Raw genomic sequence first — 56,475 nt, 5'->3', positions numbered from 1 at the left:
ACTGTGTTGGATGTCTCCTGGCGTCACTTGCTCGTCCCCAATAGACGAGACGAATCGCAACAGTTCACCGAAGCGGTCGTTCCGGGCATCTACGATACGCGTCTATTTTGCCTCCGCAAGCTGACCTAAAGATTGCTTGGACAACCAGTCTGCGCTGCCTGCTTCACCTTCGCGCGTGCAGCAAAGTCTATCAAACGACACGCACGCGGCGCGTCACCTGGCCATTGCTTTCCCAGTATGTGTGTTTCTTGGCAATCAAGGGATCGTCCATTGCCGGTTGAACCTGTCCCGTGGTGCTGACCGCGCGCGAGGTCACCGTATGTTCTCCAGGAGACGGATTTGCCCAGTCCAGGGACCAGATCTTCCAGGCGTGTTCGGCCTCCTCGCTGCGGTCGATGGTCGCCGGTGCCCATGGCGCTTGATCGATTTGCACTTCTACCCGATCGATCGGTGCCCCCCAGGCTGCCCCAATGATGCGGTAGTCCGATTCCTTGCGGGTGACCTTCGCGGGCGCGGACTTTATCAGCGCTCGTCCGACTGAGTCCTCGGTCCACACGGTCTCGCCATTGCGCTCTTCCTCCCGGATGGTGACATAGTCACGCGCCATCAGAAGGCTCATGAAGCGGGTGTCGCGCACCTCGATGCGCTCCAGCCACTTGACGTTGGCGATGCCGTACCAGCCCGGAGCAATCAGCCGCAGCGGAAAACCATTGGCCGCCGGCAAGGCGGCTCCGTTCATTTCATAGCAGAGCAGATTGTCTGGGTTCGTCGCTTCGGCAAGCGACATGCTGCGCGCGAAGTTCTGCTGCATCTTGACGTCGCGGATGGCGACCTCGCCGGTGTCAGTGCCGAAAAAGACCACCTCGATGCCATCTTCCAGAACGCCGGCTTCCTCGAGGATCGGGGCGAGCGGCGTCCCTGCCCAGCGGGCATTGCCGATGCCGCCGGTGAAAAACGGAAAACCGTGGTTGCCCGAGCATTCTACTGTGAAAACGACCTCCTGGCGCGGCCGCGCCTTGATGTCGGCGAGAGTCAGTTTCAAGGGCTTCTTGACCAGGCCGCCGATCTCCATCGACCATGTCTTCTCGTCGATCGTTGGTCGATTGAAATGCGAGATGCTGAAGAACTTGTCGTTCGGCGTTATCCAGCTATCCAGATCCTCCCAGACAAGCTGCTTCTGGATGCCGACCGGATCGGGATTTTCGGTCGGCTGGTCCAGCCACCGAACAACCTCCTCGCTCGGCCGTGTTGGAAAAGCGTAAGCCCGACGCGAGGTATAGAGAGCAGCAATTGCGGCGAGGGCAGCACTTCCCTGAACAAGAAGTTCTCTGCGTTGAAGATCAGGCATGTTGTTTCCTCCCAGTTGATCCGGAAACAGGCTGCAGGTGCCTTGGGCCGCAGCCTGAACACGGATAGGCGCAATGAACGTTTGCCCCACCCGGAGATTATCCGGACAGGTCAACAATCAGCGGCGCATCTCAAACATGTGAAGCCTTGGACGAAACTCTCGCTTGGGTTTCGCCTTTTTGAGGGTGCGCCTTTGAGAGGGAAGAGTCCAGGTGTATGATGATGGTCTAATATTTCGAGATCAGGGAGGACAGTATGACGTCTTGGGAAATCAAGGGACGCGAACTTGTCAATTGCACCTGCGAATATGGCTGCAACTGTCAATTCAATGCGCTGCCCGACAAGGGCCATTGCCATGCCGTGGCCGGCATCCAGATCGATGAAGGTCATCATGGCGAGACCGTTCTCGACGGCCTGCGCATCGCCGCGATCTTCAAATGGCCCGGGGCGATCCACGAGGGCAACGGCGAAGCCATCGCTTTCGTCGACGAGAAGGCAACCGACCAGCAGCGTAACGCGCTGCTGCGCATCATGACCGGCCAGGACACCGACCCGTTCGCGACGATGTTCGCCGTCTACGCCTCGACCGTGACAAAAATGAACGAGCCGGTTTTCACCAGGATCGATCTCGACCTCGATGTCGACGGCCGCAGGGGCCGCATCTTCGTCAAGGACTACATCGAAACGGTCGGCGAACCGATCCGCAACAAGGTGACGGGCGCGGACTCGCGCGCCCAGATCGTGTTGCCGAACGGCTTCGAATATGCGGTCGCCGAGATCGGCAGCGCTTCGAGCACAACCAGCGGGCCGGTTCAGGTGACCACCAAGGACAGTTACGGCCAGTTCGCGCGGCTGCATCTCAACAATCACGGGGTGGTGCGGGCCTGACGCGGCGCATGAACGGCGGGTCGCCACTGGAACGGCTGCTCAGACGCGACCGCGTCATCACGATTGCGGGCGTGGTGGCGCTGTGCCTGCTGGCCTGGCTTTACATCGCCGCCGGCGCAGGGATCGGCATGAATGCGTGGGAGATGTCGACGCTCGCGTTATTCCCGCACCTGCAAACTCCGAACATGACATCCGATATGACCTCTGACATGCCCGGCATGGACATGTCTGGCATGGATATGTCCGGCATGGGCATGAGCGCGATGAACATGTCTGGCACGGATAGGGGCGCGATGGACATCGCGGGGGAGCCGCGGGCCTGGGGGGCCGCGAACTGGGCGCTGATGATCGCCATGTGGTGGGTCATGATGATCGCCATGATGTCGCCGAGTGCGGCGCCGACCATCCTGCTCTATGCGCGCGTGCATCGCCATGCGCTGGCACAGGGTCAGATCCAGGACAAGCTCGCGCCGACCGGCGTGTTCATGGCAGGCTACCTCCTGGTCTGGCTGGGGTTCTCCGTCGCGGCCACCGCATTGCATTGGCTGCTCGAACGCGAAGCCTTCGTTTCCGCGACGATGATGAGTTCGCAGAGCCGCTGGCTTTCAGCCATCGTCCTGATCGGCGCGGGGATCTATCAGCTCTCGCCCTTCAAGAACGCCTGCCTGTCGCATTGCCGGGCACCGACGGCGTTCCTTGCCCGCCACTGGCGTCCGCACGCAACTGGCGCGCTGCGCCTCGGCGCACTGCACGGGGTGTTTTGTGTCGGATGCTGCTGGATGCTGATGGCGTTGTTGTTCGTGGGTGGCGTCATGAATCTGGTGTGGGTTGCCGCGCTCGCCATTCTGGTGCTGGCGGAAAAACTGTTTCCTGCCGGCCTGTGGGTTGGCCGGGCAGCCGGCATCGCCCTGATCGCCTGGGGCAGCGCAACGCTTTTGGTCTGACGACCAGGGCCGCCTCTGTCGGCATTCAAAGCGTCGAGGAACTTTGAATTCTCGCATCCGTTACCGAATATCGTGGATGGGAGGCTCCGCCGATGAATGTCAGCGATGAAAGGACTGTATCGCTCTGGGCGGCGACCGAAGTCGTGCCCGATGCGGTGCCGCTCGGGCAAAGCGAACAGGTCGATGTCGTGGTCGTCGGGTCTGGGATTGCCGGACTGTCAGTCGCCTACGAACTGGCCGTCGCCGGGCAAAAGGTGGCTGTCCTCGATCGCGGCCGGATCGGAAGCGGCATGACGGCTCGCACCACTGCGCACCTGTCATCTGTCTGCGACGACTATTTTTCGGAGCTGACCAAATTGCGCGGCGAGGACCTGGCGCGGATTTTTTACCAAAGCCAATCGGCCGCTATCGACCGTATCCAATCCATCCAGGAGACCGAGCGTATCGCTTGCGATTTCCGGCGCCTTGATGGCTTTCTCTTTCCGGCTTCCGGCAGCCAGGAATCCGATATCACGCGCGAACTGGACGCCGCTCTGAAGATCGGTGTCGAGGTCGAGAAGACTAGGGGCGTGCCATTTGCAGGCTTTTCGGATGTGCAGGCCCTTCGATACGCCAATCAGGCGACCTTCCACCCGCTCAAATATCTCCGCGGGCTGGCCGCGGCCATCCGCGCGCGCGGCGGCGTGCTTTATGCTGATACTATCGTCGAAAAGGTCGAGGAGACTGATGGCGGCGTGCATGTAACCACGGTTTCAGGCTCTACCGTGTCTGCCAGATCGGCCGTTGTCGCCACCAACTCGCCGATCAACGATCGGGTCGCGCTTCACACCAAGCAAGCGCCCTATCGAACCTACGCGATGTCGTTCGAGATCGCGCGCGATACCATACCGGATGCGCTGTATTGGGATACTGAAGACCCTTATCACTACGTTCGGCTTCAGCCTGGCGACGGTCGAACCGACTTCCTGATCGTCGGAGGTGAAGACCACAAGACAGGACAGGCCGATGATGCCGGTGACCGTTTCGCGGCCCTGACGGCCTGGACCAAAAGGCTGGTGCCCGATGTCGGCGTGGAAATCAACCGGTGGTCCGGGCAGGTGATGGAGACGGTCGATTATGTGGGGTTCATCGGCCGCAATCCTGGCGACAGCCGCGTCTTTGTGGCGACCGGGGATTCCGGCCAGGGCATTACCCATGGCGTTGTCGCCGGCCTGTTGATTTCAGACCTGATTCTGAAGGAGGAAAGTCCCTGGCGCGAACTCTACGAGCCGTCGCGCAAGACGGCAGGCGCGATCGGCGATTACCTGTCGGAGAATGCGACGGCGATCAAGAGTTTTGCCGAATATATCGCGCCTGGCGAGATCGATTCCGTCGATAAGCTGCGACCGGGAGAAGGTGCCATCGTCCGTGAAGGGCTCAGCAAGATCGCCGCATTTCGCGATGACGACGGCACGCTTTACAAGCGCTCGGCCGCATGCACGCATGTCGGCTGCCACGTCCACTGGAACTCGCTCGAGCGCTGCTGGGACTGCCCCTGCCACGGTTCGCATTTTGCAATCGATGGCACGGCCTTGAACGGACCGGCCGTGGCGCCGCTGGGAAGCGAGTAGGCAGTAGGCAGTAGGCAGTAGGCAGCGGGCAGTGGGCAGTGGGCGGTGGTGAGGAAGCCATTCAAGGGGCCATTCCCCTACTCCCCTACTGCCTACTGCCTTCCATTACTTACAATTCCTTTTCTGCCAGCTCGCGAAACGCGTCGGGAACCGATCGCGACTGCCCGAGCGCGACCGATGCGTAGCCGACCGCCTCCCAGCCGAAGCGGTCGCGGATCTTGTCGATGGCGCGGTCGGCGGTCCAGCGTGCCGTGCCTTTCCTGGTGCCGGGGCGGCGGCGGTCGTCGTCGAGGCCGAGCGGCAGTTCCAGCTGCAGGGCAGGTTGCTTCTCCAGATGCGACACGGCGATCGCCAGCAGCGAGATGGTCTTTTCGTGCGGATGATCGACAAGCACCTTGCGCACCAGCGCCTCGGCAATCTCGGCCAGCATCGCGGTTGCCGAAATCGGCTGGTCGAGCGTGACCGAACGCGTCACCGAGCGCAGATCGGCAAAGCGGACGCGGACCGTCACCGTGCGGCCGGGCCGCGATTTCGCCCGCAGCCTGGTGGCGACCCTGTCGGCCAGATGCAGCAGGGTGGGCACGAAGATTTTTGCCTCGGCCGGTTTCCTGCCGAGCGCCGATTGAGCGCCGGCCGATAGTGCCCGGCGCTGCGTCTCGAGTTTTCGTGGATCGCGGTTCCAGGCCAGCGCGTTGAGCTTTTCGCCCGCCGCCGGCCCGAGCAGGCGCTCCAGCGATTGGGCGTTAAACTTCGCCAGCTCGCCGATGGTGCGCACACCAATGCCGGCCAGCCGCTCCCTGGTGACCGGACCGACGCCCCACATCAGTTCGACCGGCAGGTCGTGCAGAAACTCCAGCTCGTGGCGCGGATCGACCACCACCAGCCCGTCGGGCTTGGCCACCTGCGAGGCGATCTTGGCCAGGTGCTTGGTGCGCGCCACGCCGACCGAGATCGGTAGCCCGAGCTCCGCCCGCACGCGGCGGCGGATGGTTGTCGCGATCTCGGCCGGCGGGCCGAACAGATGGGTGCAGCCGGCGACGTCGGCAAAGGCCTCGTCGATGGAAATCCGCTCGACCACCGGGGTGAAATCGCCGAGCACTTGAATAGCCGCATCGCCGAGCCGCTGATAATCCTTGAAATGGCCGCCGACGAAAATCAGCCCGGGGCAGAGTTCACGCGCGCGCCGCCCCGGCATGCCGCCGCGCACGCCAAAAGCCCTGGCCTCGTAGGACGCGGCCAAGACGACGCCGCCGCCAACGGCGATCGGCTTGCCGCGCAGGGCGGGGTCGAGCAACTGTTCGACCGAGGCATAGAAAGCGTCCAGATCAGCGTGGAGGATGTTGGCTTCCATCCGGCCCGTTCGCCCGCGGCGGTTCGAACGCCGCATTGTCCTGAGGGTGGGTTTTTGTGTGAACATAAAGAGAACAAATAGGGCGGATTGTCAAGCAGCGTGGAGGGCAGGTGGAGGCAATCGCTTCAGGTTTGCGCTGCCCAATCCGCTTACCGTTCCAGCGTTGGTGGTTGGCGAAAACTGAAGCGGCTGCTGTCTCCTTGCTGGGGAGATGTCCGGCAGGACGGAGGGTGTAGTCCCGCCGACCTCTCAAGACCTGGGTTCCCCGCCCACCGCGAAGCGGGGGAGAGGTGGGCGCGCAGCGGCCCGCGGGGGGGGGGTTGGTGGGGGGCGGGGGCCCCCCCCGCCGGGGGGGGGGGGGGGCGCCCCCCCCCCCCCTCGACCCGGGCCATATCATCAATTTCAACGCTGAAGGGGGACGGAGTGACTGCCTCCGCCATTCTTGAAATCCGCGACATCTCGAAATCGTTCGGCGCCATCAAAGCGCTGACCGGGGTCGATTTCACGCTGCAGCGCGGCGAAATTCATGCGCTGTGCGGCGAGAACGGTGCGGGCAAGTCCACGCTGATGAATATCATCGCCGGCATTGTGCAACCCGACGAAGGCGCCATTCGTCTCGAAGGCAACAACGTCACCATCACATCGCCATCCGCCGCGCAGCGGCTTGGCATAGGCCTCGTCCATCAGGAAATCGCGCTCTGCCAGGATGCCACGGTGGCCGAGAATATCCTCATGGCGGCCGTCAACAATCGGCGCGCGCCGCTGATGAATTTTCGCCGGCTCTACGCCGATGCGCAGAAGATAATGGACCTGCTGGCGCCGATCCCGGTCGAGACGCCGGTCGCCGACCTTTCTATTTCCAACCAGCAACTTGTGGAAATCGCCAAGGCGCTGACGCTCGAATGCCGGGTGCTGATGCTCGACGAGCCGACGGCCGCGCTGACCGAGACCGAGGCGCAGCGCCTTTTCGCAATCGTCCGCGATCTCAAGGCGCGCGGAATTTCAATCATCTACATCAGCCATCGCATGGCGGAGATCTTCAGCCTGTGCGACCGCGTCACGGTGTTTCGTGACGGCAGATACGTAGCGACCGATTCCATCGCTTCGGTCACTCCCAATGATGTCGTGCGCAAGATGGTCGGGCGCGAAATCACGCAGCTCTATCCGCAAAAGCTCTCGCCTGAACGGCGTACGGACCGCCCTGTGCTGTCGGTCGAAAATCTCTCCTATCGACAGGGTTCCGCTGGCGTCAGTTTCACGCTTCGAGCAGGCGAAATTCTTGGCGTTGGCGGGTTGATTGGCGCCGGTCGCAGCGAGATGGTCCAGACCGTTTGCGGCTTGCGCCCGAAAGTGTCGGGATCGGTCGAACTCAATGGCGAGCCGGTCAGCATCAGGACCTACAGCGATGCGGTGCGCGCAGGCCTCGTCTACCTCTCGGAGGACCGCAAGGCGTCGGGCCTGTTCCTCGACCTGTCGGTTGCATCCAATATCTCCGCGCTCGACCTTCGGAAGCTGACCACGCCGCTTGGGCTGCTCGATCGCCGCGCCGAGGCAAAGCAAGCCACCGACCTGGTCGTGCGCCACGGTGTGCGCATGGGCGGCATCGAGACACAGGTGTCGACGCTCAGCGGTGGCAACCAGCAGAAAGTCGCCATCGCCAGGCTTCTGTCGGTCGGCCCCAAAGTGGTCATTCTGGACGAACCCACACGCGGGGTCGATGTGGGCGCCAAAGTGGAAATTCATCGCCTGCTGCGCGATCTCGCCGAGCGGGGCGTCGGCGTCATCGTGATTTCATCCGAGCTTCCGGAATTGATCGGACTGAGCGACCGGGTGCTTGTCATACACGAAGGTGCCATCGTCGGCGAACTGGGGGCTGACGAATTGACCGAAGAGGCAATCATGCTGCTGGCTTCGGGTCTCCGGCAGCAACGATCAAACGCAAGGCAGGTTCAGAATGTCGCTTAGACAGACCGGAGGAACCCTCATGGACGCTGAAATCAAGGCGAGCGCCCCCGGGCTTGGCGGGCGCAACTGGCTGCGTCTTGGGTCGATGCGCGAGGCGGGGCTGATCGCTATCATGCTGGCGCTGTGCATCGCCATGACATTCGCTTCGCCGCATTTCCTGACCTGGGGAAATTTCCGCGCCATGCTGATGAGCTTCTCGATTGAAGGCATCGTCGTGGTCGGCATGACGATACTCCTCATAGTCGGCGGCATCGACCTTTCCGTCGGGTCGGTGGTCTGCTTCTCCATGGTCGTGTCAGGCGCTCTTTTCCTGATGGGTCTGGACCCGTGGACCGCGAGCCTCATCGGCATAGGCGCCAGCGCACTGATCGGCGCGGTGATGGGCTTCTTCGTGACAGTTATCGGGCTCAATCACTTCATCACATCGCTGGCGGCGATGGTGATCGTGCGCGGTCTCTGTCTTGTCATCACCAAGGGAACCCCGCTGTCGCTGTTCACCCTGCCGCCCGGGTTCAAGGCGATCGGCCAGGGCAGCTTCGGCAATGTGCCTTATGTCATCGTCATCTTTGTTGTGGTCGTGGCCATATTCGATTTTCTGCTTCGGCGTGCCACGGCCTTCCGCAAGGTCTTTTATACCGGCAGCAACGAGAAGGCGGCCCAATTTTCAGGCATCAAGACCAAGCAGGTCAAATTCTGGGTCACGGTTCTCTGCTCCACCCTCGCGGGCTTTGCCGGCATCATCTATATGTCACGCTTTGGCGCTGCGACCCCGACCTTCGGCGCTGGCATGGAGCTCAACATCATCGCCGCGGCGGTGATTGGCGGAGCATCGCTCAATGGCGGCTCGGGCACCATCTTCGGCGCCATACTGGGCATGGCGCTGCTCTCGGTCGTCACAAGCTCGCTGATCCTGCTCGACGTTTCCGTCTATTGGCAGGACATGATCAAGGGATGCATCCTGCTCGCGGCGGTATCGATCGACCACTTCCTGCACCGCAGGAAGTCCTGAGCAGCAGCGCGAGAGTTGAGCATCCATCATGTCACCACCCAATTCGCGGGACGACGTCACGATCGTCCGCCAGATGTATCAGGCGCTTGTGCTTCATTACATGGAAGCCAAGACGCAGGCGGAAATCGCCAAGGAGCTCGGCATCTCGCATGCGACCGTCAACCGCCTCATCAAACGCGGTCATCAACTCGGGCTTGTCGAGATCAAGATCAAGTCGCCGGTCGAGCAACTGATCGACATCGAGGCGCGACTTGTCGCGATCGGTGGACTCCAAAGGGCCGTCGTCGTTCCCTCCGTTTCGGACAATCCGCAGACTGCGCTTCAGCGTGTCGGTGAGGCTGCAGCCAGGCTGGTGCTCGAGACGATCAAGGACGGCGACACGATTTCCATCACCGGGGGCAAGGGGGTGAGTGCCGTCGTCGCCGGCCTCAAGCCGAGCCGCAGCTACGACGTCGAGGTTGTTCCCGCGACCGGCCTGGTCCAGGGCAAGCATTATACCGACGTCAATCATGTCGCGTCTCTGATGGCCGACAAGCTCGGCGGGCGCGCCTATCAGATTCACGCGCCGCTGTTTGCCGACAGCCCGGCCCAACGCGACATGCTGATGGGCGTCCGGGCCGTTTCGGATATCTTCAACAAGGCGCGCGAAGCAACGCTTGCGGTGGTCGGCATCGGCTCCATCCTGGCTGACGATTCGAGCTACTACGATCTGCACCCGTCCTCGAGCGCCGACCGGCTCGCCATCGAGCGCTCCGGCGCGGCGGGCGAACTGCTCGCGCATCTCATAGACGGCGACGGCAAGCTCGCCGACTACAGCCTCAACCGCTCACTGGTCTCGCTGACGCTTGAGGAATTCGCGACCATTCCGCGGTCGATCGGGGTCGCCAGCGGCGCCAGCAAGGTGGTCCCGATCCTCAGTGCCATGCGCGGCTCTCACCTCGATACTCTCGTCACCGACGAAACCACCGGCCTGAAGATCCTCGAACTAGCCGAAGGAAATACAGCATGAATTCTCGACAAATCACCCGCTCAATCGGCAAGTCCGGCGTTGTCGCTTCGGCGGTGGGCCTAGGCACCTGGGCCATCGGTGGCTGGATGTGGGGTGGCACGGATGAAGCGGAATCGATCGCTGCAATCCAGGCGTCCATCGATGCCGGCGTCTCGCTGATCGACACCGCGCCTGCCTACGGTCTCGGCCGCAGCGAGGAGATCGTCGGCAAGGCCATCAAGGGCCGGCGCGACCGCGCGGTCATCGCCAGCAAATGCGGCCTGAACTGGCATTCGAACAAAGGCAACCACTTCTTCGATCAGGATGGAACGCCGGTGAACCGATATCTCGGCGCCGACGGCATCGCTTATGAGGTGGAACAGAGCCTGCGGCGGCTCGGCACCGATTATATCGATCTCTACATCACTCACTGGCAGGATCCTACGACACCCATTGCCGAAACGATGGAAGAGCTCGAACGCCTCAAATCCGCTGGCAAGATCCGCGCCATCGGCGCAAGCAATCTCGATGCCGCCGAGCTGCAGCAGTATGTAGCCGCTGGCCAGCTCGACGCGATCCAGGAAAGATATTCGATGCTGGATCGCGACATCGAGCAGACATTGCTGCCGATCGCGCGCCAGCATCAAGTTGCTGCGCTCAGCTACTCGTCGCTTGCGCTCGGCCTGCTCTCAGGCGCCATCGATCCGGCGCGTGAGTTCAGCGGCGACGACCAGCGCAAAGACAATCCGCGCTTCTCCCAGGCCAACCGGCGCAAGGTAGCCGCGCTGAAACATGCCCTGGCCCCGGTCGCTGAGATCCACCAGGCAAGCATGGCGCAGATCGTCATCGCCTGGACGCTGGCGCAGCCCGGCATCACCTTCGCGTTGTGTGGAGCGCGAAACGCCACGCAGGCGCTCGACAACGCCAGGGCAGGGGAGATTTTACTGAGCGCGGCGGAACTGGGGACGATCGATGCGGCGGTGGCCGGGCATCTCGTAGCGATAGACGCGTGATCGAAAGCGCGTCCTGAGATGAATCGCGTCCAGACGATCGCCGGCTTGCGCGGGAACCCCGATGTTGACGTCCTCGTGATAGGCGGCGGCATCAACGGCATCAGCGTGTTTCGCGAACTCGCTTTGCAGGGCGTCGATGTCCTGCTCGCCGAAAAGGGCGACTATTGCTGCGGCGCCAGCGCAGCCCTCTCGCGCATGGTTCATGGCGGCTTGCGCTACCTTGAAAACGGCGAGTTCAAGCTGGTCCGCGAATCCCTGCTAGAACGCGATCGGCTATTGAAGAACGCGCCGCATTACGTTGCGCCACTGCCAACCACAGTGCCAATCTTCGACCTGTTCTCAGGCATCGCAAATGGTGCATTCCGCTTCCTTGGGCTAAGCCGTCGTCCGGGTCGGCGCGGCGCATTGGTCATCAAGACCGGCCTGGCGATGTATGACTTCTTCACCGCCGCACGGCGTATCGTCCCGACGCACAAGTTCTGGAGCCGTGCTGAAACACTCAAGGTCTGGCCTGCAATCAATCCTGCTATCCGCAATTCGGCGACATACTATGACGCCTGGGTCAGCCACCCCGAGCGGCTGGGTACCGAGATGCTGCGCGACACCATGAACGAAAAGCCATCCGCTCGAGCGCTCAACTATGCACGTGTATCGCTTGGTGACGCGAGCCTTGCGCTCAACGACGGACTGTCTGGCGAAACGATCGCCGTGAAGCCGCGGCTCGTCGTCAACGCCACAGGCGGCTGGATCGACCTGACCAATTCGGCTATCGGAGCCGTTGCGCCGAAGTTTATGGGCGGCACCAAAGGATCGCATCTTATCGTCGATAATCGCGAGCTTCACGACGCGCTCGACGGCCACATGATCTATTACGAGAACGAGGACGGCCGGATCTGCATCCTATTCCCCTATCTCGGCAATGTGCTGGTCGGCTCGACGGATATCCGTGCCGACGATCCCGACAAGGCGCAATGCGAGGACGACGAGCGGCAATACATCCGGCAGTCCGTGTCCTTCGTGTTTCCCGGGATCGAGATCGCTGATACCGACATCGTCTTTCAGTTCACCGGGGTGAGGCCGCTACCGATAAGCCGGGACAGTTTTACCGGGCGCATTCCCCGCGATCATTTCTGCGAGCTCATCGAGGGCGCCGGTATGGTGCCGCCGACGCTGTGCATGATCGGCGGGAAATGGACAACCTTCCGGTCGTTCGGCGAACTGGCAGCGGATATCGTGCTCGAGCGATTGTGCCGACGGCGCATCGTCGGCACCGAAAACATGCCGATCGGCGGCGGCCGGCATTTTCCCATGGCCCCCGAAAAATGGTGCGCAGAACGCGCGGCGGCGCATGGCCTGTCGCTTGACCGCATGCGCAGCCTGTTCGCGCGCTACGGCACCGTGGCGGATGCCGTCGCCGCTTTTTTGGCAGCGGGACAGGACGAGCTCTTGCCTGGCAGCGACTACTCGGTCCGGGAGATTCAGTATCTCATCGCCAATGAATATGTCGAGCAGTTGGAGGACCTGCTGCTCCGCCGCACGACAATTGCCATCACCGGTGCACTCTCTTGCGGCCTTCTCGATGCGGTTCTCGATATTCTCGCAGTCGAAAAGAGGTGGGATGCTGCGCGCAAGGCATTCGAGCGCACCGATTTCCTCGCCCTGCTGCAGCGCCAGCACGGCGTCGATCTCGACCAGCTATCGCAAAAAGACCAAGGAAGGAGCGCCGAATGCGCATCAACAAGAAAGTCCGCATGAGCCGGCTGTTCGGCGGGGCGCGCTGTCTCGACGTCGCAATCGACCATGGCGTGTGCAACGAGCCGTCGTTCCTGGAAGGGCTGGAGGATATGGCCGGCGTCGTCGCCCAACTGGTCGCCGCGGGGCCGGACGCCATTCAGATGAATTATGGCCAGGCCGATCTGCTGCAGTCCCTGCCTGGCAAGGACAAGCCGGCATTGGTCATGCGCATAGACATGGGTAATCCATACAACAAAACCCGTCATCGCTCGATGTGGGCCATCCTGCAGAACGAAGCCGAGCCGCTGATCGGCGCGCTGGAGATGGACGCGGCCTGCGTGGTCGTCAATCTGTTCATGCTGCCCGACGAGCCGGACCTGTTTCGGCAATGCGTCCACAACATTGCCAGGGTTCGCGCCGACTGTGAAAGATATGGCTTGCCGCTGATGATCGAGCCGCTGGCAATGCTGCCCAATTCAGAGCGCGGAGGCTACATGGTCGACGGCGACCCCGAAAAGATCGTCACCCTGACCCGGCTCGCCAGCGAGATGGGCGCCGACATCATCAAGGCGGATCCGACGACCGATCCGAACGACTTCCACCGGGTGGTGGCGGCGGCACGCTGTCCTGTCCTTGTGCGCGGTGGGGGCAGGGAGGATTTGCGCGCAGTCTTCGACAAGTCGGCGGCGCTGATGGCACAAGGCGCGGCAGGCATGGTCTATGGCCGCAACATATACCAGCATTCCAACCCTCGTGCCGTCGTGAGAGGATTGATGGCGATCATCCATGAGAATGCCGACGGCGCGGCGGCCTGGGAGCTCTACCAGCAAGAATAATCTTTGCAGCTTGGGAGGAGCTTCAATGCAGCGATACATTCTTGGCCTTGATGCGGGCAATACCGTCATCAAGGCCATCATCTTCGACACCGCCGGTCGCGAACTCGCACTTGCCGCTCGCGACGGCCGTTCCTGCATGCCAGAGCCCGGCCATGTCGAGCGGGACCTCGGCGAATTGTGGCGCAACGCCGTCGAGGTCATCCGCCAGTGCCTCGACCAGTCGGGCATCGACCCCCGCGAGATCGCGGTGATCGGCTGCGCCGGCCACGGCAACGGGCTCTATGCGCTGGACCGCGGCGGCGACCCGCTGCTCGGCATCCAGTCGCTCGACACGCGCGGCGTCGGCATCGTCAGCGAATGGGCGGCCGCAGGCGTTGGCGACCGGACCTATATCCACTGCCTGCAACGGCCCTGGGCGGCGCAGACGCCGACTCTGCTGGCGTGGCTCAAGCGCCATGATCCGGAACTTTTTGCCAAAATAGGCACCGTCTTCCTGTGCAAGGATTTTATCGTCAACCGCCTCACCGGCACGCGCTCGACCGAGACCTCGGATATGTCGGGCTGCGGGCTTTTGCACATGCCCAGCCGACGCTACGAGCCTGAGTTGCTGGCCGCCTATGGTCTCGGCGATTGCATGGAACTGCTGCCGAACGTGCTGGAAGCCTCCGCCATCGCCGGCCATGTCACGCGCGATGTCGCCGCTGCCACCGGCCTTCTTGCGGGCACGCCTGTGGTGGCGGGCCTGTTCGACGTCGTCGCCAGCGCCATCGGTTCGGGCGTCACCAGCACCGGCGCCGCCTCGATCATTGCCGGCACCTGGAGCATCAACCAGGTTATCACCCAAGAGCCGATCCGCGATCCGTCTATCTTCATGCTGTCGACCTTCGATCCGCTGCGCTATCTCGCCATCGAATCGAGCGCCACTTCGGCCGCAAATCTCGAGTGGATCGTGCGTGAGTTCTTCGAGCATGCGCCGCCGGCAGGCGCATCGCCATTCGAGATCTGCAGCGAGCTTGTTGCTTCCGTCGATCCCGCGGGAGACATGCCGATCTACCACCCATTCCTTTACGGCTCGCAGCAGAATGGCAAGGCGCGTGCCGGTTTCTACGGCATCGCCGGCTGGCACACGCGGGCTCATATGCTGCGCGCACTGTTCGAGGGCGTCGTCTTCGAGCACCGGCGCCATGTCGAGACGTTGCATCGAGCGGGAGCCATTGTCAGCCAGGCGGTTCTTTCGGGTGGCGGCTCGCGCAGCGCCGTTTGGCCGCAGATATTCGCAGATGTGCTGGACGTGCCGGTGACCGTGGCGCGCAGCCGTGAGACAGGTGCGCTGGGAGCTGCGATTGCAGCCGGGACAGGCGTCGGCTTATTTGCCGACTTCTCTGCGGGCGCCGCCGCGATGACCGCGCCCGACCGATGCTACCAGCCCAATTGCGCGATCGCACCGGTCTATGAACGGCGCTATCGTCTCTATGGTGAGATCAACAAGGCCATGGGTCCGCTATGGGACAGGATGGCAAGCGAACGGACGTCCAATTGACACAGACCGCTGCCGATTTTGGACAGTACGACTTCATCATCGTCGGCGCGGGTTCAGCCGGCTGCGTGCTGGCCAACAGACTGTCGGCCAATCCAGGCATGCGCGTGCTGCTTCTGGAAGCCGGCGGCAGCGATCGCTATCACTGGGTCAACATTCCCATCGGCTATCTCTACTGCATGGGCAACCCGCGCACCGATTGGCTGATGAAGACCGAGCCGGAGCCCGGGCTGAACGGTCGTGCGCTCAACTATCCGCGCGGCAAGCTTCTGGGCGGCTGCTCGTCGATCAACGGCATGATCTACATGCGTGGCCAGGCGGCCGACTATGATGGCTGGCGGCAAGCCGGGAATCTCGGTTGGGGCTGGGATGACGTGCTTCCGTATTTCCGCAAGTCCGAGGACCATTTTGGTGGCGCCAACGACCTTCACGGCGCCGGTGGCGAATGGCGCGTCGAGCGCCAGCGCTTGTCGTGGCCAATCCTGGATGCCTTCCGCGATGCTGCCGAGGAACTCGGCATCCCCCGGACCGAGGATTTCAACGGCGGGACCAACGAAGGGTCGGGCTATTTCGAGGTCAACCAGAGGAAAGGCGTGCGCTGGAATACCTCTAAGGCGTTCCTGCGCAGCGCGCTGCGACGGCCGAATTTGCGCGTCGTCACCGGCGCCGAGACCGAGATGCTGGATTTCGACGGAGCTTGCGTCACCGGCGTTGTCTTTCGCATGGGCGGCCAACTGCATCGTGCGCGGGCAGGCGAGACGATCCTTGCCGCCGGCGCGATCAATTCGCCGAAGCTGCTCGAGCTTTCCGGCGTCGGCCGACCTGCCGTGCTTGGCGCAGCAGGAATCCCGGTTCGCCACGCGCTGGAAGGCGTCGGCGAGAACTTGCAGGATCATCTGCAGATCCGCACAGTCTTCAAGGTCGCCAACGCCTCGACGCTAAACCAGCGCTACCACAATCTGTTCAGCCGTGCGGCTATGGGCGTCGAATACGCTATCCGTCGCAGCGGACCGCTGTCGATGGCGCCGAGCCAGCTTGGTATCTTCGCCAGGAGCGACCCACGCCTGCAGACGCCCGATCTCGAATACCATGTCCAGCCGTTGAGCACTGACCGGCTGGGCGAGCCGCTGCATCGCTTCCCCGCGGTCACGGTTTCGGTCTGCAACCTCAGACCGGAAAGCCGCGGCACCGTCCACATGGAGGCGTCCGATCCGCAGGCGGCTCCGAAGATCCGGCCGAACTATTTGTCTACCGAGGGAGACAGGACCGTGGCTGTGGCATCGCTCCGCCACGTCCGCCGCTTGATGAAGGCGCGCGCCATTGCCCGTTACGCGCCTGAGGAAATGCTGCCCGGCGCACATTATGAAAGCGACGAAGAACTCGTCCGCAAGGCCGGCGATATCGGCACCACGATTTTCCACCCGGTCGGCACCTGCAAGATGGGCGCAGGCTCGACGGCAGTGGTCGACGGCCGGCTGCGGGTGCACGGCATTTCTGGCCTGCGCGTCGTCGACGCTTCGATCATGCCGACGATCGTTTCCGGCAACACCAACTCTCCCGTGGTCATGATCGCGGAGAAGGCATCGGCAATGATCCTGCAGGAAGCCAACCAGAAGAAATAATCCTCGGTGGCGCATCTGAGCTGACGCAGACCAGCAGCCATTGCCTGTCGTGCCGCGCCCGCTCCATGCAGCGCCGAGTCGTTTACTGCGGCTTTGTCGCGCAGATCGCGAAGCGGTGTTGAGTGGCGCGTTCGAGCGCCTTGGGCCAACTCATCCGTCGAGCCTGGGCGCGATGGATCGCGCCCAGTTTCCAGTCCACGACCGGCTGCTCGAACCCGGCTTCGGCCAGCAAGCGAACTATCTCCTCCGCCCGTGCGCCGCCTGAGAAATAGACACGGGCAAGAATGTTCTGGTGACGTCTGGCCATGGCGGCGCCGTCATCGTCCGAGACCTGGGACTTGCCGGCCGTGAGCTTCTCCCAAAGTTCCCGCATACGCGTCGCCCAGTTGCGGCTGACAAAGTCGCCGTCGATGACCAGCAGCCTGCCGCCGGGCTTCAGCAGCGAGAACCATTCGGCAAAGGCCGCCTTCGGATCCAGCAGCGTCCAGACCAGGTGACGGGTGACGATGACATCGTAGCTCGCCCTGTCCTCGAGCGTCCGTTCTGCATCCCTCACGATGAAGCGGATATCGGCGCCGCGTTTTTGTGCCTTGGCGCGCGCCTTGGCAAGCATGGCTTCCGACCAGTCGAGGCCTGTCACCACAAAGCCCAGATCGTGCATCAGATGCGAAATGACGCCAGTCCCGCAGGCGAGATCCAGAGACGCCCGCCCGGCGCCTGGCCCAAGGTGTGTGGTTAAGAGCGCGTGCCAGGCGGCACGCTCCTGCTCGGAAAAAATCTCGTGGCCGACCTGCAGGTCGAACGTCTCGGCGCGGTCGGACCAATAGTCCCGAATCTCGTCGCGCAACGAATAGTTTGCGTGAGCCGTCATTGCCCGAAACGCACTCCCCAAAGCGGCTACATTGGAATTGCTCTAAAAGAAAATTCTTGATTATACAACTCATGTTTCATAAGCGGGGCCGGCAACTGAATTGCGAGAGCCCAATGATTTTGAAATCGATATTTGCGGCCGCGGTCGCGCTCGCGGCCTTGATGCCGCTTACCCCAGGCGCGCGCGCCGAGACCGTCACCGACATTGCCGGCCGCAAGGTCGAGGTGAAGACGCCGGTCGAGAAGGTCATCCTCGGCGAAGGCCGGCAGATCTACCTGATCGCCGCGCTCGATACCGACAACCCTTTCAAGCGCATCGTTGGCTGGCGCGAGGATTTCTCCCAGGCCGATCCGGACAATTACGCCGTTTATCTGGAAAAATTCCCGTCGATGGCGGCGATACCGACCTTCGGCGGGTTCAAGGACGGCACCTTCGACATCGAGCAGGCCATCGCACTTGACCCGGACGTGATGATCATGAACATCGAGTCCAAGCAGGCAACCGAGGACGCGCAATACATCGAGAAGCTCGCCGCCGTAGGCATTCCGGTGGTCTATGTCGATTTCCGCGAGCAACCCTTCACCAACACCGAGCCGAGCATGCGCCTGATCGGCAAGCTGCTTGGCCAAGAACAGCGGGCCGAGGCGTTCATCGCGTACCGCGCGGCCCAGATCGCGCGCGTCACCGATGTGATCGCAGAGAAGAACCCCAAGCGCCCGACCGTGTTCATCGATCGCGCCGGGGGCTATTCCGATGATTGCTGCATGAGCTTCGGCAACGACAATTTTGGCAAGTTCGTCGACATGGCCGGCGGGGCCAATATCGCGGCCGACCTGATCCCGGGCACGTTTGGCGCGCTCAATCCCGAACAGATCATCGCCAGCGATCCCGACCAGGTGATTGTGACGGGCGGCAATTGGGAGGCTTATGTGCCGGGCGGCAAATGGGTCGGCGTCGGTCCCGGCGCCGACGAAGCCGCGGCACTGAAGAAACTCAAGGGCCTGACCGAGCGGCCCGCGCTAACCGGCATCAAGGCGGTGGAGAACGGGCAGGTCCACGCCATCTGGCACCAGTTCTACAACAGCCCCTATCAGTTCGTCGCCATACAGCAGATGGCCAAATGGCTGCATCCAGACCTGTTCGCCGATCTCGACGCCGGGGCCACCTTCAAGGAGTTGCACGAGAAGTTCCTGCCGGTCGGGTACAGGCCTGGCCATTGGGTCTCGCTCTCCGATGAGCAGTGAACCGGCCGCACTGTCAGCCAAACAAGGGCGCGGGCTCTACCGCGCCCTTGTCCTGCGCAAGCAGCTGATCCTGGCGGGGCTCGCCCTGGCGCTGCTGCTGAGCCTCTGCATCGACCTCGCGCTCGGGCCCGCAAGCTATAGCCTCGACCAGGTGGTGCTCGCCCTGGTTTCTCCCGGCAGTGTGCCGCTTCAGGTGCGCGTCGTGTTGTGGGACATCCGGCTTCCCATCGCGCTCATGGCAGTGGTCGTCGGCGCAGCACTGTCGGTCGCCGGTGCGCAGATGCAGACCATCCTCAACAATCCGCTCGCCAGCCCCTTCACGCTCGGCATTTCGGCGGCGGCCAGCTTTGGCGCAGCCCTCGCGCTCGCCTTCGGCGTCGCGCTGATCCCGGCCGCGATCGAATATATCGTGCCGCTGAACGCCTTCGTGGTGGCGATGCTGACCGCGCTCGTCATCCACCTTCTGAGCCTCAAGCGCGGCGTGACGGTCGAAACCATCGTGCTTCTCGGCATCGCGCTCGTATTCACCTTCAATGCGCTGCTGTCGCTCGTCCAGTATCTTTCCTCCGAGCAGGCGCTCGCCGCGGTCGTGTTCTGGACGATGGGAAGCCTCACCAAAGCCACCTGGCCCAAGCTCATCATCACCAGCCTCATCCTTCTCGCAACATTTCCGATATTCGTGCGCCGCGCCTGGGCGCTGACGGCGCTGCGGCTAGGCGAAGACAAGGCCGCGAGCTTTGGCGTCAAGGTCGCACGCCTCAGGCTCGAAACCATGATGATGGTGAGCCTCCTTGCTGCCATTCCCGTCGCCTTCGTCGGCACGATCGGCTTCATCGGGCTTGTCGGTCCGCACATCGCCCGCATGCTGATCGGAGAAGATCAGCGCTTCTTCCTGCCCGCCTCGGCGCTCTCGGGGGCGCTCATCCTTTCGGCGAGTTCGGTTGCCAGCAAGTCGCTCGTTCCAGGCACGATCTTCCCGATCGGCATCGTCACCTCGCTTATCGGCATTCCCTTCTTCATCTCGCTGATCCTCTCGAATGTGAGGCGCTCATGGTAACGATCAGGCTCGATGGTCTCGGAGCCTTCCACGGGGCGCGGCTCGTCCTTTCGGGTGTTTCAACTCCCATTTTCCGGGGTGGCGAGGTTGTCGCCGTGATCGGACCCAACGCAGCGGGCAAGTCGACGCTGTTCAAGCGCATCGCAGGACTTCTGAAGGGCCCGGGACGCGTCTGCCTCGAGGGAGCGGTGAAGGGGCCGGACGGCATCTGCTATATGCCGCAGGATACGGCAGCCAACGCGGTGCTGACCGTCTATGAATCGATTCTGCTCGCCCGCAAGCAGGGCTCGGCATGGTCGGTCAGCGACGGCGACCTCGCACTCATAGACGGCATCCTGGCCGCGCTCAGCATCTCGGATCTTGCCTTTCGCAACGTCGGAGAATTGAGCGGCGGGCAAAGGCAGGTGATAAGCATCGCCCAGACCCTGGCTCGCGAACCTGAAATCCTGCTGATGGACGAGCCGACGTCCGCGCTTGACTTGCACCGGCAGGTCGAGGTGCTGACCTTCATGCGCGGGCTTGCGCGCAAACACGGGATTGCGGTGCTGATCGCAATTCACGATCTCAATCAGGCCCTGCGCTTCGCCGACAAATGCATCGTCATTGCCGAGGGCCGGATGGTCGCCTGCGGCACGCCGGAAGAGGTCGTCACGCCGGCGCTTTTGCGCGATGTGTACCGCGTCGAGGCGAGGATCGAGCGCTGCTCGCGGGGCATCGGTCATGTCATGGTGGACGGCGTTGCCGCCGAAACGGCAGCGACTGCATCGATAGCAGCTTAGAGCGTCTGTGGTCGAAAGCCAAAAGCCTGGAAAATAGATCAGAATTCTGGCGTAAATAATTGAATTAAAGACATTTTCAGGCGCCAAGGCGGTTACTTTGGCGACGAATTGAAGCGTTCGCTTTCGACCGCTGCACGTCCCTCGACGAGCTGCTGTTCTACGAGACATCTTGGGTAGACAGAGGTCGTGAAAACGCGCGATAAGGTTAGCCTACGCTAGATTCAGAGATGGCCGGGGCACCAGATGATGGCACGCCGAATGTGCAACGCAATGCTTGGCTTCGCGGCGCTTGCCATAACCGCGTGCCAATCGGCGCCTGAAACGCCGCGACCCACTGTCGAACCTGCGTTAGGACCTGGACCCATTCCTGCCCAAGCCGCCTCGGATCCTGCCGCTGTTCCTTCCGGCTCGGCAATTATTGATCAATCCGTGGCGGTCACTCCCCCTGCCAAGACCGTCCCGACAAAATATGCTGCTTTTTCGGGTCTATGGGCCGGACGATTGGAGGGGATGTATGACGCCAAACTTGCTGTTCAGACGATTTCTTCCAATGGCAAGGTGACGGTCACCTACGCGTGGGGAACTCTGGGCGACAACCATCCGGGAGAGGCCGCCGGCACTGGAAAAATTGTGGGGACTACGTTGAAGCTCGAGCGCCTGCCGAGTGGCGCAGACGTCAGTTTTGTCATGCGGCCCGACAGAACCCTGGCCGGAACCGTCAGGCTTGCCGGCCAGACCTACACGGGCGCGTTCCTCAAGCAATGATCGAAGACATGCTTGGAAGGCTATGTTGCTGTTGCCAGATCACTCCTGATCGAGAGATGACCGCGGGCGATTGGGTTTGTTCGACGCGCGCTTGATCGCCAGTCTAGCCGCTGTTTGCGCTGACCGCGTCACCAAGCACCTTTGTGCGGGGCTGTATGCGCGCGGCGGCAGGCGCGAACACCGAAATTGCCTTCGGGTGGACCTTGAAATGCGCCGGGGTCGAGGTGACGATCTCACCGTCAGTGTTCACCGGCATCGGCCTTTTCGTCTCGATGTCGAACTCGACGCATCTGGCTGTGCGAACCTCGCTCCAGGCGCCGTGCGTGCCGGAGCGGAACGAGCGCAACAAGAGCGCCATCTTCCAGAGATTCGTCATTTCCAGGCTGTACAGGTCGAGATGGCCGTCATCGATCTCCGCCGTCTCCTCGACGACGTTGCCGCCGCCATAGTGGCGGCCGTTGCCGACCGCTATCTGGTAGGTCTCGACTTCGGTCGTTGCGCCCTTTTCGGTAATCCTTGCTTCAAAGTGGCGGGCCTTGGTCAACACTTTCATGGCCGCCAGGGCATAGCCAAACCTGCCGAAACGCTTCTTCAGCGCCGGATCCAGCCCCTGGGCAAGATCGGTGCTGAGGCCGATGCTCGCGACGTTGAAGAAAGCGTGGCCATTGACGGTTCCGATATCGATCAGACGTCGTCCGCCCTCTACTATCACGTCGGCCGCCTTCCCAAGATCCAACGGTATTTCGAGGGTACGCGCCAGATCGTTCGCCGTCCCCATCGGAATGATGCCCATCGGCAGCCCGCTTTCCATGACCGCGACCGCCGCCGAGGACACCGAGCCATCGCCGCCGCACACGATCACAAGATCGGCCCTATGGCGAAGGCGCACGATGTCGCGTGCTATCTCGGGCAGTGCCTCAAATGTCTCGACGCTGACGCGGAGCCCTCCGGCTTCCAGCCGCTCGACGACCGGTGCGAGAGATTCCTGCCCGCGTCGTGCCTTTGGATTGATGAGTAGAAGCGCGCGTCTGTTCGTGATGTCATTCATGCGGCGTAGATAGGGTGCGTGCCTGCGGATTACGACGTCGACAGGCGCGCCCCGGGGAAACAAGCCACAAAATCACGGCTTCGGCAGCCGCTTGTGGAGGTTGAAATTCGGTCCACATAATAAATACCGAAAATGGGTACTACCAAGGTGCGGACATGACCAGCAGCCAAAGGACAGGTGACCATCCCGAAGCCGGTCCGGGACCTGCTCGGAATCGTTCCGGGCAGCAAGGTTGATTTCCGCCGCACCGATGACGGCAATGTGGTGATTGTGCGTAGTGACAAGAAGCAGCCCGCGAGCCGCTTCGCGAAATTGCGCGGCCATGCCGGCAAGGGCCTCGACACCGACGCGATCCTGGCGCTGACGCGCGTGGCGACGCGTGACGCTGGTCGGCTCGATCCTGTAACGGACGATGCGAACTGGGCGGATTGGTCGATCGACCGGCTTGAGGCGGCAAGCCTCAATGGGCCGTCGCTGATCAACGATGCGGTCTATGCCGAACTTGCCGTCCGCTATGACCGCACGCCTGTTTCTCGTCCGCTGCTTCGCGCGGCGTGTGCGTAGGCCCCGCAGCTTGGGTCTACACCATCGTGGCGAAAAGAATTGCAACTCCACCGAGAATAATCCTGGTTCGACCGCGTACTCCCCCAGGTAACAGCGCCCCCTTGGTGACCGGAGAGACCACAATGGAAATTCTTGACTGCGAACGCATCGCGAAGGCCAAGCGGGCTTTCACGACCCGCCGAATTCCCACTGAGCGCATGCGGATGTTGCTTGCGCCTCCCGCCGAACCGAAGGCAGGCGACCTGGTGCTCGCGCGGATCGAGGCGCTCGGTCACCACAAGTCGGTCGAACTGCCCTCGGGACGCAAGGCGGCACTTGCCGCGACGGACGAAGTCGTCCTGGCCTACGGCAACCGCTACGCCCCTGATCAGTTCGAGGCGATCGTGCCGGCAGATCTCGGACCGTGCCATATGGTGGCGGCAGGCGGAGTGGCTTCGCGGGCGTTGGCATGGCACGACAAGACCATGTCTCCGACTGCGATCGTGCCGCTCGGCCTCGTCACCAACTCATGCGGCCGCGTTCTGAACGTTGCAGACTTTACGGTCGCGCCGCAGCCGGCGCGGCTCACCCCGCCGACAATCGTTGTCTTCGGAACGTCGATGAATTCGGGCAAGACGACAACAGCTGCAAGCCTCGTGCGTGGTCTGACCAGGGCAGGTTTTGCAGTTGGTGCGGCAAAGGTGACCGGAACCGGAGCCGGCAATGATCTCTGGTCGATGATGGATGCCGGAGCATGCGCCGCTCTTGATTTTACTGATGCCGGCTTTGCCACGACCTATCTTGCCCCAATCGATGCCATCGTCGAGGGCGCGCAGCATTTGCTGCATTCTCTTGCCGCCACCGGGGCGGAGATCGCGGTTCTGGAGGTCGCGGATGGGCTATTCCAGTCCGAGACGGCCGCGCTGGCAAAGTCCCCGCAATTCCGGGAACTGACCGGCGGCGTGCTGTTTGCCGCAGGCGATGCGATGGGGGCGGTGGCGGGCTGCGAAAGGCTGCGCGAGCTTGGATACGACGTGCTCGGGCTCAGCGGACTCCTGACCTGCTCGCCGCTGGCGCGCCGGGAAGCAGGCGCTGCCAACGTCCCTGTCTATGGCGTCAAGGAACTCACCGATCCGGCGACCGCGGCAAGCATAGTCTCAGGGATATTGAACCCGCGCCTGATGGTGATCGCTGGAGGTGCACAATGCCTCTACCAGGAATCCTGATCGGCACGCGACTGGTCGCCCTTGCGGTTCTTGTCGCCATCGGCTTTGCCAAGGCCGCCACGTCGCTCGCTCTTGTCGCCATCGTCGGTGCGGCGGTTTCCGGGGAACCGCAGCCGCTCGGGCAGGGCAGGCTGATCGTGGCCAGCCTTTCGCTCGGCATCGCGCTCTTCGCACTCGGGGTGATGCAGCGCCGACAGGGGGCAGCTTTTGCACTGGACTATGTGCGCGAGGTCCGCAGACTGCTGGTCGAGCAACTCTTCGCGTTGCCGCCTGGCGCCGGCCGGACCGGTCTCGGCCTGGTAATGACCCGCCTCGTCACCGACCTCTCCGCCATCAGATCCTGGCTGGCCGACGGCGTGGCTTCCCTCTTTGTTGCGGGTCCTTCCGTCGTTCTCATCGTGGTTGGCGCCTTCTGGCTTGCCCCAGGAGTTGCGCCGTTCCTGCTTTGCGGCGTTCTTGCCTGGTCGATCGTCTGTCTTGTTGCCCTGCCGTTTCTTCACCGGGCCATCCGCGAAGGCCGGCGGAGGCGGGGACGGCTTGCCGGCCGTCTCGGCGACATCGTTGCCGCCCGGGCGGCGTTTGCCCATTTCGGCAAAAGCGGAACGTCCACACGAAAGATCGACCGGATGTCGGAAGCGCTCAATATGTGGCTCGTTCGCCGGGCAGGGTGGTCGGGGGGCTGCGCGCGCGTCCAGCGACTTCGTCATGCCCGTGATCGTCGTCATCCTCGTGGCCTATGCGTTTTCGGGCCGCCCGGCGATTCTGGTCGGCGATCTCAGCACGCTATTGCTCCTCGCCGGGCTGACGGTTGGCCAGCTTTCCGACCTCGCTCGCGCCGCCGATTATCGGCTTGCCTATGTCGAGTCCCGCCGCCGGATTGCCTCCATCCTGGCAAGGCCGGTGCTTGCGGATCCTGTGAATCCAGTTCCCCTGCCGCGCTCGACGGCAGGCCGGCGGCTGCGCATCGAATTTCATTGCCGACACGGCACGCCGTCAAAAGTGCTGGAGGCCGCGCCCGGCGCGTCGATCCTGCTTGGCGGTGATACGCCTGAAGCACGCAGCGCGCTTTTTTCCAGCATCGCAGGTTTCGAGGAAAACAGCGTCCTGGCGATTTTCCTCGATGACATCCCCGTCAACAAGATTTCGCAACGCGACCGGCGCCGGGCAATCACCGTTTTGTCGCCGGCGATCCCGTTGGTGCGGGCAACAATGCTCGACAATATTGCCCTGGGAGCGCCCTCAGCGACCTCGCAAGAAGGGATAATCGCCACGGCCTCGCTGTGCGGCCTGGCAGTCGATGGACCGCCAGACAGCGGCCAGAGACTGGAGCCCCCTCAAATCAGTGCCATGCAGGCCGCCCGGATCCGTGCCGCACGAGCGCTTGTCCGATCAGCGGCCGTGCTCCTTATCGACGACACCGATGTTTGCAAGGACCGGGACTTGCTTGCGGCGGTTCTTGCCCGCGCGCGTGCCGCGCAAACGACAGTGATCGTATCGTGCGAAGCAGTCACTGCAGGCATGGAATTCGATGATACCTGGCTTCTCGATTGCGCGTGATCGAGAGATCTCCCTGCTGCATGTCTGTTGCAACCCCTCCTGAATAGTCCTGTTTAGGTTCATCGATCCACAATATGGATCGCATTTTCGCCGCAAGTCGCTGATATACAGGCGATTGCATGGCAAAAATCGGTTATGCGAAATTATAGGTCCATGATATAGACCTAAGTGCGAAGATCTGGAACGAGCGGGAGGAGATCGCATCGTTCCGATTTCGGCGTGAGCGTTTCAGGCAGGCGTTGTTGCCTGGTCCGAGCGGAGGAGCTTGAAGCATGGCAGCCGCCAGCAACAACACGATGATCGTCGATACGCCGGCCGAGGTGCTGGATGCGCGGCCAGGGTCGCGGCTGATGTGGCCGGTCGAGGCGGTGGCCTCGATCCTGCTCGTCTTCGTCATCGGTCTGCTGCTCGCCGGCGTCATCTCGCGCTACGTGCTATCGCTGCCGATCGTCTGGATCGATGAGGCCGCCTCCATCTCCTTTCTCTGGCTCGCCATGCTCGGCTCGGCGATTGCCATCGACCGCAACGAGCATCTGCGTCTTACCATCTTCCTCAACCTGATCCCCGAGCGCGGCCGCAACTTCGTGGACGCCCTCGCTTTGCTCGTCGTGGCGACGGTGCTGCTCGCGCTGATCGTGCCGGCAAGCCAGTATGTACAGGAAGAGTGGTACGTCACCTCGGCGGCGCTCAACATTCCGATGAGCTTCCGCGCCTCGGCAATTGTCGCCGGGCTGGCATTGATGTCGGTTATCGCCGTGGGCCACGCGATCCGCGCAGCGACGCTCGCCAACCTGGCCGCCGCTGTCGCAGTCATTGCCGCACTGGCCGTGGTCGGCTGGCTGCTTTCGCCATTGTTCCTCACGCTCGGCTACGCCAACATCGTCATCTTTCTCGTCGGCGTGGTGGCGGTCTGCCTTCTGCTCGGTGTGCCGATCGCTTTCTGTTTCGGCGTCGGCACGATCGCCTTCATCGCCTTCAGCACGCACGTGCCGATGATCGTGCTTGTCGGCCGCATCGACGAGGGGATGTCGAGCCTCATCCTGCTGTCGGTGCCGATCTTCGTTCTGCTCGGCTGTGTGCTCGACGCGACAGGCATGGGCAAGGCGATCGTCGAGTTCATGGCGTCGCTGCTCGGCCATGTGAAGGCCGGCATGTCTTACGTGCTGCTGGGCTCGATGTTCCTCGTCTCGGGCATTTCCGGTTCGAAGGTTTCCGACATGGCGACCGTCGCTCCGGCACTTTTCCCAGAAATGAAGCGGCGCGGCCACAAGCCCAGGCAGATGATCGCGTTGCTCGCAACCGGCGCTGCGATGGCCGATACGGTGCCGCCATCGATCGTGCTGATTGTGCTCGGCTCGGTCGCCGGCGTTTCGATCGCTGCGCTTTTCACCAGCGGCTTCGTCATCGCGGTGGTTCTGTTGCTCGTCCTTGCGGTGCTCGCACGCTGGAAGGCTTCGGGCGAAAACATGGAAGGCGTCCATCGCGCTCCGTTCTCGCTCGTCTGGAAGACGCTGCTCGTCTCCGCCCCCGCACTGGTGCTTCCCTTCCTGATCCGCGGCGCCGTCGGCGGCGGCGTCGCCACCGCCACCGAGGTTTCCACAATCGCCGTGCTCTATGCGCTGGTCATCGGCGCGTTGTTTTATGGCGGCATCGGCGCGAAGAAATTCTACGCCATGCTGGTCGAGACGGCGGCGCTGTCCGGCGCCATCCTGCTCATCCTCGGCACCGCCTCGGCAATGGCTTGGGCGCTGACGCAAACCGGCTTCGCCAACCAGCTGGCCATCTACATGACCGACCTGCCCGGAGGCTGGTTCTCCTTCATGCTCGTCACCATCGCCGTCTTCATGGTTCTCGGCTGCGTTCTTGAAGGCCTGCCAGCGATCGTTCTGATGGCGCCGATCATGTTTCCAATCGCCACTCGGCTGGGCATCAACGACGTGCACTATTCGATGGTCGTCGTGACGGCGATGAACATCGGGCTTATGGCGCCGCCTATCGGCATCGGCTTCTATATCGCCTGCAAGATCGGCGACGTCTCGCCCGACGAGGCTATGAGCGCCATCTGGCCCTACCTCGGTGCGTTGCTTGCCGGCCTGTTGCTGATCGCCGCCGTCCCGGCGCTTTCGGTAGCCTATCTCTAGCCACTCGGATTCAACCAGGAGGAAACACGATGACCATCACCCGCCGCAGCTTGATGATAGGCGCAGCCGCATCCATCCCGCTCGTGAGCACCATCCGCTACGCCGGGGCGCAGGCGGCGGAGTTCAACTACAAATACGCCAACAACCTGCCGCTCACCCACCCGATGAACCTGCGCGCGCAGGAAGCCGTTGAGAAAATCCGCGAGGAGACCGGCGGCCGCGTCGCCATCCAGATATTCCCCAGCAACCAGCTCGGCGCCGACACCGACATGCTGAGCCAGGTTCGCTCGGGCGGCGTCGAATTCTTCACGCTGTCGCCGCTGATCCTTTCCACGCTCGTCGCCAATGCCTCGATCAGCGGCATCGGCTTTGCCTTCTCGGACTACGACGCGGTGTGGGCGGCGATGGATGGCGACCTCGGAAAATATGTGCGCGGCGAGATCGAGAAATCGAACCTGATCGTCATGGAGAAGATCTGGGACAACGGCTTCCGCCAGATCACCAGTTCCGTCGGCCTGATCGAGACGCCCGCGAACCTAGAAGGCTTCAAGATTCGCGTCCCGGTCAGCCCGCTCTGGACCTCGATGTTCACCGCCTTCAAGTCGGCGCCGGCCAGCATCAACTTCGCCGAAGTGTATTCGGCGCTGCAGACGAAGATTGTCGACGGGCAGGAAAACCCGCTCGCCATCATCTCAACGGCCAAGCTCTACGAGGTGCAGCAGTTCTGCTCGGTCACCAACCACATGTGGGACGGCTTCTGGTTCCTCGCCAACAAGCGGGCCTGGGAGGCGATGCCGCAGGACATACGCGAGATCGTCGCCAGGAACCTCAACGAGGCCGGCGTGAAGGAGCGCGAGGACGTCGCCAAGCTCAATGCCACGCTTGAGCAGGAGCTCGCCGCCAAGGGCATGAAGATCAACCATCCGGATGCGGCCCCGTTCCGGCAGACGCTGAAGGACGCCGGCTTCTACTCCGAGTGGAAGGGCAAATACGGCGACGAAGCCTGGGCCATCCTGGAAAAGGCTGTTGGCGCCAGCCTGACCTGAGTGCAGGGCAGTTCCCGGGCGGGCAGGGCATGTGGCTCAACCGCCCGATAACAGCCGCGATTTTTGTAAGGAATTCGATGGTGGTCGACCGGCTCAGGGGAAAATCCGCAATCGTCTTTGGCGCCGGATCGTCCGGACCCGGCTGGGGCAACGGCAAGGCGGCGGCGGTCGCCTTCGCGCGCGAAGGTGCGCGCGTCGCCTGCGTCGATCTCACTGCGGCGGCCGCCGCTGAAACCGCTGATATCATCCGCGACGAAGGCAACCAGGCGATCGCGTTGTCGGCCGACGTGACCAATCTGGGCTCAGTCGAACTGGCAGCAGCGGCGGCAATGGAGGCGTTCGGCGCCATCGACATCCTGCACAACAATGTCGGCGTGACCCATATGGGCGGTCCCATTGAACTCGATGAGGACGCGTTCCAGGCCGCCCTCGACCTCAATATCGGACCGGTCTACCGCACCGCCAAGGCGGTGTTGCCGCATATGCTCAAGGGCGGCGGCGGTGCAATCGTCAATATCTCGTCGCTCGCCGCGATACGCTACGTCGGCTATCCCTATTTCGCCTATTATGCGGCCAAGGCCGCGGTGAACCAGGCCACAGTGGCGCTGGCCATGCAATATGCCCGGCAAGGTATTCGCGCCAACTGCATCATGCCGGGCCTGATCGACACGCCGATGATCTACAAGCAGATTTCCGGCCAGTATGGTTCGGCCGACGAGATGGTGGCCGCCCGCAACGCCATGGTGCCGATGGGGCGGATGGGAACAGCGTGGGACGTCGCTGCGGCGGCCGTGTTTCTTGCCTCCGAGGAGGCGCGCTTCGTCACCGGCGTTTGCCTGCCTGTCGATGGCGGCCAAAGCTGCGCCGTCTGCGAGCTCCGCTGACCATGGACATCGCGCCGCCCCCGGAACGCGATCAGACCGGCTCGCAGAGCGTCGACCGGGCGCTCAGCCTTCTTTCGATGGTCGGCCGGCACGCCGACCGCGGTGTTTCGCTCTCCGATATCGTCGAGGAAAGTGGGCTCAACAAGCCGACAACGCGCCGCCTGCTGCTGGCGCTGATGCGCGCGGGAATGATCGAGCAGGACGAGACGACGCGGCGCTATTATCTCGGCGAGGAGGCTTACGTGCTGGGCAGCCTCGCCTCGCGACGTTTCGGCTTGCTTCAGGTCTCGATGGAAAGTCTGCTGCGCCTTTCCAGAAAGACCGAGGATGCCAGCTTCCTCTCGGTTCGCCGCGACACATACTCAGTCTGCCTCTATCGCGAAGAGGGGACTTACCCGGTCAGGACCCACGCGCTGCAGGCCGGATTCGAGCACCCACTGGGCGTCGGCGCCGGCTCCCTCGCTATGCTCGCCGCACTCCCCGACGAGGAAGTGGAAGCGGTGCTGGCCGCCAATGACGCAGTGCTCAAATCCGACTACCCAATGCTGCCGGTCGAGCAGATCCGGCGCGACGTCGAAACGACGCGCGCCAACAGCTATTCGCTCAATCCCGGCCGCATCGTCACCAATTCCTGGGGGGTCGGGGTTGTGCTTCGCAGCGCTGACGCACGGCCAGTCGGCGCACTGTCGATCGCGGCGATCGACAGCCGGATGCAGCCGGCAAGACAAATCGAACTCGTCGGATATCTCATGCAGGAGGCAAAGCGCGTCGAGGAACGGCTTGCCCAGATGTTCGCCTCGCGCGCGCATATGCGCGAGCACCCCACTTTAAAGCCCCGCACCAGGAGGTTGTCACAATGACGAAGGCTCACACCGACGGAGGGGCGCATTCCGCGTTCAGAAAGTCGGAATTGGAAAACACCGCGCAGTTGATGGCGACGGGAGCGGCGCCCACGCCTGCTCATGCCGGCGTCGATCCCGGCGACGTTGACGCCATTTTCGTCTACGTGTCGTTGCTGGAGCGCGCCAAGTAATGACCCTGGCCCCAGGCGGCGTGACGCCTTCCTCCACGCGCGTCATGAACCTCTCGCATTTTTTGACCCAGGCGGCACGCCGCAATCCACACGACATCGGCTTCGTCTGGCGCGAGCGGCAGTGGACATGGCGCGAGATGGAAGCGCGCGTCAACGCGATGGCCGCTGCACTCCGCGACGCGTTCGGCGTGACAAAGGGCGACCGTATCCTGATCCAGTCGGCCAATTGCAACCAGATGTTCGAATCAATGTTCGCCTGCCTCCGGCTCGGGGCCGTCTGGGTGCCGGCGAACTACCGCCAGTCGCCGGACGAAGTCGCCTACCTCGCCAAGGCGAGCGGCGCGCGTGGCCTGATCTGCGGCGCGGTCTTCCCGGCTCATGCTGCTGCCTGCCGGGAAACAGCCCCCGGGATCGACTTCGTCCTGTCGATCGGCGCGGCCGAATTCGGCGATGACTACGACGCCGTCGCCGCCCGTTTTGCCGGCCGGACCGTTGCCAGCGTCGCCGTCGATCGCGACGATCCCTGCTGGTTCTTCTTCACCTCCGGCACGACCGGCCGGCCAAAGGCCGCCGTGCTCACGCATGGCCAGATGGGCTTTGTCATCACCAATCATCTGTGCGACCTGATGCCCGCTACGACGCGCGACGACGCCTCGATCGTGGTGGCGCCGCTGTCGCATGGGGCCGGCATCCATCAACTCGTGCAGGTGGCGCACGGCGCCAAGTCTATCCTCCTGCCAACCGACAAGCTCGACGTGCCGACGGTCTGGGCATTGGTCGAAAAATGGCGGGTGACCAACGCCTTCACCGTGCCGACCATCCTCAAGATGCTCGTCGAGGACGACAGCGTCGACCGGTTCGACCATTCCTCGTTGCGCTATGTCATTTATGCCGGTGCGCCGATGTACCGCGCCGACCAGAAGCGGGCGCTCGAGAAACTGGGGCCGGTTCTGGTCCAGTATTTTGGCCTGGGGGAAGTCACGGGCAATATCACTGTGCAGCCTCCTTCCTATCATTCCGTCGAGGATGGCCCGCAAGCGCGCATCGGAACCTGTGGTTTCGAGCGCACGGCCATGCAGGTCGAGATCCAGGACGACGCCGGCAATGCCGTCTCGCCCGGCGAAACCGGCGAAATCTGCGTGATCGGGCCTGCAGTCTTCGCCGGCTATTACGACAACCCGCAAGCCAACGCCGCAGCGTTCCGCAACGGCTGGTTCCGCACCGGCGATCTGGGCCACATGGCCGAAGACGGCTTCGTCTACATCACCGGCCGCTCGTCCGACATGTATATCTCCGGCGGCTCCAACATCTATCCGCGCGAGATCGAGGAGAAGATCCTGCTCCATCCCGACATCAGCGAAGCCGCCGTTCTCGGCATTCCCGATCCCGTCTGGGGCGAGGTCGGCGTCGCGGTTTGCGTCGCACGCGCCGGCGTTGTGCGCGAAACGATCGCGATTGAGCGCTGGCTGGAAGGCAAGCTCGCCCGCTACAAGATGCCCAAGCGCTTCGTGTGGTGGGAGACGATGCCCAAATCGGCCTATGGCAAGATCGCCAAGAAGTTGATTCGCGAAGAGCTGGAGCGCCGCGGCGAGTTGGGACCGCCCGAGCCGAAGCTCTCGGCATGAGGAGCAGGCGATGAACAGCAGCCATCAAAGCCGCGCCGTGGCGATCACCGGCGGCGCATCGGGCATCGGCCTTGAGACCGCGCGCCTGCTGACCGAGCGCGGCTTCGAGGTCTTCCTCCTCGATCTCGCCGCGCCAGCGCTGGGTTCGGCCTGCACGGATCTCGGCCTCAGCATGGAACGCGGCATCGTCTGCAACGTCGTCGACGAAGCGGCTGTCGACGAGGCCATCGGCCGGATCACCGCCGCGCACAGCCTTGCCGCAGTCGTGAATTGCGCCGGCATAGCGATGGACCGGCCGTCGGTCGAGACCAGCGTCGAGGATTTCCGCCGCATTGTCGACGTGAACCTCACCGGAACGTTCATCGTCTCGCGCGCTGCGGCGCGCTACTGGCTTGAACGGAAGCTGCCGGGAGCGATTGTCAATATCAGCTCTGTTTCTGGACTTTGCGGCAACAAGGGCCGCAGCGCCTACGGCGCATCGAAGGGCGGCCAGAATCTGCTCACGCTCGTCATGGCCAATGAGCTCGGAGGATGTCCGCCGGCAGTGGTTGGATCGCGTGCCGCAGCGCCGCTACGGCACGCCGCGCGAGATCGCGGGAGCGGTGGCTTTCCTGATTTCCGGCGAGGCCAGCTACATCAACGGCCAGATTCTCGCCGTCGATGGCGGCTTCATCCATGCCGGCCTTGTCGCCTGAGATGGCTCCGATGCGCAGCATCCGCCATCCCGGTCCGATCGCCTCGGAACGTTTCGCAGCGATGCCCTGCGCCGCAGAGCGGCTGACGCTGCGGCTCGAAGCCGGTCGCTCGATCAATGACGCCGTGGCGCGGGCCCTCGCGGTCGCCGGGTTCAGCGGCGGGTATATCCGCCTGCGCAACGCGCGGGTTGACCCAATGCGCTACGTCATCCCCGCCGCCTCTCCCGATGGCACGCACGCCGCGTGGTACAGCGATACATTCGCGCCGGAAGGCATAACGGTCATCGAGGATGCGGGCCTTGTTGCCGGCCGGCGCGACGAACAGCCTTTTCTTCATTGCCATGGCATCTGGCGAACACCCGACGGCGTGCGCCGCATGGGCCATCTCCTGCCGCTCGACTCGCATCTGGCGGAGCCGGTCGAGGTCACCGCCTGGGGTATCGAGGGCGCGCTGTTCGACGTACGCGACGATGCCGAGACGAATTTTCGCCTTTTCGCGCCGATCAGGGCTCCGCTCCTGGGTGAGCGCCGCGGCCGCCGCGCCGCCATCTGCACGGTAAGGCCCAACGAAGATATCGGCCAGGCGATCGAAGCCGTCTGCCGACGGCACGGCTTTGACCACGCCTCGATCCAGGGCATCGGCAGCCTGGTCGGCGCGGATTTCGACGACGGCTCGGCGGTCTCCTCCTATGCGACGGAAGTTCTCGTCACGGGCGCCGTCCGCTCCGGTCGTTGCACGCTCGACATCGCGCTGGTCGGCATGGACGGTGTGATATCAGCAGGTCGCCTTCGCCGCGACGCTAACCCCGTCTGCGTGACGTTCGAACTGCTGGTGGTCGCATCCGATGAGAAATCTGCCTAGTTGAGGATGCTGACCACGCTGTGTGCCGTGTCGCTGCGGCCCCACTTGGTCGACCGCGGATCATCCGAAATTTAGGTTTCACGACCCGGTCAGAGCGGTTTTCGGATCCATTTTGCCAGGACGCCAACGATGCCTTCCCGGAACGACAGCACCGCGACAACGAAGATGATGCCCTGGCCGATCGTGACCCAATCGCCGAATGTCGCGAGGTAGTTCTGCATCGTGACGATGACTGCCGCGCCGACGATCGGTCCGAACACCGTGCCCATGCCGCCCAACAGCGTCATCAGCACGACTTCGCCGGACATCGTCCAGTAGACGTCGGTAAGCGACGCCAACTGGAACACGATGGCCTTGGTTGCGCCGGCGACGCCGGCGAGCGTGGCCGACAGCACGAATACGGCGAGCTTGTAGCGGTTGACCCGATAGCCCAGCGAGATCGCGCGCGGCTCGTTCTCGCGGATCGCCTTCAACACCTGGCCAAACGGCGAATGGATGATCCGATAGATCAGCAATATGCCGGCGAAGAAGATGGCCAGCACGAAGAAATAGAGAACTTCGCTCGAACGGAGGTCGATCAGCCCGAACAGATGGCCGCGCGGCACGGCCTGGATGCCGTCCTCGCCGCCGGTAAACGCCGCCTGCAGCGAGAAGAAATAGATCATCTGCGCAAAAGCCAGCGTCACCATGGCGAAATAGATGCCGTGGCGGCGAATGGCGAGCGAGCCGATGGCGAGACCGAGCACGGCTGCCACCAGCGTGCCCGCGATAATGGCAAGCTCAGGCGTCAGGCCCCACACCTTTGCTGCATGGGCCGAGACGTAGCTCGCCATGCCGAAATAGGCTGCGTGGCCGAAGGACAGGAGACCGCCGAAGCCGAGCAACAGGTTGAAGGCGCAGGCAAACAGCGCGAAGCACAGCACCTTCATGACAAAGATCGGATAGAGCAGAAATGGAGCGGCGACGAGGAAGACGAACAGCGCGGCGAAGATCGCAAGGTGATGACGGGGCATGCCCGCAGCGCCGACGGACGTTATGGCCGTCATAGCGATCGGGTTGGTGTCGGTTGTCATCACACACTCCGTCCAAACAGACCCGCGGGCTTGACCAACAGCACGAGCGCCATGATGACAAAGATCACCACCGCCGAGCCTTCCGGATAGAATACGCGGGTCAGCCCCTCGATCAGCCCGAGCCCGAAGCCGGTGAGGATCGAGCCCAGGATCGAGCCCATGCCGCCGATGACGACGACGGCGAAGACGACAATGATCAGGTCTGCCCCCATGTTCGGATTGATTGCGTATATCGGCGCGGCGAGCACGCCGGCGAAACCCGCGAGTGCGACGCCGAAACCATAGGTGAGCGTGACCAGCAGCGGCACGTTGATGCCGAACGCGCCGACCATGGTCGGGTTCTCGGTCGCAGCCCTGAGATAGGCGCCAAGCCGGGTCTTTTCGATGATGAACCAGGTCGCAAGGCACACGATGAGGGAAGCCACGATCACCCAGGCGCGCGAATTCGGCAGGTACATGAAGCCGAGATTGTACCCGCCGTTCAGAAGCGGCGGCGGCGGGTACGGCAGGCCGGATACGCCGAAAAACTGGCGGAAGAAGCCGACGATGATCAGCGCCAGGCCGAATGTGAGAAGCAGCCCGTAGAGATGGTCGAGGTGATAGAGCCGTCGGATCAGGACGCGCTCAAGCACGATGCCGGTGACGCCGACAATCGGCGGGACGATGAACACAGCCCACCAGTAACCGACGCCAAGATAGTTGAGAAGCATCCAGGCGCCGAAGGCGCCCAGCATGTACTGGGCGCCATGCGTGAAATTGATGATGTTCAGGAGACCGAAGATGACCGCCAGCCCGAGGCTCAGAACCGCATAGAAGGAGCCATTGATCAGCCCGAGCAGCAATTGCCCGAACAGGACCTGAGGCGGAATTCCAAGCAGTTCGAACATGGTCGCTCCAGCTGACTTGTCGACAAAACAACGCGCCGAGCTGTTCGGCGCATCGTTGGCGAGGCTCGCTTACTTGACGAGCGAACAGCCGCCTTCGGCGAGCGGGCGGAACGCTTTATCGGCCGGAATGGTGGCCACCGTCTCGAAATAGTCCCATGGAGCCTTCGATTGGTCCGGCTTCTTGACTCGGAACAGATACATGTCGTGCAGCTTGCGCCCGTCGGCGCGGATGGTGCCCTTGCCGAATAGCGGATCCTCGGTCGGCATTTCCTTCATTTTGGCCATCACCTTGGCCGCATCCTTGTCGCCGACGGCCTCGACGGCCTTAAGGTAATGCAGGACAGAAGCGTAGACTCCGGCCTCGATCATCGAAGGCTTTTGTCCGGCATTCCGCTCCTGGAAACGGGCAGAGAACTCCCGCGTTTGATCGTTCTTGTCCCAGTAGAACGCGCTGGTGAGCACGAGGCCTTGCGCCACTTCGAGGCCAAGCGCATGCACGTCGTTGATGAACATCAGCAGGGCGGCGAGCGCCTGGCCACCCTGGGTGATGCCAAATTCCGACGCCTGTTTGACCGCGTTGATCGTGTCGCCGCCGGCATTGGCGAGGCCGACGACCTTGGCGCCCGACGCTTGCGCCTGCAGCAGGAAGGACGAAAAATCCTGGCCGGGGAAAGGATGACGGACGGCGCCGAGAACCTTGCCGCCCGATGCTTCGACGACCGCCGTCGTATCGCGCTCGAGCGCGTGGCCGAAGGCGTAGTCGGCTGTGACGAAGAACCAGCTGTCGCCGCCCTGTGCGACCATGGCCGAGCCCGTGCCGTTGGCAAGCGCCCAGGTGTCGTAGGTCCAGTGGACGGTGTTGGGCGAACAGGCTTTGCCGGTGAGGTCGGACGAGGCCGGACCCGAGGCGAGGAAGATCTTGTTCTTCTCCTTGGTGATCTCGTTGACGGCGAGCGCCACCGACGAGGTTGGCACATCGGCGATTACATCGACGTTTTCGGTGTCGTACCACTGGCGGGCGATGTTCGAGCCGACGTCCGGCTTGTTCTGGTGGTCGGCGGAGACGATCGACACATTGATGCCCTTGTCCGTCGCCTTGAAGTCTTCGACCGCCATCTGGGCCGCGATGACCGAGCCTTCGCCAGCGATGTCTGCATAGATGCCGGAACGGTCATTCAGAACGCCGATCTTGACATCTGTGGCGTAGGCCGCGCCGGCCATCAGCAGGCTCGCCATCGAAGCCAGGACAAATCCCATTTTTTTCATCGCTACTTCCCTCCGATTGCGGCGCAACGCGCCGTTGATGATGTCTAGACGCCGAGATAGGCGTGCAGCTTGTCGATGTTGGCGTCGAGTTCGTGGTTGGGGATGGTGTCGATCACGCGCCCCTGTTCCACCACGTAGTGACGGTCCGCGACCAACGCGGCGAAATGAAAATTCTGTTCGACGAGAACGATCGTGAATCCCTCGTTCTTGAGCCGGGCAATGGTGCGGCCGATCTGCTGCACGATGACCGGCGCAAGCCCTTCGGTCGGCTCGTCGAGCAGCAAGAGCTTGGCGCCCGTCCGCAAGATCCGGCCGATGGCGAGCATCTGCTGTTCGCCGCCCGATAGCTTGGTGCCTTGGCTCGAAAGCCGTTCCTTCAGGTTCGGGAAGAGCTCGAAAATCTGCTCGACGGTGAGCCCACCGGGCCGCACCTGCGGCGGCAGCATCAAATTCTCCTCGACAGAGAGGCTGGAAAAGATCGCCCGTTCCTCGGGGCAGTAGGCGATGCCCATCTGTGCGATCAACCGCGACGGCAGCTTGATCGTTTCCCGACCTTCATAGGTGACCGAGCCCGAGCGCCTGGAAAGAATTCCCATGATCGCCTTCAGCGTCGTCGTCTTGCCGGCGCCATTGCGGCCGAGCAGCGTCACCACTTCACCTTCGCCAACCTCGAAACTGACGCCGTGAAGCACATGGCTCTCGCCGTACCAGCCCTGCAGGCCATCGACGCGAAGCAGGGGTCTCGTCGAGGGGCCAGCAGCCGGCCTGCTTGCAAGTTCAACTTCAGGCATGTCCGGCCCCGATATAGGCTTCGATAACGCGCGGATCCTTGGAAACCGCAGCATAGTCGCCTTCGGCGAGGACTTTGCCGCGAGCGAGCACAGTGATGCGGTTCGACAGCGAGGCGACGACCGACAGATTGTGCTCAACCATCAAAATGGTGCGGTTCTTGGAGATGCGCCGGATCAGCGCCGAGATGCGCTCGATGTCTTCTTGCGCCATGCCGGCCATGGGCTCGTCGAGAAGCAGCATTTCAGGGTTCAGCGCCAGCGTCGTTGCGATTTCAAGCGCGCGCTTGCGGCCGTAGGACAGATCGCTGGCGCGGATGTCTGAAAACGCGGTCAGGCCGACATCGGCGAGAAGCGCCGCACCCTCGCCATCGAACTTGGAGAGCACTTTTTCGGAGCGCCAGAAATCGAAACTGTCGCCGCGCCGGCGCTGCAGCGCGATGCGGACATTCTCGAGTGCCGTCATGTGCGGAAACACCGCCGATATTTGAAAGGAGCGCACAAGGCCCAGCCGCGCGATGTCGGCCGGCTGCATCCTGGTGATGTCGCGGCCTTGGTAGCGGATCGCGCCGCGCGTTGGCTGGAGGAATTTGGTCAGCAGGTTGAAGAGGGTCGTCTTGCCTGCGCCGTTGGGGCCGATCAGCGCGTGGACCGATCCTCGCTCCACCGTCAGGTTGACATTGTTGACAGCGACAAAGCCCCCAAATTCCTTAGTCAATCCCGCTGCTTCGAGGATCGCTCCGGAACTCATGCGCGGGAGCCCTCGCCGGTCATTGGCGTGAAAACGTGGAACCGCGCTGCGAGGCCATCTGCCTCCAGGGTGACTTCCATGGTTTCCTCCCGTGGCACTTCCGCCCGCAACAAACGACCTAATGCACATCGCGTCAAGGCCGCAATTACCGGCGCCGTGGCACGGAGCCTTCGATCATTTTCGAATTGCAATGTCGAAGCGGCGCCAACGACCGGCGAGACCTGCCGGGATCCGAACCCAACCCCAATCCGAACCCATCCGGCCGAGCAGCTCGAAATTCCGCCCCGACTGATTGGGCCGACTGATTAGATGAATGCGAAAAGCTTAGCTGCGCTGGCTTGAGTTGGGGTTTTCCCGGTCTGCCCGGGTGATCTTGCCTTTCGACGCTTTCGATCCGCCGCCCCATTCCTGGGCGTTCCTGGCTTGGGCACCGCCCTTGGCCGGTTGCTTGGCCTTGTCGCTGCCGCTTGCCCTCTTTCCCGATACAGGGTGGTTGGTTTTCGCAGACAAGTTTGTCTTTGCCATGTGTCACTCCTCTCGATGGTCGCAGCCATTATTGTCCGCCTCCGGGGCAGGGCTTCGGTTAGTCCTTGCCGCGCCTTGGATCCCTGCCGGCAGCCTGGCTGCTCTTTTGCGGCTTGTCCTTCTTGTCCTGATTGCCAGCGCGGTTGCCGCCGTGCTCGCTGCTCGATCCCTTGACGGCTTTTGTGTCCTGAAGCTTCGTAGCCATTCTGGTTCTCCTTTGGTCCCTAGTTGAACTCGCCTGACGCGGCGATAGTTCCCGCCGGGAACATATCGACCCTTCGAGAGTTGGCCCGGGAGGACCGCACTGCAATGAACGCGAGGAAGGGGATTGCCGTCGGGGCTTTCTGAAGGATGACCTTCGCTTTCGAGAAGTGTTGCAGATGAAAATTGCCCAGATCGCCCCCCTTACCGAAGCCGTGCCGCCGCGGACCTATGGCGGGACCGAGCGGATAGTTTCATATCTGACTGAGGAGCTTGTTCGACAGGGGCATGACGTGACCTTGTTCGCCAGCGGTGATTCACGCACCTCTGCCGAATTGGTCCCGTGTTGCGATATTGCATTGCGCCTGAATCCCAGGGTTCGGCACGACATTCCCCACCACGTGATGATGCTTGAACAGGTGCGCAGGCGGGCCGATGAATTCGACGTGCTGCATTTTCACATCGATATTTTCCACTTCCCGGTAGTCCGGGACTTTGCCGAGCGAACCGTTACGACGCTCCATGGACGTCTCGACCTCCCCGACTTGGCTCAGCTTTATTCGATGTTTGATGACATTCCGCTGGTTTCGATTTCTTACGATCAACGCTGGCCCATGCCGCCTGTCCGTTGGGCCGGAACGGTGTATCACGGTCTGCCTCGCGATCTTCTGCCGTTTCGCCCGAAAGCCTCGGGCTATCTCGCATTCCTCGGCCGCATCTCTCCGGAAAAGGGGCCGGAAACGGCCATTGAGATCGCTGCGCGTAGCGGAATGCCGCTGAAGATCGCCGCCAAGATCGACAAGGTAGACCAATCCTATTGGAAGGAGACGGTCGAACCCCAGGTGCTTCGAAATTCGAACGTGGAATTCATCGGCGAGATCGACGAACGGCGAAAAGCAAACTTTTTGGGCAATGCGGCAGCGCTTTTGTTCCCTATCGACTGGCCGGAACCCTTCGGACTCGTAACCATCGAGGCGATGGCCTGTGGCACGCCTGTGATAGCGTTCAGGCGCGGTGCCGTTCCGGAGGTCATCGACGATGGTGTGTCCGGGTTGATCGTCGACACAGCAGACGGAGCTGTGGATGCGGTGCGGCGGATAAACGGCCTCGATCGTGCACAGGTGCGACGGACTTTTGAAGAGCGGTTCACGGTCGAGCGCATGTGCCGCGACTACGTGGCGATCTATGGCTCGCTCTCGGAGGACATGACGAAAGCACTTGGCTCTCAAAACCAGCGCGCTAAAAATGCCGCAATGATGACTATGTCTACCTGACCGAGCAAGGCGACGGCTCGGCTGCTCGGATCAGCGCCTGAGCCGTTGGTCGCTTCTGGACGGGAGGGGTTGACCATGACCACTCAACTCGAAGACCGCAAGATTGATCCAGCCGTGGCGCTCCCGGCAATCGACGAAACGGCGCCGCGCGAGCCGCATCGGCAATTTGCGCTGAAACACGAGGATTGCTTCGTCGTCGCAGACAGCTACGGCGACATACGCGGCACCGGCGACGGGCTTTTCCGTGACGACACGCGTGTTTTATCGCGCTTCCGCCTGTTCATCGGCGGCCGGATGCCGTCACTGCTCGGCGCCTCGCTGTCGCAGGACAATATCCTGTTCACCGCCAATCTTACCAATTTGGCCACTATCGGGCCGAATGGCAGCGAAGCCTTGCCGGGCGTCGTCCACGTCGATCGGACGCGGTTCATCTGGCAGGACCGCATGTTCGAACGCATCAAGTTCACCAACTACTCCGCGCGCGAGGTGGTTCTGCCGGTCAGGCTCGACTTCGACGCCGATTTCCGTGACATGTTCGAGGTGCGCGGCACTACGCGTAGCCGCCGCGGCCGCGCGCATGACGCACTGGTCGGCGAGGCGAGCGTAACGTTCCGATATGAAGGCCTCGACAATGTGGCGCGTCAATCGGTCATCGCGTTCTCGATCAAGCCCGATCAGGTGCACCCCAATCACGCCGATTTCCTCATTGTCGTGGCAAGGCGTGACAGCAGAGCATTGTACCTGGAGGTGGGCCACAGCGAAGAAACTCCCTCCAGCGACCGCTTCCGCGCGGCCGCTGCGCGAGCCCGCTTCGCCATGCGCTCAAAGCGCCGGCAGGGCGCCACCGTCTTCAGCTCCGGCCGCGTGTTCAACGACTGGCTGACACGCACGCGCGCCGACATCGCGCTGCTGACGACCGATCTGGAGACCGGGCCATACCCGTATGCCGGCATCCCCTGGTTCTCGACGGCTTTCGGCCGCGATGGCGTCATTTCCGCCTTGCAGATGCTTTGGCTCAATCCAGACCTTGCCCGCGGCGTACTGGCCTTTCTTGCCCACTATCAGTCGACCGAGACCTCTGTGTTCGACGACGCCGAACCCGGCAAGATCATGCATGAGACCCGCAAGGGGGAGATGGCGGTGCTGCGCGAGTTGCCGTTCGGCCGCTACTATGGCGGCGTCGACACCACGCCACTCTATGTCTATCTGGCTTCCTCCTACGCCGAACGCACCGGAGACGAGGCGTTTGTCGACCGTATGTGGGACTCGCTGGGCGCTGCCACTGCCTGGATGGAAGAGGTCGGAGCCCGCAACGGGGAGGGCTTTGTAACCTACAACCGGGCGGCCGACACGGGTCTGTTCAACCAAGGCTGGAAGGACAGTTCCGATGCCGTCTTCCATGCCGACGGTACCATCCCCAAAGGGCCGATCGCATTGGTCGAGGTACAAGGTTATGCCTTCGCCGCATATCAAGGGATGGCGGCGCTGGCCGCCCGGCGCGGCGACGACGCCAAGGCGGCGCACTGGAGCGCCCTGGCAGAGAGGATCCGTCAGGCGGTCGAGACGCATTTCTGGATGCCGGACCGCGATTTCTATGCTTTGGCGATCGACGGAGAAGGCAAGCAATGCGCGGTCCGCACGTCCAACGCCGGTCACCTGCTTTATGTCGGGCTGCCGTCGGCGGAACGGGCGCAGGCACTTGCCAGCCAACTGCTCTCTGCTCACCTTCATAGTGGTTGGGGCGTTCGCACACTGGCCGACGACGAGATCCCATTCAACCCGATGTCATATCATAATGGCTCGATTTGGCCGCACGACACCGCGCTCTGCGCCTCCGGGCTCGCCCGCTATCACGAACGCGACAGCGTCGTGAAGCTGATGAGCGGTATGTTCGAGGCGGCGGTCCGTTTCAACATGCGGCTGCCAGAGCTGTTCTGCGGCTTTACGCGTGCGGCCAGCGATTCACCGGTGGCCTACCCGGTCGCCTGTCTGCCGCAAGCCTGGTCGGCTGGCTCCGCTTTCATGATGCTGCAGGCTTGCCTGGGCATTCGGGTTGACGGCTGGAAACGCGAGATCACAGTGGAACGCCCGCGGCTGCCTATCGGCATCGACAACATCGTTATCCGCCACCTGGCCATAGGCGAGGCGAAAGTCGATCTCATCTTCGAGCGCATTGGCGACCGTGTTGTGTGTTATCTCGACCACCGTCATGAGGGTCTGGTGCCTTTGGTGGTGCGCTCATAGCGCATGCCGGCAAGCGGCCACTGGCGTCAGTGGCTGTTGGCAGAGGGCCAGCGAGGGTGCGCGCCGCCCAGGCTCGTCTTGAACCACCTCCCGGAACACAATGTCGCGGCAAACGTTGCCAAGACAATCGATTGTCTTTGAAGGATGCCATGGCGATCCGTCGAAAAGCCCAGGAAGCTGGTATTTTCGATCCGTCCGAGTTGGCTCTGCTGGCTCGGGCGTTCGAGCAGCTCAAGCTTGAAGGTCAATCGACTGGTCAGCGTGAGGCGCTCGCGTCTCGGATTATTGCCAACTACATGGCCGGCGTGACCGACGAGACAGAACTGATTTCCCTATCAAGGCAGCCGTTGGGCCGATAGCGCCGCCCTCTTGGCGGTCCGCCGCTGGGTGAGGGCGCGTAACGGCTGCCCGGCGATTAGCGGCTGCCGCCATAGGTGAGCTTGTTGACGGGGCGACCGCCGCGCCCGACCAGCAAGCCGGCTCGTGCTCCGTGATGGACACTGCCATCAAATGACTACCGCGCAACTGATACCTCCGCCGATCGCCAGCGTCCCGTGCGGCATCTGCGATCGCTGGATTGAGTCGCGTCCGGATGGGCCATCGATCCAGAGTAAAGTCGCAATCTGAAGGAATGGCATGCACGGCCAGCGCTGCGCAAACCTGTACGGCGAATCCGCCTGAAAGCTCCTTCGGAGCTATGGCTTTCGAGCGCAATTGACTGGTCGTGAGTTTAGTTGGTCTTCAACTGGCCGACGCGGTTTTCGGCAATCCAGCGGGCGGCAAGCACCAATGCGCCCATACTGAAATCCTTGCCGTGTTTGGCCACCATTTCTTCAGACAGCTTGGCGAGCCGTTCGAAGAATTCGTCCTTGCTCTCGTCCTCGGGGGTGGGTTCGGTTTGCATTTTGTGCTCCTTTTGCATGCGGGCCTGCCTTTGCTATTTGAACATCTGTGCGGGAAAGGTGATGATCGCGGCGGTGCCGTCGACTGCGCCCACCGCCAGGTGGCGTCCGTCGCCGGACCAGGCAAGCGCGGTCACCGCGCTGCCCAGCGGCCTGACGAGGAGTTCGTCTCGCGCGCCGATCTGGGCGATGGTGATACGGCCGTTGGCATAGCCGGCCGCAATCAGTTTTTTCTCCGGGTGCGCAGCCATTGTCTCGACCGGAACCAGCCCGGCGCGGCCAGTCTCCAGCGCGCCCGAGGTGTCGCCGTCAAGTGGCGGAGCGGTCATCGACCAGCCGGCGATCCGGAAGGCGCCCGACGCAAACAGCGCATTCTCCGGCAGACTCCAGCACACGGTCCGGACCGGCGATGCATATCCCTCGACGATGCCGTAGCGATCATCGGTCATGCTGACCAGGGCAAAGCCGCCTGTTTCGAGCCCGCAGGCCAGCCATGTGCCGTCTCCACTCCAGCGGATCGATACCGGGCGCGCCGAAAAAGACACGTCGCGTATCGGGGTAGCGTCGCCGTCGACCGCCCAGATCGACAATCCGTCGCCTAGGCCATGGGCGAGGCGCCTTCCGCCTGGCGAAAAGGCAAGCGCACCCGTGGACGGTGTCGCATCGTGTCGCAGTCGTACTGCATCGCCTTGGCCGCGTGCCAGGAAGACATCCTGCCCGTTGCTGACGGCTGTGATGGCCGTCCGGGGGTTGTGGTCGACGGCGACGACCGGCCCGTCGATCTTGACCAGCGTGTCCATCACATTGCCGTCCGCGGCCAGATGCACCGCTTCGCCAGCCGCCGTTCCAACGAGGAAGCCGAAGGAAAGGTAGCTGGCGAGCGGGACGTCTCCATCCCCCAACGCAGCGGTGGCGATCAATGGTGCCGGTGGCTTCTCCCGCGGGCGGATCGTCGTCTGGCCGAGATCGCCGCTCACCCTGATCCGCGATTCCGGCGGCTCCTGGTCCGCGACTGCGGCTATGGCGACCGTTCCGTCCACGCTGGTGCATGCGACAGCCGCGCCATCGGCGCTGAAGCGCAGGTCGGCGATCGCCGACGGGCGACGCCAGCTTCGCGCCAGCAGGTCGAACAAGGTCAGGTTCTGTATCGCGTGCTGGTTCATGACCATTCCCTTCGTCAGTTACCCACCGTCGCCGCGAGGCTGAGGTCGATGTCCTCGACCTCACCCTCCGCGGCGGCGATGCGTTGCTCGCACGTCGCGCCTTCCCGCATGACCGCCGCGGCTCTCTCCTCCGCCTCATGCAAATCCTGCACCAGTTGCGCGCTGGCGCCGCTCCTGCCGATATCGAGTTCCAGGCGCAGCACCTCCATCTCGATACCGGCGCGTTTCTGATCGAGCCGCAGCGCCTCGGCAGTCAGCGCGGAGACGTTGGCGACAAGATCGAGCCGGCGGGCGAGCAACATGTCACGCCTGGTAGTTTGCCCCATCGGATCCTCCATCATTTTTCGGTCCCAGCCGTCGGTCCGGGTGGTTTTTCGAAAGCCGACAGCAATTTGGCAACGTGCCGGCCTGCGACTGGAACTGTCTTTCGGCAGTTTCGATGTGGCTCTTGAGCTGATCCCAGATGTCGACGCGGATCATCGATGTCGTATCGCCGGTAAGGCGCTCGATCTCCTCGACGCGGAACTGCCGCGACAGCGCAACGCCGGAAAACACGAAGTCGCGCAACAGGATCGCATGGTTCTCGATGAACAGATGGACCATCGGATGCGTTTCCGTGGTGACGCCGCCGGCAGCAAGCTCGGCCCGGATGAAGTCCTGGAAGTGGCTCTGCAGGCGGTGTTGGCTCTCGCCCATAAAGCGCATGACAAAGACCAGATCGCGGGGCATCAGCCTGACAAGATCGACGGTGACGCCATCAGCCTGGCTGGACATTGGCTCGGGCTGCCTCCGGCTGTCTTTGTCGTTCGCCACGGTTTTTCTCCAATGCGAGGCCCGTCCGTGAGCCATCGCCCTCAAATAGTAGAGAAACGAGAAGAATAAAATAGATGATGTGTGTTTTTCAAATTTGCTGCGAATGCTAACTTGATATATCGCAATTGCGAATAGATATTAAATATTACATGCGTACGTTACAACTGTAAAAGAACGTTACAGTTGCCGTCCTCTTCGTGTGCCGAAAGGGCGGCGATTTGTTTTTAGCGTCAGGCACGGGCGCCATTTTCAAATTGGCACGGTGCTTGCTTTGTACATTTCCACAAGAAGCCCATCGCGCTTTTGACGCGGTGCCAAAAGAACGAAGGAACGGAGGAAGCAGGTCACGTCCGCTTCGATACGCCCATCGCATATGCGATTGGCGCCGCGGTCCCTGTCGGAGTCTAACACCTTTGCCGCGATCCACTTGAATGGCCGGACCATGAGTCGCGCCTGAACGCGTAACCCTTTGTCGTGCCGTTCGCACTCTCACTAGCGGTGCTGTGCGCCGCTCCATGCCGGGGTCAAGGGACCTGCGGCTCAAACCTGGTGGAGGCTTATGACCATGACGTCTCTGACGCTCAACAAGATTACCTCGCAACGCGGAATTTCCGTCGGCGAGGCAACCAAGAAGATTGCCGATCTCGGCTGGAATCCTTCCTACGTCCAGGAAGCGATGACGTTTCCGACGGACTACAAGATCAACAAGACGCCGCGCGACCCGATGAAGCAGGTTTTGCGGTCGTACTTTCCGATGCAGGAAGAGAAGGACAACCGGGTTTACGGCGCGCTGGATGCGGCATTGCGCGGCGACATGTTCCGCAATGTGGAGCCGCGCTGGGTCGAGTGGATGAAGCTCTTTCTGGCGATCATTCCCTTCCCGGAAATTTCCGCTGCCCGCTCGATGGCGATGGTCGCCCGTATAGCACCCGGGGAGGAACTCAGGACCGGGTTTACCATGCAGATGATCGACGAATTCCGGCACTCGACGATCCAGATGAACCTGAAGAAATGGTACATGGAGAACTACATCGATCCGGCTGGCTTCGACATCACCGAGGAAGCCTTCGGCAAATGCTACGCCACGACCATCGGCCGGCAGTTCGCGGAAGGCTTCATCACCGGCGACACCATGACTGCCGCCTGCATGTACCTGACCGTGGTGGCCGAAACCGCCTTTACCAACACGCTCTTTGTCGCCATGCCTTCGGAAGCCGCCCGCAACGGCGACTATGCGCTGCCGACTGTCTTCCTGTCGGTGCAGTCCGACGAGAGCCGGCATATCGGTAATGGCCATTCGCTGCTGATGGCGGCGCTCAAGGAGCCGGAAAATCATCTGCTGCTCGAGCGCGACCTGCGCTATGCCTTCTGGCAGAACCACGCGATCGTCGATGCGGCCATCGGCACCTTCATCGAATACGGCACCACCAACCGCGACAAGAACAAAGAGTCCTACGCGGAAATGTGGCACCGCTGGATCTATGAAGACTACTACCGCACCTACATGCTGCCGCTCGAGAAATACGGCATCAAGGTCCATCACGACGACGTCCAGGCGGCCTGGGAACGCATCACCAAGAAGAATTACGTCCACAAGGTCGGGCAGTTCTTCGCGGTCGGCTGGCCGGTCAATTTCTGGCGCATCGAAGCTCAGACCGACAAGGACTTCGAGTGGTTCGAGCACAAATATCCAGGCTGGTACGCCGAATTCGGCGACTTCTGGAAATGGTACGCCAAGCTCAGCCACAAGGGCGAGAAGGTGCTGCTGTTCAACAGCGATGTTGGCTACGTCTATCCGCATCGCTGTTGGTCCTGCCTTGTTCCCTGCCTGATCCGCGAGGATATGGTGGTCGGCGAGATCGACGGCCAGCTCCATACCTTCGCCCACGAGCTCGACAAGTGGACTGCCACCGTGGCGTTCGCCGACGAATATCAGGGCCGTCCGACGCCCGCGATGGGCCGCTTCAGCGGCAAGCGCGAATGGGAGACGCTCTATGACGGCTGGGATCTGGCCGATGCCATCAAGGACCTGAACTTCGTCCGCTCTGACGGCAAGACGCTGGTCCCGCAGCCGCATATGCGTTTCGCCGACAAGGAGATGTGGACGCTGGACGACGTGCGAGGCAACAAGCTCGGGTCGCCGCTCAACGCGCTGCGTGCCATGTCACCCGCGGATCGTGAGAAGCACCTGGCGGAATACCGGGCCGGCTTCACGATCAATCCCTGCAACTGATCAGGCCAAAGGGGGGCGGGTTCGTCCCGCCCCTTCCTTTCACTGGAGGTCCGTATGTCGGAAACCCACACGGTCAGGCTCAGCCCGGTCGGCGTCGAATTTGATGTCGAAAATGGCGAAACGGTACTCAACGCCGCTTTCCGCCAGGGCATCGCCCTGCCGCACGGCTGCAAGGAAGGGCAATGCTCGGCCTGCAAGAGCGTGTTGCTCGAAGGCGAAGTCGACATGCTGAAATACTCGACTTTCGCGCTGAACGACATGGAGAAGGAGAGCGGCCACGTGCTTTTGTGCCGCTGCATCGCCTACTCCGATCTGGAAGTCGAGCTTCTCAACTACGACGAGGAGATTTTGGCGAAAGCGATCGCCGTGAAGACGTTCAACGGCCGGATTGCTTTGATCGAGCACCTGACCCACGACATTCGCGGCATCGAGATCGAACTCGGCTCGCCGATAAAGTTCTGGGCGGGGCAATATGTCGACATCACGGTTACCACGGAAAAAGGGGAGACGATTACGCGCTCGTTCTCCATGGCAAATACGCCGGACCAAACCGAAAAACTCTGCTTCATCATCAAAAAATACCCTGAGGGAAAGTTCTCTGGAGAACTCGATTCCGGAGGAATCAAGGTTGGAGCCGAAGTCACCGTCGTCGGACCCTACGGAACCTGTTTCCGTCGGGAAGAACGGCAAGGACCCCTAGTCCTGGTCGGCGCCGGCTCGGGCATGTCGCCGATCTGGTCGATCCTCAACGACCATTTGAAGAGCGGCGAGAAACGTCTGGTCTATTTCTTCTACGGTGCCAGGACCCGCAACGACCTGTTCTATCTCGACAGGATCGCCGAGCTGATCGGCCAGCATTCGGATGTCACTTTCATTCCCGTGCTGTCGCACGCGGCTGATGACGCCGAATGGGAAGGCGAACGCGGTTTCGTACACCAGAGTGTCGACGCCAAGCTCAAGCAACTTGCGGTCGACGGGCAGGGCGATGTCCATGCCTGTGGCCCGCCACCGATGATTGATGCGCTTCAGCCGGTTCTATTCATGAACGGGTTCGAGACTGAGCGGATCTTCTTCGACAAGTTCACCACATCGACAGGTGCTACGCCGACCCACTGAGGGGACGGCCACGCAACTGCAACCACAACTGCAACAAGGGAGTGAAGACTATGCCAGCTATCTCGAGTTCAGTCGGATCCGGAGCCGCCGGCGCGGCGATCTTTGCCGATTCCGACAGCCGGAAGTACCGGTATTTCGACCCGAAGGGCCAGCGCGCCACGCACTACGAAGACATGACCGTCGACGTGCAGCCTGACCCGGAGCGTTACTTGATCCAGGACTGGATCATCTCATTTGCCGACGGCAAGGGCGCTTATGTCAAGCAGAACACTGCTGCGCAGAGCTCCAACTGGCATGCCTTTCGCGCCCCCGATCAGGAGTGGGAACGCACGCACTACCAGCGCCAGTCGAAAATCGAGACGATGGTGCAGAGCGTCATCAACAACGCCCGCAAGTCGGGGGCGCCGAAGACCTTTGATAAGGCCTGGGTCAAGATCCTGCAGACGCAGCTCGGCGCCTGGAAGCACTCCGAATTCGGGCTCGGCACCTCGCTGATGCAGGCGCAGCGCTACGGCTACACCCAGATGATCAACAACGCGACGCTGACCAACTCGTCCTACAAGCTGCGGCTTGCCCAGGACATCACGCTCTACCTTGCCGAGATCGGCATGGACCTTCCCGGCTGGGACGACGAACTTGGCAAGAAGGCCTGGCTCGAGGACAACAACTGGCAAGGTACCCGCGAGGCGGTCGAAACCATCATGGGCGCGACCGACTATCTCGAACAGTATTTCGCCATCAACATCGTCTTCGAGCCGCTGGTCGGGGAAGCATTCCGCTCAGGCTTCCTGATGCAGATCGCCGCCGCCAACCACGACTTCATAACGCCTGCGGTGATCTCGGCAGCCGAGGCCGACTACGAACGCAACCTCGCCAACACGATCGACCTCATGCACATGCTCGCCAACGACGAGAAGCACGGCGCGGCGAACAAGAAGCTCTTCCAGGGCTGGGTCGAGAAACACGGCGCGCTCGCCGACAAGGCAGCCACCGGCCTGCAGCCGATCTGGTCGATGCCGCATTCCAAGCCGGTCGCATTTGCGGATGTCCGTGCCAAATCCGAGGAACGGATTGGTCAGATACTCCGCGAACTTGGCCTCAAGCGCTGACACAGGGAGAAACCGTCATGTCAACTGCAGCACGCGACGCATCGCAATCCAACATCTTCAGGGCGATGAAGGACATCACCTTCGAACAGACGATTTCGCATCAGTGCGGCGTCACCATGAACGACTCGGTGGAAGCCAGGGCCATCGCTGAATTCATGGGCCTGAAGCCGAACGTGACCGTAACCTACCAACCGGCGATGATCCGGATCGACGGCACCGGCAAGCTGATCTTCAAGATGGACGAGATCAGCGAATATCTCGGCCGCGAGATGACGGCGGAAACCTTCGAGGTCAACAGCTCCACCCACTACGGGCGGATGGTGCGCATCGACGACAACACCGTGATCCTGTTCGGCAACATGGACGAAATGTTCGAATACATCGAATAGGCGCCCAAGAAAATCGGGCGCGCCGCCTGGCTGCGGCGCGCCGAACGATCAACGCCCATTTTGTGGAGGTAGGAATGTTTAGGACACCGGAAGGCAAGGATATTTTCGTGGTCGATGGCCACACCCATTTCTGGGACGGCAGCCCGGAGAACCAGAAGAATATTCACGGCAAGCAGTTCATCGATTGCTTCTACGCCTATCATACAGGGCTCAGCCCCAAGGAGCAGCTTTGGGAGAAGAGCAAGTTCGAGAAGTACTCGGCCGAGAATCTCTACAACGACCTGTTCATCGACGGACCGGATGACATCGCCATTTTCCAGACCACGTCTCTAAGCGATTTCTACAAGACCGGCTTCGGCTGCATCAAGCGCACCTCGGAGATCGCCAAGAAGTATCCCGGCCGCTTCATTGTGAATGGGGCGTTCGATCCGCGCGATGGCGAAAAGGCGCTCGAATACATCCATTTCATGAAAGAGACCTACGACATTAAAGGCGTGAAGATGTACACCGCCGAGTGGAACGGCGCGTCAAAAGGCTGGCGGCTGAACGACCCCGAGGCCTACAAATGCTTCGAGCTCTGCGACAAGCTCGGCATCAGGAACATCCACGTCCACAAGGGTCCGACGATAATCCCGCTCAGCAAGGATGCGTTTGACGTACACGACGTGGATCATGCTGCTACCGATTTCCAGGGCCTCAACTGGATCGTGGAGCATTGCGGCTTACCGCGCCTCGATGATTTCTGCTGGATCGCGACCCAGGAGACCAATGTCTATGCCGGGCTCGCGGTGGCACTGCCCTTTATTCATTCGCGTCCGCGCTATTTCGGCGAGGTGATCGCCGAGCTGCTGTTCTGGATCGGTCCGGAGAAGATCCTATTCGGTTCCGACTACGCGATCTGGACCCCGCGTTGGCTGGTCGAAAAGCTCTGGGCCTATCAGATTCCAGAGGACATCGCCGCCGAGCGCGGCGTGCAGCTGACCGACGAGATCAAGGAAAAGATTCTCGGTCTCAACGCTGCCCGCCTCTACGACATCGACATCGAAGCCCGGAAGGCGGAATTTGCCAACTCGCCTTTTAGCATCGCCGCGGAGTAGGAGCGATGGCAACCGCCTTTTCCGGTAGCCGCGAGAATGAGCTCCGGCGACGCCTTGGTGAGGTCAACGATCCGGAGCTCGACGAATCGATCACCGAGATGGGCTTCGTCGAGCTCGCCGCAGTCGACGACGACGGCGGCGTGCAGGTCGACTTTCGCCTGCCGACCTACTGGTGCTCGCCCAACTTCGCTTTCCTTATGCTGGACGGCGTCTGCAAAGCGCTCGACCAGCTTTCGTGGTCGCCTGCCTATCGGGTGAAGCTGCACGACCATATGTTCGCGGAGGAGGTAAATCGCGGCATAGAGGCTGGCAAGGCATTCGGCGAGATCTTTGGCGAACTTGCTGGCGACCTCGATCTCGCAGGTCTGCGGGAAACGTTTGCGATGAAGGCGTTCAAGCGACGCCAGGAGGCAGTCTTGCGTGGCCTCCGGCAGCACGGTCTGACAGATCGGGAAACCCTCGGCATGGACCTGCCGGCGTACGACGTCGCGCGGTTCGAACCCGGCGAAGCGGCCAAACAGAAGCCGAGGTACAGGTCGGCTCTGATCGAGCGTTTTCCCGACCGCCGGGCGGATGATCCCGTCTTCGTGACCTGGGAAGGACAACGCATACCGACTGCCGCACTCGGCGCCCATCTCGCCGAACTGCGCGGTGTGCGCGTCAATATGGAGTTCAACGGCGCGCTGTGCCGTGGACTCAAGCAGACCAGATACAAGGAACTCGATGTGGTCGACGGCGAACCGACACTGGTCGATTTCATCATGGATCGCGTGCCGGCACGAGCCGCGCCGACCGCCTGAAGCAGAGCCGAAAACAACGGCCTCCCTCGCACGAGGCCCCTAACCAACAACCCGCCCGTAAGGCGGAAGGAGGAATCATGCCCAAAATAATGCTTCACAACTCCGACGCCCGCCGCGCTCTCGCCCGTGGCGTCTTTCGGCTGGCCGCTGCCGTCGAGCCGACGCTCGGCCCCAAAGGCATGAACGCCATGATCGACCGGCCGATCGGCACGCCGATGGTGACCCGTGACGGCGTCAGCATCGCCTCCGAGATCGAATTGCACGACCGTTTCGAAAACATGGGCGCGCAGGTCGTTCGCGAAGTGTCGATGCAAACCAACGAGGTCGCCGGCGACGGTACCACGACTGCCATCGTGCTCGCCAACGCTCTCATCCAGGGCGGTGTGGAGGCGAATGAACGCGGCGTGAAATCCGTCGATCTGTGCAAGGGCATCGACCTTGCCGTGACAGCGGTGGTGGCGGCGCTCAAGGCTTCGGCCAAACCGGCTAAGGGAAACGGCATTCTCGCCTCGGTCGCCAACATTGCGGCGACCAATGCCAAGCTTGGCGCACTGGTGGCGGAAGCCCACCAGCGGGTGGGGGCCGAAGGCGTCATCACCACGGACTTCAGCGTCACCACCGAGACCACGCTCGATGTGGTCGAGGGCATGTCCTTCGACCGCGGCTATCTCTCTCATCACATGGTGACTGACCAGGAGAAGATGGAGGCTGTTCTCGAACGGCCGTACATCCTGATGACCGATCTCAAGATCAAGCAGCCCGAGGCGCTGGATTCGGCTCGCCGCATTGCCGCCGAGGATGGTCGGCCGCTGCTGATCGTGTCCGAGGAAATGTCGCCGGAAGTCGTGGTAACGCTGCTCGGCAAGCAAGGACCTGGAAAATACCTCGTTGTCCATCCGCCGGAATATGGCCATTGGCGCAAGGCGATGATGGAGGATCTGGCGATCATCACCGGCGGCAAGGTGATCGCGCGCGACCTCGGCGGTCGGCTGGAGGACATCACCGCCGACGATCTCGGAACGGCTGACCGGGTGAAGACCAGTTCGTCCTACACCTCGATCATCCGCGGCGGCGGCGACCACGCGGCAATCGCGTCGCGTCGCGCTCAGGTGCAGCGGCAGTATGAAGCTTCGCCGCCGAATATCGATCAGGACAAGCTGCGCGAACGCCTGGCCAAGCTTTCTGGCGGCACCGCGATTCTCTATGCCGGCGGTGTCACGCCGGTCGAGCAGAAGCGAACCATTCAGCTCATCGAGGATTCGCTGAATGCGGTGCGCGCCGCATCCGAAGAGGGCGTGGTCGCCGGAGGTGGCTCGGCGCTTGCCCAGATCGCGCCGCTGCTCGACAGGGTGGCGGCAGACGTCGACGGCGATGTCGCCGAAGGCGTGCGCCTGGTGCGATCGGTGCTGTCGCGGCCGCTCTGGCGCATAGCCGTCAATGCCGGCGCCGATCCCGAAGCGGTCGTGGCGGAAGTCACGCGCATCAACGGCGGCTACGGCTACAACGCGTCTGCCGGCAGCTACCAGAACATGTTCGAGGCAGGGATCATCGATCCGGTCCGCGTCACCTACACAGCACTCGCCAACGCAGCTTCGGTGGCGACGCTGATCCTGACCACCGAAACGCTGATCGGCCATCTCGCCGAGGACGAGGACCCGACGGCCGGACCGGCTCGCGGCGGCGGCTCTGAAAAGCTCGGCCGCGCCTGAGCAATCCGAAAGCGATCCGAATAAATCTCGACGTTGAAAGGATACGACGATGAAAGCTGCCAGACTGTACGAATACGATCCGCAAATGAATGTCCAGCTCAGGATCGAAGAGGTTAAGGCGCCGACAATCACCGCCCCCGACGAAGTGATCGTGCGGGTCGGTGCTGCCGGCCTTTGCCGCACCGACCTGCACATCATCGAGGGTGTGTGGAAGCCGACCATGGATCCCGAAGGCACGCTGTTGCCCTACATCATGGGTCACGAGAATGCTGGCTGGGTCGAGGAAGTTGGCAGCGGCGTCAAGTCGGTCAAGCGCGGCGACGCCGTGATCTGCCATCCCTTCCGCTCGTGCGGGATCTGCCTCAACTGCCGGCACGGCGAGGACATGTACTGCGATAGCGGCCAATTTCCGGGCCTCGGCATAAATGGCGGCTTCGCGGAGTATTTCATCACCAGCGAGCGTTCGTTGATCAAGCTGAACACCAACGTCACGCCGATCGAGGTGGCGCCGCTTGCCGACGCCGGCATCACCGCTTATCGCGCCGCCAAGCGCGCCGCCAAACTGCTGCGACCAGGGAGCTATTGTGTGCTGCTCGGCATAGGCGGGCTCGGCCACATCGCGCTGCAATCGCTGCACGCGATCTCGGGCTGCCGCATCATCGCCGTCGATCGCGAGCCGGCAGCACAGGTGCTGGCCAAAGATCTCGGCGCCGACTTCGTCCTCGATGGTGGGCCGAACATTGTCGAGGAGGTCAGCCAGATCACCGGCGGCGGCGCCCATGTCGTCATCGATTTCGTCGGTGAACTCGGTGTCGAGAACATCTGCTGGAAGATGGTGCGCAAGGGCGGGCAACTGTTCGTCGTCGGCTATGGCGGCAATATCAATGTGCCGACCGCCCATCTCGTCATCGAGGAGATCAACATCGGCGGCAGCCTGGTCGGCAATTTCACCGAGCTTGTCGAACTGATGGAGCTCAACGCCGACGGCAAGGTGAAGATGCACTACACCGAATACAACCTTGCCAGCATCAACACCGCGCTCGACGATTTCAAGAACCGTCGGTTCACCGGCCGCGGCGTCATCGTGCCCTGAAGCGTCTGGTCGGGAGCGGGCCTGACGTTTTGGTTCGCTTGCCGGTCCCGTTCTTGGGCGCCGCGGCTGATGCCATGGCTTTTCCGTATCGGGACGTCAGCAAAGCGTGGTCCTGAAACGAGTTCTTTGCTTCGCGGTTTGGAAAAATGGGAGGACAATTATGGATCTTATTACAGGATTGGCCGTCGTCATCGGCATTATGGGCGGCATTGCAACGTGGGCAGCGATCACGATCGGCAACCCCTATCTGCTGATCTGGGCGGTATTTGTGGGCTGGGGGAGTTTCTACCACTGTGGCGGCAAGGAAGCCGGGTTCAAGAATTCGGCGCTTGCAAACCTTTGGGGAGCGATCTGCGCTGCCGGCGCATTGATAGCACTGACGTCTATTGGTGTCACGGCTCTCACGGCCGGCATTTGCGTCGGCGTTTCAATCGTAGTGCTGATTCTCGCTGCCAAGCTGCCATTGCTGAGTGCCATTCCATCAGCGGTCTATGGCTACGCAACGACCGCGGCACTTTTTCTGCTTGGCGCTGCCGCCTATGGCGAGGGTCCAAGCGGCATCAGCAAGGTCGCGGCAGCTGTGGTGATTTCGCTGATCATTGGCAACAGTCTCGGCTACGTTTCCGAGAAAGTGACATCTGCTGTCGTGAAGAGCTGATCTGACCCCCGCTACCGCTTCAGTGATTGACTTTTCCCAACCCCGTGGCGCGAATGCCGCGGGCTTTTTCGTGCCGGTGGCTCTGATCCTAGAGCACGTCCCGTGATCGATGAATCGATTGTGATGTGACGACGAGCTTCTCCGGTGATTCAACATCCACCTTG

51 protein-coding genes and 3 pseudogenes are annotated in these 56,475 nt (G+C 62.2%); 39 read left to right on the top strand and 15 right to left on the bottom strand.

Going from position 1 to position 56,475, the window contains the following annotated elements:
• Positions 1-190 precede the first annotated feature (190 nt).
• Positions 191-1,348, bottom strand: coding sequence for a sulfite oxidase (locus AC0L3H_RS15325; protein ID WP_473586017.1), 1,158 nt, complete (start codon positions 1,346-1,348; stop codon positions 191-193).
• 254 nt (positions 1,349-1,602) lie between these two features.
• Between AC0L3H_RS15325 and AC0L3H_RS15320 the strand changes: the two genes are divergently transcribed.
• From AC0L3H_RS15320 to AC0L3H_RS15310, 3 genes are all read left to right on the top strand, one after another.
• Positions 1,603-2,235 (top strand): DUF1326 domain-containing protein, encoded by a 633-nt coding sequence (locus AC0L3H_RS15320; RefSeq protein WP_077382542.1) that lies wholly within the window; start codon positions 1,603-1,605, stop codon positions 2,233-2,235.
• A gap of 8 nt (positions 2,236-2,243) precedes the next feature.
• Positions 2,244-3,179, top strand: a complete 936-nt coding sequence (locus AC0L3H_RS15315) for a DUF2182 domain-containing protein (protein WP_473586016.1) — start codon at positions 2,244-2,246, stop codon at positions 3,177-3,179.
• A gap of 92 nt (positions 3,180-3,271) precedes the next feature.
• Positions 3,272-4,789: an FAD-dependent oxidoreductase gene (locus AC0L3H_RS15310; RefSeq protein WP_473586015.1), complete on the top strand. Its 1,518-nt coding sequence runs from the start codon at positions 3,272-3,274 to the stop codon at positions 4,787-4,789.
• 109 nt (positions 4,790-4,898) lie between these two features.
• Here AC0L3H_RS15310 and dinB read toward each other — a convergent pair whose 3' ends face one another.
• Entirely contained in the window at positions 4,899-6,140 is a 1,242-nt protein-coding gene (gene dinB, locus AC0L3H_RS15305; RefSeq protein WP_473586014.1) for a DNA polymerase IV, read from the bottom strand.
• Positions 6,141-6,563: 423 nt separating this feature from the next.
• Here dinB and AC0L3H_RS15300 point away from each other — a divergent pair, with 423 nt between their 5' ends.
• Genes AC0L3H_RS15300 through AC0L3H_RS15265 form a run of 8 tightly spaced genes read left to right on the top strand, consistent with a single transcriptional unit; the run spans position 6,564 to position 16,844 of the window.
• On the top strand, positions 6,564-8,105 hold the full coding sequence (locus AC0L3H_RS15300; RefSeq protein ID WP_473586013.1) for a sugar ABC transporter ATP-binding protein: 1,542 nt from the start codon (positions 6,564-6,566) through the stop codon (positions 8,103-8,105).
• 19 nt (positions 8,106-8,124) lie between these two features.
• The gene (locus tag AC0L3H_RS15295; protein WP_128172110.1) at positions 8,125-9,114 is read left to right on the top strand and encodes an ABC transporter permease; all 990 of its coding nucleotides are present in this window, start codon (positions 8,125-8,127) and stop codon (positions 9,112-9,114) included.
• Between the two features lie 28 nt (positions 9,115-9,142).
• Positions 9,143-10,123: a sugar-binding transcriptional regulator gene (locus tag AC0L3H_RS15290; RefSeq protein WP_473586012.1), complete on the top strand. Its 981-nt coding sequence runs from the start codon at positions 9,143-9,145 to the stop codon at positions 10,121-10,123.
• Entirely contained in the window at positions 10,120-11,115 is a 996-nt protein-coding gene (locus tag AC0L3H_RS15285; RefSeq protein ID WP_473586011.1) for an aldo/keto reductase, read from the top strand. The genes AC0L3H_RS15290 and AC0L3H_RS15285 overlap by 4 nt, the downstream gene beginning before the upstream one ends.
• A gap of 18 nt (positions 11,116-11,133) precedes the next feature.
• Positions 11,134-12,870, top strand: coding sequence for a glycerol-3-phosphate dehydrogenase/oxidase (locus AC0L3H_RS15280; RefSeq protein ID WP_473586010.1), 1,737 nt, complete (start codon positions 11,134-11,136; stop codon positions 12,868-12,870).
• Positions 12,843-13,685 carry a class I fructose-bisphosphate aldolase gene (locus AC0L3H_RS15275; protein ID WP_473586009.1) on the top strand — a complete coding sequence of 281 codons (843 nt, stop codon included), beginning with the start codon at positions 12,843-12,845 and terminating at the stop codon, positions 13,683-13,685. The genes AC0L3H_RS15280 and AC0L3H_RS15275 overlap by 28 nt, the downstream gene beginning before the upstream one ends.
• A gap of 25 nt (positions 13,686-13,710) precedes the next feature.
• Entirely contained in the window at positions 13,711-15,225 is a 1,515-nt protein-coding gene (locus tag AC0L3H_RS15270) for an FGGY-family carbohydrate kinase (RefSeq protein ID WP_473586008.1), read from the top strand.
• Positions 15,222-16,844, top strand: a complete 1,623-nt coding sequence (locus AC0L3H_RS15265) for a GMC family oxidoreductase (protein ID WP_473586007.1) — start codon at positions 15,222-15,224, stop codon at positions 16,842-16,844. The genes AC0L3H_RS15270 and AC0L3H_RS15265 overlap by 4 nt, the downstream gene beginning before the upstream one ends.
• A gap of 82 nt (positions 16,845-16,926) precedes the next feature.
• Here AC0L3H_RS15265 and AC0L3H_RS15260 read toward each other — a convergent pair whose 3' ends face one another.
• A complete protein-coding gene (locus AC0L3H_RS15260; RefSeq protein WP_091589913.1) occupies positions 16,927-17,715 on the bottom strand; it encodes a class I SAM-dependent methyltransferase in 789 nt (262 codons plus the stop codon).
• 161 nt (positions 17,716-17,876) lie between these two features.
• Between AC0L3H_RS15260 and AC0L3H_RS15255 the strand changes: the two genes are divergently transcribed.
• The 4 genes from AC0L3H_RS15255 (at position 17,877) to AC0L3H_RS15240 (ending at position 21,560) form a co-directional block, all read left to right on the top strand.
• Entirely contained in the window at positions 17,877-18,959 is a 1,083-nt protein-coding gene (locus tag AC0L3H_RS15255) for an ABC transporter substrate-binding protein (protein WP_473586086.1), read from the top strand.
• A complete protein-coding gene (locus AC0L3H_RS15250) occupies positions 18,949-20,016 on the top strand; it encodes a FecCD family ABC transporter permease (protein WP_473586006.1) in 1,068 nt (355 codons plus the stop codon). Before AC0L3H_RS15255 ends, AC0L3H_RS15250 begins: the two co-directional genes overlap by 11 nt.
• Positions 20,010-20,795, top strand: coding sequence for an ABC transporter ATP-binding protein (locus tag AC0L3H_RS15245; protein WP_473586005.1), 786 nt, complete (start codon positions 20,010-20,012; stop codon positions 20,793-20,795). The genes AC0L3H_RS15250 and AC0L3H_RS15245 overlap by 7 nt, the downstream gene beginning before the upstream one ends.
• Positions 20,796-21,038: 243 nt before the next feature.
• Positions 21,039-21,560 (top strand): hypothetical protein, encoded by a 522-nt coding sequence (locus tag AC0L3H_RS15240; RefSeq protein ID WP_473586004.1) that lies wholly within the window; start codon positions 21,039-21,041, stop codon positions 21,558-21,560.
• A gap of 103 nt (positions 21,561-21,663) precedes the next feature.
• Here AC0L3H_RS15240 and AC0L3H_RS15235 read toward each other — a convergent pair whose 3' ends face one another.
• Complete coding sequence (locus tag AC0L3H_RS15235; protein ID WP_091589922.1) at positions 21,664-22,608, bottom strand: lipid kinase; 945 nt, start codon at positions 22,606-22,608, stop codon at positions 21,664-21,666.
• 177 nt (positions 22,609-22,785) lie between these two features.
• On the opposite strand from AC0L3H_RS15235, the pseudogene AC0L3H_RS15230 reads away from it, so the two are divergent.
• From AC0L3H_RS15230 to AC0L3H_RS15175, 12 genes and pseudogenes are all read left to right on the top strand, one after another.
• Positions 22,786-22,977 (top strand): annotated as a pseudogene (locus AC0L3H_RS15230) (AbrB/MazE/SpoVT family DNA-binding domain-containing protein); the annotation flags it as partial.
• A gap of 317 nt (positions 22,978-23,294) precedes the next feature.
• A complete protein-coding gene (locus AC0L3H_RS15225; RefSeq protein WP_473586003.1) occupies positions 23,295-24,377 on the top strand; it encodes a P-loop NTPase family protein in 1,083 nt (360 codons plus the stop codon).
• Positions 24,356-24,808 (top strand): annotated as a pseudogene (locus AC0L3H_RS15220) (ABC transporter transmembrane domain-containing protein); the annotation flags it as partial. The gene AC0L3H_RS15225 and the pseudogene AC0L3H_RS15220, both read left to right, overlap by 22 nt.
• A 106-nt stretch (positions 24,809-24,914) precedes the next feature.
• Complete coding sequence (locus AC0L3H_RS15215) at positions 24,915-25,934, top strand: hypothetical protein (protein WP_473586091.1); 1,020 nt, start codon at positions 24,915-24,917, stop codon at positions 25,932-25,934.
• A gap of 296 nt (positions 25,935-26,230) precedes the next feature.
• Positions 26,231-28,075 (top strand): TRAP transporter large permease, encoded by a 1,845-nt coding sequence (locus AC0L3H_RS15210; protein WP_473586085.1) that lies wholly within the window; start codon positions 26,231-26,233, stop codon positions 28,073-28,075.
• Between the two features lie 29 nt (positions 28,076-28,104).
• A complete protein-coding gene (locus AC0L3H_RS15205; protein WP_473493864.1) occupies positions 28,105-29,121 on the top strand; it encodes a TRAP transporter substrate-binding protein in 1,017 nt (338 codons plus the stop codon).
• Positions 29,122-29,201: 80 nt separating this feature from the next.
• Positions 29,202-30,005, top strand: a complete 804-nt coding sequence (locus AC0L3H_RS15200) for an SDR family NAD(P)-dependent oxidoreductase (protein ID WP_473586084.1) — start codon at positions 29,202-29,204, stop codon at positions 30,003-30,005.
• Positions 30,006-30,013: 8 nt separating this feature from the next.
• A complete protein-coding gene (locus AC0L3H_RS15195; RefSeq protein ID WP_473586083.1) occupies positions 30,014-30,865 on the top strand; it encodes an IclR family transcriptional regulator in 852 nt (283 codons plus the stop codon).
• Positions 30,862-31,038, top strand: coding sequence for a hypothetical protein (locus AC0L3H_RS15190; RefSeq protein WP_473586002.1), 177 nt, complete (start codon positions 30,862-30,864; stop codon positions 31,036-31,038). The genes AC0L3H_RS15195 and AC0L3H_RS15190 overlap by 4 nt, the downstream gene beginning before the upstream one ends.
• Positions 31,038-32,663: an acyl-CoA synthetase gene (locus tag AC0L3H_RS15185; RefSeq protein WP_473586001.1), complete on the top strand. Its 1,626-nt coding sequence runs from the start codon at positions 31,038-31,040 to the stop codon at positions 32,661-32,663. The genes AC0L3H_RS15190 and AC0L3H_RS15185 overlap by 1 nt, the downstream gene beginning before the upstream one ends.
• A 10-nt stretch (positions 32,664-32,673) precedes the next feature.
• Positions 32,674-33,358: pseudogene (locus tag AC0L3H_RS15180) on the top strand (SDR family NAD(P)-dependent oxidoreductase).
• Between the two features lie 10 nt (positions 33,359-33,368).
• Positions 33,369-34,220, top strand: coding sequence for a PPC domain-containing DNA-binding protein (locus AC0L3H_RS15175; protein WP_473586000.1), 852 nt, complete (start codon positions 33,369-33,371; stop codon positions 34,218-34,220).
• A gap of 89 nt (positions 34,221-34,309) precedes the next feature.
• Here the strand turns inward: AC0L3H_RS15175 and AC0L3H_RS15170 are convergent, their stop codons facing one another.
• The 7 genes from AC0L3H_RS15170 to AC0L3H_RS15140 all read right to left on the bottom strand — a co-directional run bounded on the left by AC0L3H_RS15170 (position 34,310) and on the right by AC0L3H_RS15140 (position 39,715).
• Positions 34,310-35,233, bottom strand: a complete 924-nt coding sequence (locus tag AC0L3H_RS15170) for a branched-chain amino acid ABC transporter permease (protein ID WP_236473244.1) — start codon at positions 35,231-35,233, stop codon at positions 34,310-34,312.
• A gap of 59 nt (positions 35,234-35,292) precedes the next feature.
• The gene (locus AC0L3H_RS15165) at positions 35,293-36,180 is read right to left on the bottom strand and encodes a branched-chain amino acid ABC transporter permease (RefSeq protein ID WP_473585999.1); all 888 of its coding nucleotides are present in this window, start codon (positions 36,178-36,180) and stop codon (positions 35,293-35,295) included.
• Positions 36,181-36,249: 69 nt separating this feature from the next.
• Entirely contained in the window at positions 36,250-37,437 is a 1,188-nt protein-coding gene (locus AC0L3H_RS15160) for an ABC transporter substrate-binding protein (protein WP_473586082.1), read from the bottom strand.
• Positions 37,438-37,490: 53 nt separating this feature from the next.
• Complete coding sequence (locus AC0L3H_RS15155; protein ID WP_473585998.1) at positions 37,491-38,237, bottom strand: ABC transporter ATP-binding protein; 747 nt, start codon at positions 38,235-38,237, stop codon at positions 37,491-37,493.
• Complete coding sequence (locus tag AC0L3H_RS15150; protein WP_023799662.1) at positions 38,230-38,985, bottom strand: ABC transporter ATP-binding protein; 756 nt, start codon at positions 38,983-38,985, stop codon at positions 38,230-38,232. Before AC0L3H_RS15150 ends, AC0L3H_RS15155 begins: the two co-directional genes overlap by 8 nt.
• Positions 38,986-39,309: 324 nt before the next feature.
• On the bottom strand, positions 39,310-39,510 hold the full coding sequence (locus tag AC0L3H_RS15145) for a hypothetical protein (RefSeq protein WP_473585997.1): 201 nt from the start codon (positions 39,508-39,510) through the stop codon (positions 39,310-39,312).
• Positions 39,511-39,568: 58 nt separating this feature from the next.
• Positions 39,569-39,715, bottom strand: a complete 147-nt coding sequence (locus tag AC0L3H_RS15140) for a hypothetical protein (RefSeq protein ID WP_473585996.1) — start codon at positions 39,713-39,715, stop codon at positions 39,569-39,571.
• A gap of 175 nt (positions 39,716-39,890) precedes the next feature.
• Here AC0L3H_RS15140 and AC0L3H_RS15135 point away from each other — a divergent pair, with 175 nt between their 5' ends.
• The 3 genes from AC0L3H_RS15135 to AC0L3H_RS15125 all read left to right on the top strand — a co-directional run bounded on the left by AC0L3H_RS15135 (position 39,891) and on the right by AC0L3H_RS15125 (position 43,588).
• The gene (locus AC0L3H_RS15135; RefSeq protein WP_473585995.1) at positions 39,891-40,985 is read left to right on the top strand and encodes a glycosyltransferase family 4 protein; all 1,095 of its coding nucleotides are present in this window, start codon (positions 39,891-39,893) and stop codon (positions 40,983-40,985) included.
• Between the two features lie 75 nt (positions 40,986-41,060).
• Positions 41,061-43,229, top strand: coding sequence for an amylo-alpha-1,6-glucosidase (locus tag AC0L3H_RS15130; protein WP_236388119.1), 2,169 nt, complete (start codon positions 41,061-41,063; stop codon positions 43,227-43,229).
• Positions 43,230-43,378: 149 nt separating this feature from the next.
• A complete protein-coding gene (locus tag AC0L3H_RS15125; RefSeq protein WP_473585994.1) occupies positions 43,379-43,588 on the top strand; it encodes a hypothetical protein in 210 nt (69 codons plus the stop codon).
• Between the two features lie 371 nt (positions 43,589-43,959).
• On the opposite strand, the gene AC0L3H_RS15120 is transcribed toward AC0L3H_RS15125, so the two are convergent.
• Genes AC0L3H_RS15120 through AC0L3H_RS15105 form a run of 4 tightly spaced genes read right to left on the bottom strand, consistent with a single transcriptional unit; the run spans position 43,960 to position 46,107 of the window.
• Positions 43,960-44,133, bottom strand: coding sequence for a hypothetical protein (locus AC0L3H_RS15120; protein ID WP_167366274.1), 174 nt, complete (start codon positions 44,131-44,133; stop codon positions 43,960-43,962).
• Positions 44,134-44,166: 33 nt separating this feature from the next.
• Positions 44,167-45,294, bottom strand: coding sequence for a WD40 repeat domain-containing protein (locus AC0L3H_RS15115; protein ID WP_473585993.1), 1,128 nt, complete (start codon positions 45,292-45,294; stop codon positions 44,167-44,169).
• Positions 45,295-45,308: 14 nt separating this feature from the next.
• Positions 45,309-45,596 (bottom strand): hypothetical protein, encoded by a 288-nt coding sequence (locus AC0L3H_RS15110; RefSeq protein WP_473585992.1) that lies wholly within the window; start codon positions 45,594-45,596, stop codon positions 45,309-45,311.
• Position 45,597: 1 nt separating this feature from the next.
• On the bottom strand, positions 45,598-46,107 hold the full coding sequence (locus AC0L3H_RS15105) for a hypothetical protein (protein WP_473585991.1): 510 nt from the start codon (positions 46,105-46,107) through the stop codon (positions 45,598-45,600).
• 559 nt (positions 46,108-46,666) lie between these two features.
• Between AC0L3H_RS15105 and AC0L3H_RS15100 the strand changes: the two genes are divergently transcribed.
• From AC0L3H_RS15100 to AC0L3H_RS15060, 9 genes are all read left to right on the top strand, one after another.
• On the top strand, positions 46,667-48,340 hold the full coding sequence (locus AC0L3H_RS15100; RefSeq protein WP_287237061.1) for an aromatic/alkene/methane monooxygenase hydroxylase/oxygenase subunit alpha: 1,674 nt from the start codon (positions 46,667-46,669) through the stop codon (positions 48,338-48,340).
• 54 nt (positions 48,341-48,394) lie between these two features.
• Positions 48,395-49,456, top strand: coding sequence for a 2Fe-2S iron-sulfur cluster-binding protein (locus AC0L3H_RS15095; RefSeq protein WP_473585990.1), 1,062 nt, complete (start codon positions 48,395-48,397; stop codon positions 49,454-49,456).
• 50 nt (positions 49,457-49,506) lie between these two features.
• Entirely contained in the window at positions 49,507-50,565 is a 1,059-nt protein-coding gene (locus tag AC0L3H_RS15090; RefSeq protein ID WP_023799650.1) for an aromatic/alkene monooxygenase hydroxylase subunit beta, read from the top strand.
• 17 nt (positions 50,566-50,582) lie between these two features.
• Positions 50,583-50,954: an MmoB/DmpM family protein gene (locus AC0L3H_RS15085; protein ID WP_023799649.1), complete on the top strand. Its 372-nt coding sequence runs from the start codon at positions 50,583-50,585 to the stop codon at positions 50,952-50,954.
• 74 nt (positions 50,955-51,028) lie between these two features.
• Positions 51,029-52,051 (top strand): amidohydrolase family protein, encoded by a 1,023-nt coding sequence (locus AC0L3H_RS15080; protein WP_473585989.1) that lies wholly within the window; start codon positions 51,029-51,031, stop codon positions 52,049-52,051.
• A gap of 5 nt (positions 52,052-52,056) precedes the next feature.
• Entirely contained in the window at positions 52,057-52,851 is a 795-nt protein-coding gene (locus AC0L3H_RS15075) for an iron-sulfur cluster assembly protein (RefSeq protein WP_473585988.1), read from the top strand.
• A 77-nt stretch (positions 52,852-52,928) separates the two neighbouring features.
• The gene (gene groEL / locus AC0L3H_RS15070) at positions 52,929-54,560 is read left to right on the top strand and encodes a chaperonin GroEL (RefSeq protein WP_473585987.1); all 1,632 of its coding nucleotides are present in this window, start codon (positions 52,929-52,931) and stop codon (positions 54,558-54,560) included.
• Positions 54,561-54,609: 49 nt separating this feature from the next.
• Positions 54,610-55,653 (top strand): NAD(P)-dependent alcohol dehydrogenase, encoded by a 1,044-nt coding sequence (locus AC0L3H_RS15065; protein WP_473585986.1) that lies wholly within the window; start codon positions 54,610-54,612, stop codon positions 55,651-55,653.
• 178 nt (positions 55,654-55,831) lie between these two features.
• Positions 55,832-56,311, top strand: a complete 480-nt coding sequence (locus AC0L3H_RS15060) for a DUF1097 domain-containing protein (RefSeq protein WP_473493882.1) — start codon at positions 55,832-55,834, stop codon at positions 56,309-56,311.
• The last annotated feature ends 164 nt before the right edge of the window (positions 56,312-56,475 follow it).

The organism is Mesorhizobium sp. WSM4816 (assembly GCF_055811535.1).
This window is presented reverse-complemented; position numbering and strand designations above follow the sequence as displayed.

Excerpts from the sequence above, each read along its gene's own strand:
- AC0L3H_RS15225 (WP_473586003.1), top strand. The coding sequence starts at position 23,295 with ATGGAAATTCTTGACTGCGAACGCATCGCGAAGGCCAAGCGGGCTTTC.
- AC0L3H_RS15095 (WP_473585990.1), top strand. The coding sequence starts at position 48,395 with ATGTCGGAAACCCACACGGTCAGGCTCAGCCCGGTCGGCGTCGAATTT.
- AC0L3H_RS15250 (WP_473586006.1), top strand. The coding sequence starts at position 18,949 with ATGAGCAGTGAACCGGCCGCACTGTCAGCCAAACAAGGGCGCGGGCTC.
- AC0L3H_RS15325 (WP_473586017.1), bottom strand. The coding sequence starts at position 1,348 with ATGCCTGATCTTCAACGCAGAGAACTTCTTGTTCAGGGAAGTGCTGCC.
- AC0L3H_RS15255 (WP_473586086.1), top strand. The coding sequence starts at position 17,877 with ATGCCGCTTACCCCAGGCGCGCGCGCCGAGACCGTCACCGACATTGCC.
- AC0L3H_RS15115 (WP_473585993.1), bottom strand. The coding sequence starts at position 45,294 with ATGAACCAGCACGCGATACAGAACCTGACCTTGTTCGACCTGCTGGCG.
- AC0L3H_RS15190 (WP_473586002.1), top strand. The coding sequence starts at position 30,862 with ATGACGAAGGCTCACACCGACGGAGGGGCGCATTCCGCGTTCAGAAAG.
- AC0L3H_RS15285 (WP_473586011.1), top strand. The coding sequence starts at position 10,120 with ATGAATTCTCGACAAATCACCCGCTCAATCGGCAAGTCCGGCGTTGTC.
- AC0L3H_RS15140 (WP_473585996.1), bottom strand. The coding sequence starts at position 39,715 with ATGGCTACGAAGCTTCAGGACACAAAAGCCGTCAAGGGATCGAGCAGC.
- AC0L3H_RS15150 (WP_023799662.1), bottom strand. The coding sequence starts at position 38,985 with ATGAGTTCCGGAGCGATCCTCGAAGCAGCGGGATTGACTAAGGAATTT.
- AC0L3H_RS15260 (WP_091589913.1), bottom strand. The coding sequence starts at position 17,715 with ATGACGGCTCACGCAAACTATTCGTTGCGCGACGAGATTCGGGACTAT.
- AC0L3H_RS15170 (WP_236473244.1), bottom strand. The coding sequence starts at position 35,233 with ATGCCCCGTCATCACCTTGCGATCTTCGCCGCGCTGTTCGTCTTCCTC.
- AC0L3H_RS15165 (WP_473585999.1), bottom strand. The coding sequence starts at position 36,180 with ATGTTCGAACTGCTTGGAATTCCGCCTCAGGTCCTGTTCGGGCAATTG.
- AC0L3H_RS15275 (WP_473586009.1), top strand. The coding sequence starts at position 12,843 with ATGCGCATCAACAAGAAAGTCCGCATGAGCCGGCTGTTCGGCGGGGCG.
- groEL (WP_473585987.1), top strand. The coding sequence starts at position 52,929 with ATGCCCAAAATAATGCTTCACAACTCCGACGCCCGCCGCGCTCTCGCC.
- AC0L3H_RS15175 (WP_473586000.1), top strand. The coding sequence starts at position 33,369 with ATGCGCAGCATCCGCCATCCCGGTCCGATCGCCTCGGAACGTTTCGCA.
- AC0L3H_RS15270 (WP_473586008.1), top strand. The coding sequence starts at position 13,711 with ATGCAGCGATACATTCTTGGCCTTGATGCGGGCAATACCGTCATCAAG.
- AC0L3H_RS15185 (WP_473586001.1), top strand. The coding sequence starts at position 31,038 with ATGACCCTGGCCCCAGGCGGCGTGACGCCTTCCTCCACGCGCGTCATG.
- dinB (WP_473586014.1), bottom strand. The coding sequence starts at position 6,140 with ATGGAAGCCAACATCCTCCACGCTGATCTGGACGCTTTCTATGCCTCG.
- AC0L3H_RS15130 (WP_236388119.1), top strand. The coding sequence starts at position 41,061 with ATGACCACTCAACTCGAAGACCGCAAGATTGATCCAGCCGTGGCGCTC.
- AC0L3H_RS15205 (WP_473493864.1), top strand. The coding sequence starts at position 28,105 with ATGACCATCACCCGCCGCAGCTTGATGATAGGCGCAGCCGCATCCATC.
- AC0L3H_RS15085 (WP_023799649.1), top strand. The coding sequence starts at position 50,583 with ATGTCAACTGCAGCACGCGACGCATCGCAATCCAACATCTTCAGGGCG.
- AC0L3H_RS15125 (WP_473585994.1), top strand. The coding sequence starts at position 43,379 with ATGGCGATCCGTCGAAAAGCCCAGGAAGCTGGTATTTTCGATCCGTCC.
- AC0L3H_RS15135 (WP_473585995.1), top strand. The coding sequence starts at position 39,891 with ATGAAAATTGCCCAGATCGCCCCCCTTACCGAAGCCGTGCCGCCGCGG.
- AC0L3H_RS15100 (WP_287237061.1), top strand. The coding sequence starts at position 46,667 with ATGACCATGACGTCTCTGACGCTCAACAAGATTACCTCGCAACGCGGA.
- AC0L3H_RS15065 (WP_473585986.1), top strand. The coding sequence starts at position 54,610 with ATGAAAGCTGCCAGACTGTACGAATACGATCCGCAAATGAATGTCCAG.
- AC0L3H_RS15245 (WP_473586005.1), top strand. The coding sequence starts at position 20,010 with ATGGTAACGATCAGGCTCGATGGTCTCGGAGCCTTCCACGGGGCGCGG.
- AC0L3H_RS15110 (WP_473585992.1), bottom strand. The coding sequence starts at position 45,596 with ATGTTGCTCGCCCGCCGGCTCGATCTTGTCGCCAACGTCTCCGCGCTG.
- AC0L3H_RS15145 (WP_473585997.1), bottom strand. The coding sequence starts at position 39,510 with ATGGCAAAGACAAACTTGTCTGCGAAAACCAACCACCCTGTATCGGGA.
- AC0L3H_RS15235 (WP_091589922.1), bottom strand. The coding sequence starts at position 22,608 with ATGAATGACATCACGAACAGACGCGCGCTTCTACTCATCAATCCAAAG.
- AC0L3H_RS15090 (WP_023799650.1), top strand. The coding sequence starts at position 49,507 with ATGCCAGCTATCTCGAGTTCAGTCGGATCCGGAGCCGCCGGCGCGGCG.
- AC0L3H_RS15210 (WP_473586085.1), top strand. The coding sequence starts at position 26,231 with ATGATCGTCGATACGCCGGCCGAGGTGCTGGATGCGCGGCCAGGGTCG.
- AC0L3H_RS15120 (WP_167366274.1), bottom strand. The coding sequence starts at position 44,133 with ATGCAAACCGAACCCACCCCCGAGGACGAGAGCAAGGACGAATTCTTC.
- AC0L3H_RS15295 (WP_128172110.1), top strand. The coding sequence starts at position 8,125 with ATGGACGCTGAAATCAAGGCGAGCGCCCCCGGGCTTGGCGGGCGCAAC.
- AC0L3H_RS15320 (WP_077382542.1), top strand. The coding sequence starts at position 1,603 with ATGACGTCTTGGGAAATCAAGGGACGCGAACTTGTCAATTGCACCTGC.
- AC0L3H_RS15240 (WP_473586004.1), top strand. The coding sequence starts at position 21,039 with ATGATGGCACGCCGAATGTGCAACGCAATGCTTGGCTTCGCGGCGCTT.
- AC0L3H_RS15310 (WP_473586015.1), top strand. The coding sequence starts at position 3,272 with ATGAATGTCAGCGATGAAAGGACTGTATCGCTCTGGGCGGCGACCGAA.
- AC0L3H_RS15315 (WP_473586016.1), top strand. The coding sequence starts at position 2,244 with ATGAACGGCGGGTCGCCACTGGAACGGCTGCTCAGACGCGACCGCGTC.
- AC0L3H_RS15160 (WP_473586082.1), bottom strand. The coding sequence starts at position 37,437 with ATGGGATTTGTCCTGGCTTCGATGGCGAGCCTGCTGATGGCCGGCGCG.
- AC0L3H_RS15290 (WP_473586012.1), top strand. The coding sequence starts at position 9,143 with ATGTCACCACCCAATTCGCGGGACGACGTCACGATCGTCCGCCAGATG.
- AC0L3H_RS15280 (WP_473586010.1), top strand. The coding sequence starts at position 11,134 with ATGAATCGCGTCCAGACGATCGCCGGCTTGCGCGGGAACCCCGATGTT.
- AC0L3H_RS15080 (WP_473585989.1), top strand. The coding sequence starts at position 51,029 with ATGTTTAGGACACCGGAAGGCAAGGATATTTTCGTGGTCGATGGCCAC.
- AC0L3H_RS15075 (WP_473585988.1), top strand. The coding sequence starts at position 52,057 with ATGGCAACCGCCTTTTCCGGTAGCCGCGAGAATGAGCTCCGGCGACGC.
- AC0L3H_RS15155 (WP_473585998.1), bottom strand. The coding sequence starts at position 38,237 with ATGCCTGAAGTTGAACTTGCAAGCAGGCCGGCTGCTGGCCCCTCGACG.